The 56,284-nt window shown below is 71.4% G+C and carries 50 protein-coding genes (1 of these 50 cut by a window edge); 31 read left to right on the top strand and 19 right to left on the bottom strand.

All coding sequences use genetic code 11. The annotated features are described in order from the left end of the window. A protein-coding gene (locus ACFU6I_RS24585) for a Na+/H+ antiporter (RefSeq protein ID WP_384370581.1) crosses the window boundary here: on the top strand, positions 1-822 show its 3' portion. 789 nt of this gene lie to the left of the window's left edge; the window shows 822 of its 1,611 coding nt (coding positions 790-1,611); its start codon lies beyond the left edge, outside the window; the stop codon is at positions 820-822. On the opposite strand, the gene ACFU6I_RS24580 is transcribed toward ACFU6I_RS24585, so the two are convergent. From ACFU6I_RS24580 to ACFU6I_RS24565, 4 genes are all read right to left on the bottom strand, one after another. Beyond that, the gene (locus tag ACFU6I_RS24580; RefSeq protein ID WP_384370578.1) at positions 789-1,706 is read right to left on the bottom strand and encodes a 1-aminocyclopropane-1-carboxylate deaminase/D-cysteine desulfhydrase; all 918 of its coding nucleotides are present in this window, start codon (positions 1,704-1,706) and stop codon (positions 789-791) included. The genes ACFU6I_RS24585 and ACFU6I_RS24580 overlap by 34 nt on opposite strands. 46 nt (positions 1,707-1,752) lie before the next feature. Continuing rightward, positions 1,753-2,343 carry an N-acetylmuramoyl-L-alanine amidase gene (locus tag ACFU6I_RS24575; RefSeq protein ID WP_384370575.1) on the bottom strand — a complete coding sequence of 197 codons (591 nt, stop codon included), beginning with the start codon at positions 2,341-2,343 and terminating at the stop codon, positions 1,753-1,755. A 139-nt stretch (positions 2,344-2,482) separates the two neighbouring features. After that, positions 2,483-3,679, bottom strand: a complete 1,197-nt coding sequence (locus ACFU6I_RS24570; RefSeq protein WP_384370572.1) for a globin domain-containing protein — start codon at positions 3,677-3,679, stop codon at positions 2,483-2,485. A gap of 83 nt (positions 3,680-3,762) precedes the next feature. Then, positions 3,763-4,209 (bottom strand): Rrf2 family transcriptional regulator, encoded by a 447-nt coding sequence (locus tag ACFU6I_RS24565; protein WP_345510406.1) that lies wholly within the window; start codon positions 4,207-4,209, stop codon positions 3,763-3,765. Positions 4,210-4,386: 177 nt separating this feature from the next. Between ACFU6I_RS24565 and ACFU6I_RS24560 the strand changes: the two genes are divergently transcribed. The 6 genes from ACFU6I_RS24560 to ACFU6I_RS24535 all read left to right on the top strand — a co-directional run bounded on the left by ACFU6I_RS24560 (position 4,387) and on the right by ACFU6I_RS24535 (position 9,986). Next, positions 4,387-5,793, top strand: coding sequence for a family 2B encapsulin nanocompartment shell protein (locus ACFU6I_RS24560; RefSeq protein WP_384370569.1), 1,407 nt, complete (start codon positions 4,387-4,389; stop codon positions 5,791-5,793). A 230-nt stretch (positions 5,794-6,023) separates the two neighbouring features. After that, the gene (locus ACFU6I_RS24555; RefSeq protein ID WP_384370566.1) at positions 6,024-7,067 is read left to right on the top strand and encodes a family 2 encapsulin nanocompartment cargo protein polyprenyl transferase; all 1,044 of its coding nucleotides are present in this window, start codon (positions 6,024-6,026) and stop codon (positions 7,065-7,067) included. A gap of 126 nt (positions 7,068-7,193) precedes the next feature. After that, positions 7,194-7,790, top strand: coding sequence for a GNAT family N-acetyltransferase (locus tag ACFU6I_RS24550; protein ID WP_384370563.1), 597 nt, complete (start codon positions 7,194-7,196; stop codon positions 7,788-7,790). A gap of 66 nt (positions 7,791-7,856) precedes the next feature. Continuing rightward, a complete protein-coding gene (locus tag ACFU6I_RS24545; RefSeq protein WP_384370560.1) occupies positions 7,857-8,525 on the top strand; it encodes a DUF6304 family protein in 669 nt (222 codons plus the stop codon). 127 nt (positions 8,526-8,652) lie between these two features. Further along, entirely contained in the window at positions 8,653-9,624 is a 972-nt protein-coding gene (locus tag ACFU6I_RS24540) for a DUF1648 domain-containing protein (RefSeq protein ID WP_384370557.1), read from the top strand. A 2-nt stretch (positions 9,625-9,626) separates the two neighbouring features. Next, on the top strand, positions 9,627-9,986 hold the full coding sequence (locus tag ACFU6I_RS24535; RefSeq protein WP_384370554.1) for a GntR family transcriptional regulator: 360 nt from the start codon (positions 9,627-9,629) through the stop codon (positions 9,984-9,986). A 21-nt stretch (positions 9,987-10,007) separates the two neighbouring features. Here ACFU6I_RS24535 and ACFU6I_RS24530 read toward each other — a convergent pair whose 3' ends face one another. After that, positions 10,008-10,463 (bottom strand): group II truncated hemoglobin, encoded by a 456-nt coding sequence (locus tag ACFU6I_RS24530; protein ID WP_384370551.1) that lies wholly within the window; start codon positions 10,461-10,463, stop codon positions 10,008-10,010. 528 nt (positions 10,464-10,991) lie between these two features. Between ACFU6I_RS24530 and ACFU6I_RS24525 the strand changes: the two genes are divergently transcribed. The 4 genes from ACFU6I_RS24525 to ACFU6I_RS24510 all read left to right on the top strand — a co-directional run bounded on the left by ACFU6I_RS24525 (position 10,992) and on the right by ACFU6I_RS24510 (position 14,222). Further along, complete coding sequence (locus tag ACFU6I_RS24525) at positions 10,992-11,996, top strand: NAD-dependent epimerase/dehydratase family protein (RefSeq protein WP_384370590.1); 1,005 nt, start codon at positions 10,992-10,994, stop codon at positions 11,994-11,996. Positions 11,997-12,264: 268 nt separating this feature from the next. Next, positions 12,265-12,627: a DUF952 domain-containing protein gene (locus ACFU6I_RS24520; protein WP_384370548.1), complete on the top strand. Its 363-nt coding sequence runs from the start codon at positions 12,265-12,267 to the stop codon at positions 12,625-12,627. Beyond that, a complete protein-coding gene (locus ACFU6I_RS24515; protein ID WP_384370545.1) occupies positions 12,624-13,535 on the top strand; it encodes an NAD(P)H-binding protein in 912 nt (303 codons plus the stop codon). The genes ACFU6I_RS24520 and ACFU6I_RS24515 overlap by 4 nt, the downstream gene beginning before the upstream one ends. Positions 13,536-13,601: 66 nt before the next feature. Then, on the top strand, positions 13,602-14,222 hold the full coding sequence (locus tag ACFU6I_RS24510) for a nucleotidyltransferase domain-containing protein (RefSeq protein ID WP_384370542.1): 621 nt from the start codon (positions 13,602-13,604) through the stop codon (positions 14,220-14,222). 37 nt (positions 14,223-14,259) lie between these two features. Here ACFU6I_RS24510 and ACFU6I_RS24505 read toward each other — a convergent pair whose 3' ends face one another. Then, positions 14,260-14,871 carry a TetR/AcrR family transcriptional regulator gene (locus ACFU6I_RS24505; RefSeq protein ID WP_384370539.1) on the bottom strand — a complete coding sequence of 204 codons (612 nt, stop codon included), beginning with the start codon at positions 14,869-14,871 and terminating at the stop codon, positions 14,260-14,262. A gap of 100 nt (positions 14,872-14,971) precedes the next feature. On the opposite strand from ACFU6I_RS24505, the gene ACFU6I_RS24500 reads away from it, so the two are divergent. Continuing rightward, positions 14,972-16,450 carry an MFS transporter gene (locus ACFU6I_RS24500; protein WP_384370536.1) on the top strand — a complete coding sequence of 493 codons (1,479 nt, stop codon included), beginning with the start codon at positions 14,972-14,974 and terminating at the stop codon, positions 16,448-16,450. A gap of 359 nt (positions 16,451-16,809) precedes the next feature. On the opposite strand, the gene sodN is transcribed toward ACFU6I_RS24500, so the two are convergent. Then, the gene (gene sodN, locus ACFU6I_RS24495; RefSeq protein WP_072483792.1) at positions 16,810-17,205 is read right to left on the bottom strand and encodes a superoxide dismutase, Ni; all 396 of its coding nucleotides are present in this window, start codon (positions 17,203-17,205) and stop codon (positions 16,810-16,812) included. A gap of 154 nt (positions 17,206-17,359) precedes the next feature. Here sodN and sodX point away from each other — a divergent pair, with 154 nt between their 5' ends. Beyond that, the gene (gene sodX, locus ACFU6I_RS24490; RefSeq protein WP_384370533.1) at positions 17,360-17,806 is read left to right on the top strand and encodes a nickel-type superoxide dismutase maturation protease; all 447 of its coding nucleotides are present in this window, start codon (positions 17,360-17,362) and stop codon (positions 17,804-17,806) included. On the opposite strand, the gene ACFU6I_RS24485 is transcribed toward sodX, so the two are convergent. Further along, a complete protein-coding gene (locus tag ACFU6I_RS24485; protein ID WP_384370530.1) occupies positions 17,710-18,339 on the bottom strand; it encodes a CGNR zinc finger domain-containing protein in 630 nt (209 codons plus the stop codon). The genes sodX and ACFU6I_RS24485 overlap by 97 nt on opposite strands. 95 nt (positions 18,340-18,434) lie before the next feature. Here ACFU6I_RS24485 and ACFU6I_RS24480 point away from each other — a divergent pair, with 95 nt between their 5' ends. From ACFU6I_RS24480 to ACFU6I_RS24470, 3 genes are all read left to right on the top strand, one after another. After that, entirely contained in the window at positions 18,435-19,196 is a 762-nt protein-coding gene (locus ACFU6I_RS24480; protein WP_384370527.1) for a class I SAM-dependent methyltransferase, read from the top strand. A 144-nt stretch (positions 19,197-19,340) separates the two neighbouring features. Continuing rightward, positions 19,341-19,829, top strand: a complete 489-nt coding sequence (locus ACFU6I_RS24475; protein ID WP_345510390.1) for a SigE family RNA polymerase sigma factor — start codon at positions 19,341-19,343, stop codon at positions 19,827-19,829. After that, positions 19,826-20,599, top strand: coding sequence for a hypothetical protein (locus ACFU6I_RS24470; protein ID WP_384370524.1), 774 nt, complete (start codon positions 19,826-19,828; stop codon positions 20,597-20,599). The genes ACFU6I_RS24475 and ACFU6I_RS24470 overlap by 4 nt, the downstream gene beginning before the upstream one ends. 68 nt (positions 20,600-20,667) lie before the next feature. Here the strand turns inward: ACFU6I_RS24470 and ACFU6I_RS24465 are convergent, their stop codons facing one another. From ACFU6I_RS24465 to ACFU6I_RS24455, 3 genes are read right to left on the bottom strand one after another with little or no spacing between them, the layout of a single operon-like run. Next, positions 20,668-21,429: an amino acid ABC transporter ATP-binding protein gene (locus ACFU6I_RS24465; RefSeq protein WP_345510388.1), complete on the bottom strand. Its 762-nt coding sequence runs from the start codon at positions 21,427-21,429 to the stop codon at positions 20,668-20,670. Further along, positions 21,426-22,376, bottom strand: a complete 951-nt coding sequence (locus ACFU6I_RS24460; protein WP_384370521.1) for an amino acid ABC transporter permease — start codon at positions 22,374-22,376, stop codon at positions 21,426-21,428. Before ACFU6I_RS24460 ends, ACFU6I_RS24465 begins: the two co-directional genes overlap by 4 nt. Positions 22,377-22,404: 28 nt before the next feature. Continuing rightward, positions 22,405-23,367, bottom strand: coding sequence for an ABC transporter substrate-binding protein (locus ACFU6I_RS24455; RefSeq protein WP_345510387.1), 963 nt, complete (start codon positions 23,365-23,367; stop codon positions 22,405-22,407). A 524-nt stretch (positions 23,368-23,891) separates the two neighbouring features. On the opposite strand from ACFU6I_RS24455, the gene ACFU6I_RS24450 reads away from it, so the two are divergent. The 4 genes from ACFU6I_RS24450 to ACFU6I_RS24435 all read left to right on the top strand — a co-directional run bounded on the left by ACFU6I_RS24450 (position 23,892) and on the right by ACFU6I_RS24435 (position 27,669). After that, entirely contained in the window at positions 23,892-25,115 is a 1,224-nt protein-coding gene (locus tag ACFU6I_RS24450; protein ID WP_384042598.1) for an NADP-dependent malic enzyme, read from the top strand. A 207-nt stretch (positions 25,116-25,322) separates the two neighbouring features. Further along, positions 25,323-26,288, top strand: a complete 966-nt coding sequence (locus ACFU6I_RS24445; protein ID WP_384370517.1) for a zinc-binding dehydrogenase — start codon at positions 25,323-25,325, stop codon at positions 26,286-26,288. Positions 26,289-26,878: 590 nt separating this feature from the next. Then, entirely contained in the window at positions 26,879-27,088 is a 210-nt protein-coding gene (locus ACFU6I_RS24440; protein ID WP_014154112.1) for a sigma factor-like helix-turn-helix DNA-binding protein, read from the top strand. Then, positions 27,088-27,669, top strand: coding sequence for a Clp protease N-terminal domain-containing protein (locus ACFU6I_RS24435; protein ID WP_384370514.1), 582 nt, complete (start codon positions 27,088-27,090; stop codon positions 27,667-27,669). The genes ACFU6I_RS24440 and ACFU6I_RS24435 overlap by 1 nt, the downstream gene beginning before the upstream one ends. A 40-nt stretch (positions 27,670-27,709) precedes the next feature. On the opposite strand, the gene ACFU6I_RS24430 is transcribed toward ACFU6I_RS24435, so the two are convergent. Together ACFU6I_RS24430 and ACFU6I_RS24425 are read right to left on the bottom strand one after the other, a co-directional pair. Continuing rightward, a complete protein-coding gene (locus tag ACFU6I_RS24430; protein WP_384370511.1) occupies positions 27,710-28,705 on the bottom strand; it encodes a helix-turn-helix transcriptional regulator in 996 nt (331 codons plus the stop codon). Between the two features lies 1 nt (position 28,706). Next, positions 28,707-29,564, bottom strand: coding sequence for a DUF4097 family beta strand repeat-containing protein (locus ACFU6I_RS24425; RefSeq protein ID WP_327244388.1), 858 nt, complete (start codon positions 29,562-29,564; stop codon positions 28,707-28,709). 152 nt (positions 29,565-29,716) lie between these two features. Between ACFU6I_RS24425 and ACFU6I_RS24420 the strand changes: the two genes are divergently transcribed. Continuing rightward, on the top strand, positions 29,717-30,538 hold the full coding sequence (locus tag ACFU6I_RS24420; protein ID WP_384370508.1) for a hypothetical protein: 822 nt from the start codon (positions 29,717-29,719) through the stop codon (positions 30,536-30,538). 62 nt (positions 30,539-30,600) lie between these two features. On the opposite strand, the gene ACFU6I_RS24415 is transcribed toward ACFU6I_RS24420, so the two are convergent. After that, the gene (locus ACFU6I_RS24415; RefSeq protein WP_023586593.1) at positions 30,601-30,780 is read right to left on the bottom strand and encodes a DUF6104 family protein; all 180 of its coding nucleotides are present in this window, start codon (positions 30,778-30,780) and stop codon (positions 30,601-30,603) included. A gap of 225 nt (positions 30,781-31,005) precedes the next feature. Here ACFU6I_RS24415 and ACFU6I_RS24410 point away from each other — a divergent pair, with 225 nt between their 5' ends. The 8 genes from ACFU6I_RS24410 (at position 31,006) to fxsT (ending at position 44,674) form a co-directional block, all read left to right on the top strand. Then, positions 31,006-31,635 carry a CU044_2847 family protein gene (locus tag ACFU6I_RS24410; RefSeq protein ID WP_384370505.1) on the top strand — a complete coding sequence of 210 codons (630 nt, stop codon included), beginning with the start codon at positions 31,006-31,008 and terminating at the stop codon, positions 31,633-31,635. Between the two features lie 56 nt (positions 31,636-31,691). Further along, positions 31,692-33,716, top strand: coding sequence for a trypsin-like peptidase domain-containing protein (locus tag ACFU6I_RS24405; protein ID WP_384370502.1), 2,025 nt, complete (start codon positions 31,692-31,694; stop codon positions 33,714-33,716). A 115-nt stretch (positions 33,717-33,831) separates the two neighbouring features. Further along, entirely contained in the window at positions 33,832-34,878 is a 1,047-nt protein-coding gene (locus ACFU6I_RS24400) for an AAA family ATPase (protein ID WP_384370499.1), read from the top strand. 7 nt (positions 34,879-34,885) lie between these two features. Continuing rightward, positions 34,886-38,329 carry an SAV_2336 N-terminal domain-related protein gene (locus ACFU6I_RS24395; RefSeq protein ID WP_384370496.1) on the top strand — a complete coding sequence of 1,148 codons (3,444 nt, stop codon included), beginning with the start codon at positions 34,886-34,888 and terminating at the stop codon, positions 38,327-38,329. Between the two features lie 212 nt (positions 38,330-38,541). Further along, a complete protein-coding gene (fxsA, locus tag ACFU6I_RS24390; protein ID WP_384370492.1) occupies positions 38,542-38,745 on the top strand; it encodes an FxSxx-COOH cyclophane-containing RiPP peptide in 204 nt (67 codons plus the stop codon). Positions 38,746-38,963: 218 nt separating this feature from the next. After that, the gene (locus ACFU6I_RS24385) at positions 38,964-40,187 is read left to right on the top strand and encodes an FxsB family cyclophane-forming radical SAM/SPASM peptide maturase (protein WP_384370489.1); all 1,224 of its coding nucleotides are present in this window, start codon (positions 38,964-38,966) and stop codon (positions 40,185-40,187) included. Beyond that, the gene (locus tag ACFU6I_RS24380) at positions 40,184-41,575 is read left to right on the top strand and encodes an aKG-HExxH-type peptide beta-hydroxylase (RefSeq protein ID WP_384370486.1); all 1,392 of its coding nucleotides are present in this window, start codon (positions 40,184-40,186) and stop codon (positions 41,573-41,575) included. Before ACFU6I_RS24385 ends, ACFU6I_RS24380 begins: the two co-directional genes overlap by 4 nt. Before the next feature lie 102 nt (positions 41,576-41,677). Further along, positions 41,678-44,674 (top strand): FxSxx-COOH system tetratricopeptide repeat protein, encoded by a 2,997-nt coding sequence (fxsT, locus tag ACFU6I_RS24375; RefSeq protein ID WP_384370483.1) that lies wholly within the window; start codon positions 41,678-41,680, stop codon positions 44,672-44,674. A gap of 88 nt (positions 44,675-44,762) precedes the next feature. Here fxsT and ACFU6I_RS24370 read toward each other — a convergent pair whose 3' ends face one another. The 5 genes from ACFU6I_RS24370 to ACFU6I_RS24350 all read right to left on the bottom strand — a co-directional run bounded on the left by ACFU6I_RS24370 (position 44,763) and on the right by ACFU6I_RS24350 (position 52,324). Continuing rightward, complete coding sequence (locus ACFU6I_RS24370; protein ID WP_384370480.1) at positions 44,763-48,596, bottom strand: multifunctional oxoglutarate decarboxylase/oxoglutarate dehydrogenase thiamine pyrophosphate-binding subunit/dihydrolipoyllysine-residue succinyltransferase subunit; 3,834 nt, start codon at positions 48,594-48,596, stop codon at positions 44,763-44,765. Between the two features lie 259 nt (positions 48,597-48,855). Next, positions 48,856-49,932, bottom strand: a complete 1,077-nt coding sequence (locus tag ACFU6I_RS24365) for an ATP-binding protein (protein WP_384370477.1) — start codon at positions 49,930-49,932, stop codon at positions 48,856-48,858. Then, entirely contained in the window at positions 49,929-50,666 is a 738-nt protein-coding gene (locus ACFU6I_RS24360) for a response regulator transcription factor (protein ID WP_384370473.1), read from the bottom strand. The genes ACFU6I_RS24365 and ACFU6I_RS24360 overlap by 4 nt, the downstream gene beginning before the upstream one ends. Before the next feature lie 235 nt (positions 50,667-50,901). Continuing rightward, complete coding sequence (locus ACFU6I_RS24355) at positions 50,902-51,594, bottom strand: spermidine synthase (protein WP_384042544.1); 693 nt, start codon at positions 51,592-51,594, stop codon at positions 50,902-50,904. Between the two features lie 292 nt (positions 51,595-51,886). Beyond that, positions 51,887-52,324 carry a hypothetical protein gene (locus ACFU6I_RS24350; protein WP_384370470.1) on the bottom strand — a complete coding sequence of 146 codons (438 nt, stop codon included), beginning with the start codon at positions 52,322-52,324 and terminating at the stop codon, positions 51,887-51,889. 187 nt (positions 52,325-52,511) lie between these two features. On the opposite strand from ACFU6I_RS24350, the gene ACFU6I_RS24345 reads away from it, so the two are divergent. After that, on the top strand, positions 52,512-53,489 hold the full coding sequence (locus tag ACFU6I_RS24345) for a rhomboid-like protein (RefSeq protein WP_384370467.1): 978 nt from the start codon (positions 52,512-52,514) through the stop codon (positions 53,487-53,489). A 260-nt stretch (positions 53,490-53,749) separates the two neighbouring features. After that, positions 53,750-56,170, top strand: a complete 2,421-nt coding sequence (gene lon / locus ACFU6I_RS24340; RefSeq protein WP_384370464.1) for an endopeptidase La — start codon at positions 53,750-53,752, stop codon at positions 56,168-56,170. Positions 56,171-56,284 lie beyond the last annotated feature (114 nt).

The following is a 56,284-nucleotide window of genomic DNA, read 5'->3' as shown; positions in this document are numbered from 1 at the left end:
TGGAAGATGGTCGCGTTCATCCTGGAGTCGGCGGTCTTCGCACTCATCGGACTGCAACTGCCCTTCGTGCTGAAGGGGCTCGGCACCTATGCCGTCGCCGAGGCTCTTTGGTACGCGGTTGCCGTCTTCCTCGCCGTCGTCGTGGTCCGCTTCATCTGGGTGTACCCGGCCACGTATCTGCCGCGGTGGCTGTCGAGACGGATCAGGGAGCGCGAGCCCGGGACCAACTGGACCGCGCCCCTGATCGTCGGCTGGGCCGGGATGCGCGGCGTCGTCTCGCTCGCCATCGCCTTCTCCATCCCGCTGGTGATGACCTCCGGGGAAGCCTTCCCGGCCCGCAACCTGGTGCTCTTCCTGACCTTCACGACGGTCATCGGCACGCTGGTCATCCAGGGGCTCACCCTGCCCGTCCTGGTGCGCGTCCTGAAGCTCCCCGGGCGCGACGCGCAGGCCGAGACCCTGGCCGAGGCGCAGGCCCAGAGCGAGGCGTCCGCGGCCGCCGAGGCGCGCCTGGAAGAGCTCCTCCAGGATCCGCGCAACTGCCTGCCGGGACCGCTCACCGACCGGCTCCGCGCCGTCCTGGAGCGCCGCCGCAACGCCGTGTGGGAGAGGCTCGGCGCCTCCAATCCGCTGACCGGGGAGTCGGCGGACGACACCTACCGGAGGCTGGCCGGCGAAATGATCGAGGCCGAGCGCGCCGTCTTCGTCCGGCTGCGGGACGAGCGGCGGATCGACGACGAGATGCTGCGGAACCTGCTGCGGCGGCTGGACCTGGAGGAGGCGGCGGCCTACCGGGAGGAGTCCGGCGCCCCCCAGGGCTGACCCGTGACGACAGCGGCGACGGTGGTGCCCGGAGCGAACGCGCCCTCCTGGGCGAGTGTCATCAGTCCATAGAGCAATTTGGCGACATAGAGACGCTCGACGGGCAGCCCGTGCCGGTCCTCGAAGTCGTCGGCGAAGGCGTGCAGCTCCGGTGTCGTCCGGGCGTAGCCGCCGAAGGCGAAGCGCTCGTCCAGCGACCACGCCCCGGCCGGGCCGCCGAACGCCTCCCGCTGCAGCTCCCGTACCGCGTCCCCCAGGAAGCCGCCGCGCAGCACCGGGATGCCGAGTGCCCGCTGGCCGGGTGCGAGGCCCGCGGCGAGACCGGCGAGGGTGCCACCGGTGCCGCAGGCCACCGCGACCACGTCGGCCCGGCCGTGCAGCTCCCGCCCCAGCGCTGTGCAGCCCTGTGCGGCCAGGGCGTTGCTGCCGCCCTCCGGGACGACGACGCACTCCCCGCAGCCGCTCAGCAGCCCCGCCAGGACCGCTGGATCGGCCTTCGCGCGGTACGTGGCGCGGTCCACGAAGCGCAGACGCATGCCGTCCGCCGCGCACTGCGCCAGCGACGGGTTGAGCGGGCGGCCGGCCAGCTCGTCGCCGCGCACGACGCCGACGGTCGGGAAGCCGAGCAGCCGGCCGGCGGCGGCGGTGGCGCGCAGATGGTTGGAGTACGCGCCGCCGAAGGTCAGCACGGTGCGCCCGGCGGCGGCCGCCAGGTTGGGGGAGAGTTTGCGCCACTTGTTGCCCGGGAGATCGGGGTGGATCAGATCGTCGCGTTTGAGCAGCAGCCGCACGCCGCACCGGGCGAAGCGCTCGTCCTCGGCCGGTTGCAGGGGTGACGGGAGCACCGGCTGCAGCCGGGAGAGGGCGGGCGGGTCGGAGGGCATGCGCCCATTGTCGCCCGGCGGCCCGGTGACCTCGGGCGGGGGCGGGTCACTTCAGCCGGTCGCGGATCCGGGCGCGCATGGAGTCCATCGTGAACCCGCGCGGATCGACCTTGCCGGGCTGCCACTCCCTGTGCCCGATGACGGACCGGGAGGTCCAGCCGTGGTGGCGGCAGATGGCGGCGGCGGCCTTCTCGACGGCGTCCAGCTGGACATCGGGCCAGGGGTCCTTGCCGTCGCCGAGGTTCTCGCACTCGAAGCCGTAGAAGTGCCTGTTCCCGTCGGTGTTGGCCTCGTTGTCGGTCGGCAGGCGCTTCTCGGCGACGACGGCGCGCAGGACGTCGTCGTCACCGAATCCGGCGTGGTTGGTGCGGCCGTAGCCGACCAGATGGATCCGGCCGTCCTTGGCGATCACGCCGTGGCAGAGCGGCCCGGGAAGCTCCGGGTAGCCCTCACGGCAGATGCGGACGGTGGCCTCGGTGCCCCTGGTGGCGGTGTGATGGATCATCACGCCGTTGACGGGTCCCCAGGGGCCCTTGTGGTTGCGGTAGTGCGTACGCCAGTCGCCGACCCGGACGACGGTGAGCCCCTCGTTCATCAGGGCTTCGAGGAAAGTGCTCGCGGACATGGGTGAGGACATGGCCGACTCCTTGGGCGCGTGGGGGGTGCGAGTCCTTGCAGCGCTTGTACCGGAACGCAGGGCTCCGGGCCATTCCCGGGCCCTGCGTTCGGGCGGTGTGCGAGTCGATCCGGTCAATTCCGCGAGCACCCGCGGCGGTTCAGCCCTGGGCGAGCCACAGGTCGGGGCCGAACACCTCGTAGTGGATGTCGGCCGCCGGGACACCCTTGGCCAGCAGCTGAGTGCGTACGGCCCGCATGAAGGGCAGCGGACCGCAGAGGTACGCGTGCGTGCCGGGCCGGACCGTGACGCTGCCCAGGTCGACCAGTCCGGTGCGGTCGGCCGGGTGGCCGGGCTCCGGGTTCTCGTACCAGAAGTGTGCTGCGCCGTCCGGGAGCTTGGCCGCGAGCTGCGCGTGGTCGGTGCGCAGGGCGTGGTCGGCGGGGGAGCGGTCGCCGTGCACGACGGTGACAGGGGCCCGGTGGCCGGTCGCCGCGAGGTGCTCCAGCATCGACAGCATCGGGGTGCAGCCGATGCCCGCGGAGGCGAGCAGCAGCGGGGCGTCGACGGCGTCGATGACCAGATCGCCGTACGGGGCGGAGACACGCAGCCGGTCACCGGCCCGGGTCGTGGCGTGCAGGTGCGTCGAGACCTCGCCGTCGGGCGATCCGTCGCCGTGCACCCGCTTGACGGTGATCGAGTGCAGCCGGGAGCCGGGACCGCCGGAAAGGCTGTACTGCCGTATCTGCCGGGCTCCGTCGGGCAGTTCCACCTGTACGGAGACGTACTGGCCGGGCCGGAAGCCGGGGGCGGGCGCGTCGTCGGCCGGGCGGAGCTGGAAGGTGGCGACGTCGTCGTTCTCCTCGATCCTCGCGACCACCTCCCACTCGCGCCAGACGTCACCGGCGACGAGGCCCCGCTGGGCGTAGAGCCGGTCCTCGATGGCGATCAGGGCGTTGGCCATCAGCCAGTAGACCTCGTCCCAGGCGGCCGCGACCTCCGGTGTGACCGCGTCACCGAGCACCTCGGCGATGGCGGAGAAGAGGTGGGTGTGCACCACCTCGTACTGTGCGGCGGTCACACCGAGCGAGGCGTGCTTGTGGGCGATGCGGCTGAGCATCACGTCGGGACGGGTGTCCGGGTGCTCGACCAGCTGGGTCGCGAACGCGGCGATGGACCCGGCGAGGGCCTGACGCTGGGCGCCGGAGGCCTGGTTGCCGCGGTTGAAGAGGTCGCGCAGCAGCTCGGGGTGGGCGTCGAACAGTTTCCGGTAGAAGAGATCGGCGATGTCCCCGATGGCTGCGCCGACGGCGGGGAGGGTGGCACGGACGGTGGCGGTCGACGACTCGGAGAGCATCGGGCGGACTCCTCAGGGTGAATTGGTATCTGAGATTCTTATTTTTGGGCAGAGGTGAGGCCGGGCTGTACCCGGCGGGGGATTCAGTCGGCGGGACGGCTGCTGCTGATGCCGATCAGCAGGGGGCCGGTGGGGGAGGTGACGAGTTCGGCGACGGTGAGCGGGTCGAGCGAGGCGTAGAAGGCCTCCTCCGCCAGGCGCAGGGCGCCGCGCAGCCGGCAGGCCGAGCGCAGCGGGCAGGGGGTGCTGCCCTCGCACTCGACGACATCGCCGGGCCCTTCGAGCTCGCGGACGAGTCCGCCGATCGATGCGGACCGGCCGGCTCCGGTGAGGGCGAGCCCGCCGCCGCGGCCGCGGCGCGCCTCGATCAGGCCGAGGTGCTGGAGCCGGGCGACCACCTTCGCGGTGTGCGTGTACGGCACCTGCATGGTCGCCGCCACCTCCCGGGTGGTCGGCGGATCCTCGTTCTCCACGACGGCGAGGCGCATCAGCACGCGCAGCGCCACGTCGGTGAATTTCGTCAGCCGCATGACCGCCACGTTAGATAACTTGCATTGAGGATGCAAGTTATCCGGCTCCAGAGGCGTCGCTGAGCGTCGTGCCCAGCCCAAAGCCCGATTAGTCACACTCTTTTGTGTAATGGCGTGCGGTGTCCCCATGCTGAAAGGCTTTTCACGCAGGTCAGCCGATGATCGAGAGGACGTCAGATGTCCGTTGGTGAAGAGGTTCAGAACGCGCAGGTACCGCCGCAGCAGAGCCTGGGCACGGCGGCGGCGCGGAACCTCGCGACGACCACCAAGTCCGCTCCGCAGATGCAGGAGATCACCTCGCGGTGGCTGCTGCGCATGCTCCCCTGGGTGCAGGTGCAGGGCGGCACGTACCGGGTGAACCGCCGGCTGAGCTACTCGGTCGGGGACGGCCGGGTGACCTTCGTGCAGACCGGTGACCGGGTCGCGGTGATCCCCGCGGAACTCGGCGAGCTGCCCGCGCTGCGGGACTTCGCCGACGAGGAGGTGCTCGCGGAGCTGGCCCGCCGGTGCGAACAGCGCGAGATCGCCGCGGGACAGGTGATCGCCGCGTCCGGGGAGTCGGCGGACCGCGTCTTCCTGCTGGCGCACGGCAAGGTCGAGAAGGTCGGCACCGGTCCGTACGGCGACGAGACCGTGCTCGGGGTGCACGCCGACGGGGCGTACTTCGGCGACCACGCTCTGATCGAGGGCGACGCCGTCTGGGAGTACACCGCACGTGCCGTCACGGCGTGCACGGTACTCACGCTGAGGCGGGCGGACGTGCTCAACCTCGCCGAGCGGGCGGACTCGCTCCGCACGCATCTCGCCGGGCTGCTCAACATCCCCCGCCAGCGCACCAACAAGTACGGCGAGGCGGAGATCGACCTCTCCGCGGGCCATGTCGGCGAGGCGGTCGTCCCGCACACGTTCGTGGACTACGAATCGGCCCCTCGTGAGTACGAGTTGAGCGTCGCCCAGACCGTGCTGAAGGTCCACAGCCGGGTCGCCGACCTCTACAACCAGCCGATGAACCAGACCGAGCAGCAGTTGCGGCTCACGGTCGAGGCGCTCCGCGAGCGCCAGGAACACGAGTTGATCAACAACCGCGAGTTCGGGCTGCTCAACAACTGCGACTACGGGCAGCGCCTCCAGCCGCACGACGGGGTGCCCGGCCCCGACGACATGGACGAGCTGCTCTCGCGCCGCCGCGGCTCGAAGCTCTTCCTCGCGCACCCGCGGGCCATCGCCGCCTTCGGCCGCGAGTGCAGCAAGCGCGGACTGGTGCCGGAGAGTGCGGAGATCGGCGGACACCATGTGCCCGCCTGGCGCGGGGTGCCCATCTTCCCGTGCAACAAGATCCCGGTCACCGACGCCCGCACCACGTCGATCATCTGCATGCGAACGGGCGAGGCCGAGCAGGGGGTCATCGGACTGCAGCAGAGCGGCATCCCGGACGAGATCGAGCCGAGCCTCTCGGTCCGGTTCATGGGCATCGACGAGCAGGCGATCATCTCGTACCTCGTGACGGCGTACTACTCGGCGGCCGTCCTGGTGCCGGACGCCCTGGGCGTCCTGGAGAACGTCGAGGTCAGCCGCTGGCGCTGACGGTCAGGGGGCCCGGCCCGGACCGTCAGGATCCGGGCCGGGCCCGTGACGGCCCCGGCCCGTGACCGCCCAGGCCCGGGGTGCGGCCGACCGGGGTGCCCCGCCGCGATGCCCCGTGGAAACCACCCACTCACCGAAACCATCCACGCCCCGGTCCGGGGTGCGCCTGACCGGGGTGTCCCGAGCCGGCGTACCCCGGACCGGGGATGCCCCAGGGGGAGCCTGTGACCATGATCAGTACGGACGCCGCCACCGAGGGCAACGAGGCCGCGGCGCTCCTGGAATGCGCCCGGAACCTCGTGGACCCACAACTGCGGTCCGCAGTCGAATCGTTGCCCGGATCCATCCGGCGCGTGGCGATGTACCACTTCGGCTGGGAGCACGCCGACGGCTCCGCGGCCGGCGGGCAGGCCGGCAAGGCGATCAGGCCCGCGCTCGTCCTCGCCGCGACCAGGGCGGTGGGCGGCGACCCCGAGCGGGCGGTGCGGGCAGCCGTGGCCGTGGAGCTGGTCCACAACTTCAGCCTCCTGCACGACGATGTCATCGACGAGGACCGGACCCGCAGGCACCGCCCCACGGCCTGGACGGTCTTCGGTGTCCCGGCCGCCGTCATCGCGGGCGACGCCATGCTCTCCCTCGCCCACCGGCTGCTCGCCGAGGACACCCGTCCGGCGTCGGCGCGCGCCTCGGCCCGGCTCGCCGGCTGTGTCATCGAGCTGTGTGCGGGGCAGCAGGCGGACTGCTCCTTCGAGGGGCGCGGACCCGACGAGGTCTCGCTGGACGAGTGCCTTGCCATGGCCACAGCCAAAACCGGCGCCCTGCTCGGCTGCGCCTGCGCGCTCGGCGCGCTGTACGCGGGGGTGGAGGAGCGGGCGGTCGGCGCGATGGACGGCTTCGGCCGGGAGGCGGGCCTCGCCTTCCAGCTCATCGACGACCTGATCGGCATCTGGGGGGACCCGATGCAGACCGGGAAGCCGGTCGGGGCGGATCTCGCCGCCCACAAGAAGTCCCTGCCGGTGGTCGCCGCACTGACCTCCCACACCCCGGCCGCGGCCGAACTCGCCGGGCTCTACCGGGGCTCCATGAACACGCCCGACGAGGTGAGCCGCGCCGCGGATGCCGTCGACCGGGCCGGCGGCCGGGACTGGGCACAGGCCTGCGCGGGGGACCGGATGGCCCGCGCCGTCCACCATCTGTCCCGGGCGGTGCCCGACCTGACCGCGGCGGGCGACCTGCTGGCGCTGGCGGAGTTCGTCACCCGCCGGACGCACTGACCGGAGAGAGAGGGGGCAGCGGGGACCTGACGGGATCCCGCCGGACCCGTACCGCCTCAACTCTAAGATCCTGTACGTAGGTTGAGGTCGCGCGAGTTCATGGGCGAGTGAGGGTGGGAGCCGGGCATGGGCGTACGGATACGGCAGGCGGGCGAGGCGGACCGGGAGCATGTCGTGCGCCTCCTCGACGAGGCGTTCCACGACGACCCGGTCAGCAGCTGGGTCTTCCCGGACGAGACGCACCGCCGGGCCGTTCACGGAAAGTTCCTCGGCGTCTTCGTCGATGTCACGCTCGCCGAAGGCCGTATCGATGTGCTGGAGGACGGAACGGCCGTGGCGTTGTGGCTGCCGGTGCCCGCCGGTGAACCCACGGAGGAGGACCCCACCCCCGCGCTGATGCGGGCGACCGCGGACCCCGACAACGAGCGGACCGAGTTGGTCGGGAAGCTGACGGGTGCGATCCATCCGTACGACCGGGCCCATGAGTACCTGCTTCTGATCGGGGTGTCCCCGGAACGCCGGGGGGAGGGGATCGGGTCGGCCCTGATGGCCGAGGTGCTGGAGCGCTGCGACCGCGACGGCGTTCCCGTCTATCTGGAGGCGAGCAACGCGCGCAGCCGCCGGCTCTACGAGCGGCTCGGGTTCACCTTCATGGGCACGACCGTGGATCTTCCGGACGGCCCGGCGATGTGGCCCATGTGGCGCGAACCGCAGGCGGGCTGAGCCCGCGCGCACGCAAGCGGAGGGCGGCCGGGGGACGCCGGCGGGCACGAGCTACAGTCCCTGCCCATGACAGACGAGTCATGGGCAGGCTGGTACCGGGACCGCCAGGGTTCCGACGCCATCATCCTCACCACCGACGGACAGCAACTCCGCATCCGGATCCGGGGCGTCGATTTCGAGGGCGAGAGCTTCGACGACCTCGGACCGGTCTCCGGCATGCCGCCGGAGAGCGGCATGTTCGCCCTGGCGGACGGCGCGCTCACCGACTGCGTGCTGGAGTGGGACCTGCCGCTGCCGGTGATCTCGGACGGCACGGTTCATCAGGCCACCCTCAGCTGCCTGCTGTCGCTGCGCCGCCCCGACGCCGATCTCCATCTGGAGCTGCACTTCGGCGGCGCGGTCTACGGTTCGCGCCGGGCCGAGTGCGACTTCGCCACCGCGCTCGCCACGATCCAGCGCATCCTGCCACCCGGAGTCCGCCTGCAGTCCTGCATCGCCTGCGCGTTCTCGGACTACTTCCCGGCGCCCGGCCGTGGACTGTCCGGTGGCCTCGCCTGCTTCCGGGGTGCGAAGGACGCGTACCGGGGGGCTGCGGGCGAGGACGACGTCATCGGTCTGTGGGACCGGCGGACCGGGTTCGTCCAGGAGATCTGGAGCTGTCGTGAATTCGAGGCGCGCCCGGCGGAGGGCGCGGGCACCGGACACCGAGGCGCATTCCCCCTCGAACACGCCTGACCACTCTCTCGCCCGACGGGATGTCGGGCCATGCGCTGTGCCCCGTACCGGATGAGACCCCCGGTGCGGGGCGCAGCGCTTTACCGGAGCTCTATTGTTCTACTAGCATGCGAACAAGGAGGTTTTAATGAACCGGAAGAATGTCGGTCGCGTGACCCTGGTCGCCCTACCGTTCCTGCTCGCGCTCATCGTCGACCTGGCGCTCCTGGCCGCCTTCCGTGACCGGCTGCCCGGACAGTTGGCCAGCCACTTCGAGGCCGGCGGGCAGGCGAACGGCCATGCGGGCCGGACGTCGTACGTCCTCGTCACCGTCGTCCTTCTCGTGGTGACCGGCGCCTTGTGGGCCACCATGGTGGCGAAGGGGAACTTCTCCGGCCGGGCCTACCGCCTGCTGGTCGCCGGGGGGTACGCCTTCGCCGGATTCTTCGGCCATCTGATGGCCGCCGTGCTGATCGTGAACCTGGATGCCGGTGAAGGCGCGCCAGAGGTGTCGTTCCCGATGTGGCAGCCGGCCGTCGCACTCGGTGTCGGCGCGCTCGCCGCCGGTATCGGATTCGTGCTGGCCGCACTGGTCCCCGCACCGCCGCAGCCGGCCCGCTCCGCGGAGGCTGTGGACGGGGAACGCATTGCGCTCGCCGACGGGGAGGTCGCCGGATGGGCGCGGAGCGCCGACAGCTGGTGGCTGCCGCTCGTCGCGCTCGGACTCCTCGTCCTCGGAGTCGTCCTCTTCTTCGTCGGCAGCTGGTCCGCCGCTGTGTCGCTGCTGATCGTCGGGGTGCTGCCGGCAAGCTTCGCCCGGCCGTACGTGAGCGTGGACCGGCGGGGCGTCACCGTCTCCGGGATGCTGCCCTGGCCGCGCATCCGGGTGCCGCTCGACCGCATCGAGGCGGCGACCAGCCGGGACATCAACGCCCTTGCGGAGTACGGCGGCTGGGGCTATCGCATCCGGCCCGGACGGACCGGGGTCATGATCCGCTCGGGCGAGGGGATCGTGGTGAGGCTGGCCGGCGGGCGGGACTTCGCGGTGACCGTCGACGACTCCGCGACAGGCGCCGCGCTCCTCAACACCCTGATCGACCGGCGCCGGGCGGGGCACTGACCATGCTCTTCCGGGTCGATCCCACCTCCACCGTGCCGCTCGGCGACCAGATTGCGGCCTGCGTCCGCCGGGCGGTCGCCGACGGGGCAGTGGTCCCGGGCGAGCGGCTCCCCGCCGCCCGGGTCCTTGCCGAGTCCCTCGGCGTCAACGTCCATACGGTGCTCCGCGGTTACCAGCAGCTCCGCGAGGAAGGGCTGATCGAACTGCGCCGGGGCCGGGGCGCGGTCGTCACCGGTGGCGCCTCGCCGCACCGAGCCCGGCTGCTGGAACACGTACGCGACGTGGTCGCGGACGCGCGCGAGCTGGGAATGACGGAGGACGAACTGCTGGCCCTGATCCGTACCGAACTCGACAACATATGAGAGCCGTTGAAGGGGCTGGGGTCAGCGCAGGCCGTCCCATCCCCAGCGCGGTGTCGGCCCGGGATCACCGAGGTCCTCGCCGACCGGGGACGCCGAGACGTCGCGTGCGATCTTCGTGCCCCAGTCGAAGTACTCCACGACACGTCGACGGAGCAGCTCGTCGTCCGGCAGCTCCTTGTCGACCGCAGCCGTCATCAGCTCCATCCAGCGCAGCCGCTGTGGCTCGGTGATCGACAGCCCGAGATGGGAGCGCAACAGGGCCTGGTGGCCGCCGAGCCTCGCGGTGTAGTCGGCGGGACCGTCGAAGATCTCGGCCAGCCATACGGCGACATGCTCGATGTGCCTCGGGGTGAAGTCGGCGAAGACGGGGGCGAGCAGCGGGTCGGCCAGCACCTCGTCGTAGAAGGTGTTGCTCAGCCGGTGCAGTACGTCGATGCCGCCGACGGCCTTGTACAGCGTTTCCGGACGCTCGCTCACGCGCGTACCTCCAAGGGTGGGCCCGACCCTCGCGGGCCGCTGGGCCCAGCATGCAGCAGGGGGTCGGCCACGCCGGGGCCGTTCGCTGCCGGCGCATCAAGCGGGGGCACGCGTTCACCCGGTCGGGACGGACCGCGACGGGTGTTCGGCGCGGCCGGTCCCACCTCGACCGCCCTGCGCGGCGGCTGCCTCCCCCGGTCGTCCTCGGCGAGGCGGGCGCCCCCTGCCGGCCCGCCTCGGGCGCGCGCCACGGCATGGCCATCCGCCCCTGCGCGACGACCCGTCCGCCGTAAGGCTGCTGGTGTCCCGGCCGGGCGGCGACATGGGTCCGGTGTACGGGGAACCGGAAGCGGCCTGTCGGGAGGCGGCGCAGCCGGTGGCCGGGTACCACCGGTGTCCGGTGCGCCTCCGCAGCCCGCTCGCGCGGATGCCCTGACGTCCCGTTCGGACCCGCCGGATTCCGCCCACAGCGAGGAGCTGTTCCCAACTGACCCGGCCGCGGGCAGAGTCGGCCCCATGAAGCTCTTGATCCTGGGCGGTACGGAGTTCGTCGGGCGCGCCGTCACCGAGGCGGCGCTCGCACGGGGCCGGCAGGTCACCGTGTTCCATCGCGGCCGCCACGCACCCCCCGCAGGCGTCACAGAGCTGTTCGGCGACCGCACCGGCGCCGACGGACTCGTGGCGCTCGCCGCCGCCGCGGGGGAGAGCGAGGGAGGGGCACACACCTGGGACCTGGTCGTCGACACCTGGAGCGGCGCCCCCTCGGCCGTACGGGACGCGGCCCGGCTGCTCGCCGGCCGCGTCGGGCAGTACGCCTATGTCTCCAGCCGGTCGGTGTACGACCACCCCGCCCCGGCCGGACTCCCCGAGGACGGCCCGCTGGTGGACGGGGCCTCGCCGGACGCCGGGGCGGACGTCCCGTACCCGCAGGCCAAACGCGGCGGTGAGCTGGCCGCACTCGACGTGTTCGGCGACCGCGCCCTGCTGGCCAGGGCGGGGCTGATCCTCGGGCCGTGGGAAAACGTCGGCAGGCTGCCGTGGTGGCTGCAGCGGATCGCCCGCGGCGGACCGGTACTGGCCCCGGGGTCACCGGACACCCCGCTCCAGTACATCGACGCCCGCGACCTCGCCAACTGGCTGCTGGACGCGGCGGAACGCGGACTGCACGGACCGTACAACGTGGTCAGCCGCCCGGGGCACAGCACCATGGGTGAGCTGCTGGACGCCTGTGTCCGGGCCACCGGCTCCGGCGCCGAACTGCGCTGGACGGCCGCCGAGAAGATCCTCGCGGCGGGCGTCGAGCCATGGAGCGAGCTGCCGATCTGGCTGCCGCCGGGCGAGCTGTACGACACCATGCACCAGGGCGACGTCAGCCGGGCACACGCGGCCGGGCTGCACTGCCGGCCAGTCGGGGAGACGGTCACGGACACCTGGGACTGGCTGCGCGGGCTGGGTGGCGCGGCGCCGCAGCGGCCGGACCGGCCCGCGGTGGGACTGGACCCGGAGACCGAGGCGAAGCTGCTCACCGACTGAGCCGCCGGTGGCACGGCCGGGCGGATCGGGACGGTGCGGCTCACGGCCGGTTCCCCGGCCACGCCGATGACCCGGAGGATGCGCCGGCGCTGCTGAGGGCTGTCCCGCAATCCCTGGCGGGCGCACGACGCCGGCCACGGCACCTCGCTGCGTTGTCGGAACACCCGAGTACACCCAGTACGAGGACGCCCTCCGTCTTGCGATGCACCGCATCCGACGCCGCGCGCTGATCCACCAGGGATTACGGGACAGCCCTTAGTTTGGCCCCATGGCCGAACTCCTGCTGCACCTCACCGAAGGCCCTCTGTGGGAGGCGGCCCGCGGGGTCGGGACGTACGAGATGTCCACCCGCGGCCGCACCCTGCACGAAGAGGGCTTCATCCACTGCTCGCTGCCCCACCAGCTCCCCGGCGTGGCCGAGATGCTGTACGGCGCCGGGGCCCCGGCCGATGCCGAGACCCCGGCCGACCTGGTGGTGCTCGTCATCGACCCCGCGCGGCTCTCCGTGCCCGTGCGGTACGAGTCGTTCGCGCCCGGCGGCGAGGAGTTTCCGCACATCTACGGTCCCGTCCCGGTGGACGCGGTCGTGGAGGTACGTCCCTGGCCGCGCAAGGAAGGCAGCCCCGCGTGAACACCACAGCCCCCACCGACGCCCCGATCATCGCGGTCACCGGAGCGAGCGGCGCAGTCGGCGGCGGCGTCGCCCGGCGGCTCGTGCGTGCCGGCGTCCCCGTCCGGCTGCTGGGCCGTGACCCGTCCCGGCTGCCGGACCTGCCCGGCGCGGTCGCCGCCCCACCCGCCTCCTACGGCGACGGGGCGGCCATGCGCCGGGCACTCGCCGGGGCGCACACCCTGTTCCTGGTCTCCGCACACGAGAGCCCCGACCGGGTTCGCGAACACACCACCGCCGTGGACGCGGCGGTCGCCGCGGGTGTCGAACGCATCGTGTACGTGTCCTTCCTCGGCGCCGCACCCGACGCCACGTTCACCTTCGGTCGCGACCACTGGCACACCGAGGCACACATCCGAGTCTCCGAGGTGCGCTGCACCTTCCTCCGCGACAGCTGGTACCTCGCCGGGATCCCGGCGATGACCGGGTCCGACGGAGTGCTGCGCGGCCCGGGCGGCGACGGCCGGGTCGCCGCGGTGGCGCACGAGGACATCGCGGACGCGGCGACGGCCGTCCTGCTGGCCGACACCGGGAGCGCGGACACCCGCCACGACGGGGTGACGTACGACCTCACCGGGCCGGAGACATTCACCCTCGCCGAAGCAGCCGAGGAACTGAGCCGGGCCACCGGACGGACCATCACCTACCACCCGGAGACCCGGGAGGAGGCATACGCGTCACGGGCGCAGTACGGCGCGGCGGACTGGGAGGTCGCCGGCTGGGTGACGTCCTACGAGGCGATCGCGACCGGCGAGATGGCCACCGTCTCGGACGCCGTACCGCGTCTGACCGGCCGTCCGGCGCAGAACCTGGCCACATACCTCCGAGAGCATCCGGAGAGCTACCGGCACCTGCTCAGGACCGACTGAACTCCCGGCGGACCGGCCGGGACGCCGACCGGACCGGACCGGTCCGATGGGACGGAACGACGGCACATGCGCACGGAAACGCCCTGGGGCCCGTGGGACCCCGCCCCGCTCCCCGAGGTCGCCCGCCGCTTCTCCGTACTGCACACCCCCTGGTGGATCGCAGGCGGATACGCGGTCGAACTGGCCGTCGGGCACGCCTTCCGGGATCACGCCGACATCGACGTCCTGCTGCTCCGCCGCGACCAGCTGACCGCCCAGCAGGTGCTCGTCGGCTGGGAGTGGTGGGCCGCAGACCCGCCCGGCACCCTGCGCCCGTGGCTGCCCGGCGAGACGCTGCCGCCCCACGTCCACGACATCTGGTGCCGTCCGGGCCCCGGCGAGCCCTGGCGCGTCCAGCTCATGCTCGACGAGGCGGACGACGACGGCCACTGGGTCTTCCGCCGCGACCCCCGCATCCGCCTCCCGCTCGACCGGTTGGGCCGGGTCTCGGGGGACGGCATCCCGTATCTGGTCCTGCCGGTGCAGCTGCTGTACAAGGCCAAGTCCCGGCGTCCCAAGGACGACCAGGACTTCGCGACCGCTCTGCCGATGCTGAGCGCCGACCAACGTGCCTGGCTGACCGAGACCATCACCCTGGCGCACGGCGCCGACCACCCGTGGGCGGTGAGGCTGCGCGGGCAGTGGTGAGGGAGCGAGGCGCAGCCCCCGACCGGCGCGCACCGCGTCACCTCACGTACACGCCCGCGCGCGCCGCAGCCGCCGCGGCCTCGGCGGCGAGGTCGGCGGCCGCTGCGTCGAGGGGGGCGCCGCTGGCCAGCAGCCGGTAGTAGAGCGGGGCCGAGACCGCCCGGATCACCTCGTCGGGATCCGTGCCCGCGGGCAGCTCGCCGCGTTCCAGGGCCGCGATGACGCAGCCCGCCCACTCCTTGACGCGGATCGCGTAGAAGCGGTGCAGGGACTCGGCCGTGCGCGGGTCGCACGTCGCCGCGGCGATCACCGACGTGAAGAGCGGGCCCTGGCGCGGGTCGGTCAGGGTCTTCACCACGAGCCGCGCATTGGCCCTGAGGTCCTCGATCAGTGAACCCGTGTCCGTACGGGGAGAGGACTGCTCGGCCATGTCGTCGAGCAGGTCGGCGACGAGACCGGTGGCGGTGGACCAGCGCCGGTAGACGGTGGTCTTGCCGACCCCCGCACGGCGGGCGACATCGGCGAGGTCGAGGCCGTCGAAACCGTGCTCGACCAGGGCGTCGCCCGCCGCCCGCAGGACGGATTCCCGGACCCGGGCGGTACGCCCACCCGGCCGGACGGTGCCGGGCTCCACACCCTCAGAAGTCATAACGGGCCTCCAGTTCCATTTGGCGAGCTTCTCCTGTTACGGTGATCCCACCTTAACGGAACCATGGAACCGTTAAAACTCCTGCCTGAGGAAGGCATCCATGTCCGCACCTCGCACCACCCCGTCACCGACAGTCGAAGCCGGCGCCACCGCCGCCGCCACCGCGCAGCCCGGTATCCGCATGACCGGGCGGCAGAAGCTCGTCCTCACCCTTCTTCTCGGCGCCCAGTTCATGATCGCCGTGGACTTCTCGATCCTGAACGTCGCACTGCCGGTCGTCGGCGAGGGGCTCGGCTTCTCCCTCGCCGATCTCCAGTGGATCGCGACCGCCTTCGCGCTGGCCGCCGCCGGCTTCACCCTCCTCTTCGGGCGTGTGGCCGACATCGTCGGGCGCAAGCGGATGTTCCTCGGTGGGATGGCCGTCCTCGGCGCCTCCTCCCTCCTCGGCGGGCTCGCCACCTCGCCCGAAGTCCTGCTCTGCGCACGGGTGCTGCAGGGTCTGGCCACCGCGGCCGTCACCCCGGCCGGGCTCGCCCTGCTGACGACGGCCTTCAAGGAGGGCCCGCTGCGTGAACGCGCACTCGGCCTCAACGGAGCCCTGATGTCAGCCGGGTTCACCGCGGGAGCCGTTCTCGGCGGACTCCTCACCGACCTGCTCTCCTGGCGCTGGGCGTTCTTCATCAACGCCCCCGTCGCCCTGCTCGTCCTCGTTCTCGCTCCGTCCGTCATCACCGAATCGCGCCCCGACGAGCGGCCCAGGCTCGACATCCCCGGCGCCGTGACCGTCACCGGCGGACTCCTCGCCCTCGTCCACGGACTCACCCAGGCCGGTGAGACCGGCTGGACCACCCCCACCACCCTGGCCTCCCTCCTCGCGGGCGTCGCCCTTCTCGTCACCTTCTGGTTCGTCGAGAAGCGGGCCGCGACGCCCCTCGTACCCGTACGGGTCCTGAGGCGACGCAGCGTCATCTGGGGCAACGCGGCGGGGCTGATCGCCTTCGTCACCGAGACTTCCCTCGTCTTCCTCCTCACCCTCTACCTGCAGGAAGTCCTCGGCTACTCGCCCCTCGCCACCGGATTCGCCTTCGGCGTCCTGGGTCTGGGCACGGTCATCGGCGGCACCCTCGGCGGCCGCGCCGTCGGTCGCTGCGGGACCCGGACCACCATCGTCGTCGGCGGCATCGTCCAGGCCGCCGCCACGCTCACCCTGGTCGCCCTCGGCACCTCCGGCGCCTGGATCTGGCTCCTCCTCGCCGCCACCTTCATCGGCGGCATCGGCAACATGCTGATGATCGTCGGCTTCATGGTCACCGCCACCTCCGGCCTCCCCGACAACGAGCAGGGCCTGGCCACCGGCCTCGCCACGATGACCCAGCAGGTCGGCATCACCATGGGTATCCCGGTCATGAGCGCCGTCGCCGCCGCCCGGATGGCCTCGCTCGGTGACACCGGACCCACCGGCGTCCTGTCCGGAGTCACGGTCGCGATCCTGGTCAACTCCACACTGGTCCTGGTGGGTTCGCTGCTGGCCGGTGCGTTCCTGGGAACCCGGCGGCGCGCGGGAGTCATCGGCCGGTGACCGCCCTGACGGTCCCGCGGAATCGGGGATCTGCCCCTTCGCCCCGTCCGCAGGGGCGCTGATGCCCGATCGGCTCGAAGAGGGCACCGGCAAACCTGTGGGTGTGGCCGAGCACCCGGCCGGACCGTGCCGCGTATGTCCGCGAGCACGGCCCGGACGCGTTCCTCGGAGCGGGCGGCTCCCCGACGGACATGCTGCCCGAGCGGGAAGCTCGGGCCGGGGCGAGACCTCGTACTCGCGCACCGTCGAACGCCAGGAGGGCCCGGCAGCCGAAGCTGCCGGGCCCTCCTGTCCGTCTACGCCGTCCGCGCTGCGGCAGTCGGGTCCGTCCGGACCCGTCGCATGCGCCAACTCGGCGATCAGGCCTTCTTGGTCTCCCAGAAGATCTTGTCGATCTGGGCGATGTAGTCCAGCGCCTTCTGGCCCGTCGCCGGGTCGGTGGAGGCCTTCGCGGCCGACAGCGCCTTGAGGGCGTCGTTGACCAGCTGGTGCAGCTCCGGGTACTTCTCGAAGTGCGGGGGCTTGAAGTAGTCGCTCCACAGCACCGAGATGTGGTGCTTCGCAAGCTCGGCGCGCTGCTCCTTGATGACCACCGCGCGGGCCCGGAAGTGCGGGTCCTCGTTGGCCTGGTACTTCTCCTGGACGGCCTTGACGGACTCCGCCTCGATGCGGGCCTGGGCCGGGTCGTACACGCCGCAGGGCAGGTCGCAGTGGGCGCTGACCTTCACCTTGGGGGCAAACAGGCGGGAAAGCATTGAGCTGTCCTTCCTCGTGATCGTCTTCTCAGGTGGGACATTACTCCGTGAGGGACGTGTTTTCGTGGGTGCCCCCATGGGCTTAGGCCAAAAGTCCAGGGCGAGTATGGGACCAGTGGTCGAATGCACGGAACGGACCGGGGAGGTGCCGGAGATGCCGGAGGTACCGGAGTTGGCGCAGGAGCCCGTGCGGGGCAGGGCGGGGCGGCTGCCGTTCCAGGTGGTGGAGGTGACGGGGCCGTCGATGGTGCCCACGCTGTACCACGGGGACTGGCTGCTCGTGCAGTACGGGGCGCCGGTGCGCCCCGGTGACGTGGTCGTTCTGCGCCACCCCTTCCAACAGGACCTGTTGGTCGTCAAGCGAGCCACCGAGCGCCGCGCGGGCGGCTGGTGGGTGCTGGCCGACAACACGTTCGCGGGCGGGGACAGCACGGACTACGGGACGGTGCCCGAAGAACTGGTGCTGGCACGGGTCCGGGCCCGCTACCGGCCGCTGAGGAAGGATCAGCGTTCGCTCCGCGCGGTGCTGGCCTGGGCGGTCTCCGCGCTGCGGCCGGTGTCGGCGGCGCGCTCCGTCTCCAGGCGCTTGCGGGCCCGGTAGGCGGCCACATTGGCGCGGGTCGCGCAGCGGTCCGAGCAGTAGCGCCGGGACCGGTTGGTCGAGGTGTCGAGGTACGCGTTGCGGCAGGGTGCGGCCTCGCAGAGCCCGAGCCGGTCCACCCCGTACGACGTGAGGTGGAAGGCGAGACCCATCGCTGCGGTGGCGGCGTAGCCGGCCGTCACGTTCGAGGGGTGGTCGGCCAGGTGCATGTGCCAGTCCGGTTTTCCGTCCGCGTCACGGGTGTCGTGGCCGGAGATCTGCGGGCTGACCGGGAACTCCAGCAGCAGCGAGTTCAACAGGTCGACGGCGAGCGTCTCGTCGCCGATGTCGGCCGCCTCGAAAACGGCGCGCAGCCGCGCCCGTACCGACCGGAAGCGGGTCACGTCCGCGTCGGTGGCGCGCCTCGCCGCCTGCCCGTTGGCGCCGAACAGATCGCGGACCGCCTCGACGGAGGTGAGGACGTCCTTGTTGCGGGCCGGCTCCTCGGTGTTGACCAGGCGCACCGCATAGTCCGAGTAATAGGCCAGTTCCACTTGTAGTCCTTACGGGGTCGGTCTAAGGTCTGGATACGGTGACCGATGTAACGGTCGCTTCTGCTTCGAGGGTATTACGTAGTGGAGGGGTTCGGGTGACGGAGACATCGACGGGCACTGACTGGCAGGCCTGGCAGCGGAGCTGGGACCGGCAGCAGGAGTGGTACATGCCCGACCGCGAGGAACGGTTCCGGGTGATGCTGGACATGGTCGAGGCCTTCGTCGGGCCGCGGCCGAGGGTGCTCGACCTCGCGTGCGGTACGGGAAGTATTACGGACCGGCTCCTCAAGCGGTTCCCCGAGGCCACCAGTACCGGCGTCGACCTCGACCCGGCGCTGCTCGCCATCGCCCGCGGTTCCTTCGCCGGCGACGAGCGCGTCACCTTTGTCACGGCCGACCTCAAGGACCCCGCCTGGGCCGAGCGGCTGCCGTACGACACGTACGACGCCGTCCTCACCGCCACCGCCCTGCACTGGCTGCACAGCGAACCGCTCACCACGCTCTACGGGCAGCTCGGCGAACTCGTCAGGGACGGCGGGGTGTTCATGAACGCCGATCACATGATCGACACCGACACCCCCCGTATCAACGCGGCCGAACGCGCCCACCGCCATGCCGGGATGGACCGTGCCAAGGCCGCGGGCGCCCTCGACTGGGCGGACTGGTGGGCCCTCGCGGCCGAGGACCCGGTCCTCGCCGCCCCGACCGCCGAGCGGTACAAGATCTACGGCGAGCACGCCGACGGCGACATGCCGTCCGCGCGGTGGCACGCGGACACTCTGCGCGCCGCGGGCTTCGGCGAGGCACGGGCCGTCTGGGCCTCCCCGTCGGACACCCTGGTGCTCGCCGTGAAGTAGCGGAACCATGCGCCGCATGGGGCGGTACGGACTCCGGTCCGTACCGCCCGAATTTTTCCGTCCCTGCTGCAACCCGCCGCGCACCCCGGCGCACTGGAAGGGTGAGACGGTCCGCATCCGCGGACCCGGGAGGGGGCGCCGACGATGCGGATCGATGACGAAGCCGCGCTGCACGCCTTCGTCGAGGGCAGACGTACGGCGCTGTTCCGCAGCGCCTATCTGCTCTGCGGCGACCGGCACGAGGCCGAGGACCTGGTCCAGTCGACTCTGGTGAAGGTCGTGCTCGGCGGACGGCGGCACGGCCGGCTGGACAACATCGAGGCGTACGCGCGCAAGACGCTGGTCAACACCTTCATCGCCGCCCGCCGCAGGTTCTGGCGGCGGGAGCAGGCGTACGGCGAACTGCCCGACCGCGCGGGCCAGTCGCCCGACACGGACACCGGCCTTGCGGTACGGGCGGCCCTCGCCCGGCTCTCGGCCAAGCAGCGGGCCGTCCTGGTGCTGCGGTACTGGGAGGACCTGAGCGTCGAGGCCACGGCCGACATGCTCGGGATGCGCGAGAACACGGTCAAGAGCCATGCGGCTCGGGGGTTGGCGGCGCTGCGCGCCGAGATGGTGGAGGAATACGCATGAGCGACGTCAAGGAACTGCTGGGGCGGGCCGCCGAGCACGCGGGGCAGCCGGTGATCAGTGCCGAAGGCGTGTACGCGAAGGCGGCCCGGGTGCGGTGGCGACGCCGGGCCGCGGTCGCGGCAGCCGCGTTCGGCGTGGTCACGGCCGGGGCGCTCGCGGTCCCGGGACTGACCGCGCAGCCGAAGGAGGAGCAGGCCTCGGTGGCGGCGCCCGCCGAACTGGCCGGCGACAGCGGCCGGGCGAAGCAGCTCGTCGAGCTGCTGCCCAAGGGCGTGGGCGCGGTCGAGCAGGTCTCGCTCGCCGTGATCATCAAGCACGCGACCCCGCAGCAGGCCGAGGAGCACCCGGTGGGGCCGCTGGACGGGCAGTACGCCGTCCGCAGGGACGGAGGCGTCGGCTACCTCGTCATCGGTGCCATGAACGGCAAGCAGGTCTCCCAGAAGTTCGGCGGGTTTCCCGCCGCCACCGACATCTGCAGGCCGACCAACGGGGAGCCGCGCCCGGCCGACTGCGTGCGCGAGGAACTGCCGGACGGCCGGGTGCTGACCATCTGGAGCGACCCGATGAAGAACCTCGACGGAGGTACGCCGGACTGGGGGCCGGAGCTCGTGGCCCGGCTCACTCTGAAGGACGGCGGGCTGCTGGCCGTCCGGGACAGCACCGGCTTCACGGCCGACACCTCGCAGGGGCCTCTGCTCAAGAGCACGCCGCTCACGCGTGCCCAGCTGCGCACGCTGATGCTGAGCCCGGAACTGCTGCCGAAGAAGTAGCCCGGCCGGATACGGGAGAGGGCGGTGCGGACCGGAGTCCGCACCGCCCTCGTGTCACTCCCGTACCGCTACAGCACCTTCGACAGGAACGACTTCGTCCGGTCGTGCTGAGGGTTCGTCAGTACGTCGCGCGGGTGGCCCGATTCGACCACCACCCCGTCGTCCATGAAGACCAGCGCGTCGCCGACCTCCCGGGCGAAGCCCATCTCATGGGTCACGACGATCATCGTCATGCCGTCCTCCGCGAGCCCGCGCATGACGTCCAGGACGTCGCCCACCAGCTCCGGGTCGAGCGCCGACGTCGGCTCGTCGAAGAGCATCAGCTTCGGCTCCATGGCCAGGGCTCGGGCGATCGCCACCCGCTGCTGCTGGCCGCCGGAGAGCTGCGACGGGTAGTTCTTCGCCTTGTCGGCCAGGCCGACCCGGTCCAGCAACCGCTCCGCGCGGGCCCGGGCGACGGCCTTCGCCTCGCCCTTGACCTGTACCGGGGCCTCCATGACGTTCTCGATGGCCGTCATGTGCGGGAAGAGGTTGAACCGCTGGAAGACCATGCCGATGTCCCGGCGCTTCAGGGCGACCTCGGTGTCCTTGAGCTCGTAGAGCTTGTCGCCCTTCTGGCGGTAGCCCACCAGGTCACCGTCGACATAGAGCCGGCCGGCGTTGATCTGCTCCAGGTGGTTGATGCACCGCAGGAACGTCGACTTGCCGGAACCGGACGGGCCGATCAGGCAGAAGACCTCCCGCGGGGCGACCTCCAGGTCGATGCCCTTGAGAATGTGTGCGGCGCCGAAGGACTTGTGTACGCCCTCGGCCTTCACCATGGCGGTCATGCCGCGCCTCCCGACGGACGGCCCAGGGACAGCAGGTTGGCCCGGATCTTCTGCATGGGGGTCGGCGGCAGGCTGCGGCTCGAACCGCGCGCGTAGTACCGCTCCAGGTAGAACTGGCCCACGGTCAGCACCGACGTCATGATCAGATACCAGGCCGCGGCGAGGAAGTACATCTCCACCGGGGCTCCGGACGACGATCCGATGTCCTGGGCGTACCGGAACAGTTCGGTGAACTGCACCGCGGACACGAGCGACGTCGTCTTCAGCATGTTGATGACTTCGTTGCCCGTCGGCGGCACGATCACCCGCATCGCCTGCGGGATCACGATGCGCCGCAGTGTCTTGCCGTGGCTCATGCCCAGCGCGTGCGACGCCTCCGTCTGGCCCTCGTCGACCGAGAGCAGACCGGCGCGGCAGATCTCCGCCATGTAGGCGGCCTCGTTGAGGCCCAGGCCGAGCAGCGCCGTCAGCAGCGGCGTCATGAAGCTCGACCAGTAGTCCTTGTAGATCGGCCCGAGGTTGATGTACTCGAAGACCAGGCCCAGGTTGAACCAGACGAACAGCTGTACCAGGACCGGGGTGCCGCGGAAGAACCAGATGTAGAACCACGCGATGGACGAGGTCACCGGGTTCTTGGAGAGCCGCATCACCGCGAGCAGGATGCCCCCGACGATGCCGATGACCATCGACAGGGCGGTCAGCAGCAGGGTCTGGCCGACACCCCTGATGATCCGGTCGTCGAAGAAGTAGTCGGGGATGGCGCCCCAGTTGATCTTGCCCTGGGAGAAGGCGTAGATGATCGCGACCAGCGCGGCGATGGCGATGACCGCCGAGACGTACCGGCCGTAGTGCCGGACGGGGATGGCCTTGATCGCCTTCGGCCCGGCCGACGGGGTGGAGGGGACGGGCGGCTCATCGGCCGGGCCCGTCTTCTCGATGTCAGTCACAGATGGAGCCTTTCAGCACGGTGCCCGGTCAGGATCCGCCGTTGATCTTGGCCTCGGTGACCGCGCCGGCCTCCACGCCCCACTTCGCGATGATCTTTCCGTACTCGCCGTTCTTGATGAGCGCGTCCAGGGCCGCCTGCACGGCCTTGGTGAGCTGGTCGTTGCCCTTGGCGATGGCGATGCCGTACGGAGCGGCTTCGACCTGCTCGCCGACCAGCTGGAAGTCCTTGCCGCCACCCGAGGTCTTCACCGCGTAGGCGGCCACCGGGAAGTCGGAGGAGCCGGCGTCGGCGCCACCGCTGCGCAGCCGGGTCTGGGCCTCCAGGTCCGTGTCGTACGACTCGATCGCGATCGTCTTGCCGCCCGTGCACTTCTTGGCCTCGGCCTTGGCGAGGTCGTGCGAGACGGTGCCGCGCTGCACGGCGATCTTCTTGCCGCAGAGGTCGGACCAGGTCTTGATGCCCTTGTCGTCACCCTTCTTGGTGTAGATCGAGACACCGGCGGTGAAGTAGTCGACGAAGTCGACGCCCTCGCCGACCTTCTTCTTCGTCTCGGAGTCGATGCCTTCCTGGCGGTCCTTGGTGTCGGTCATGGCCGACATCGCCAGCTGGTAGCGCTTGGCGCGCAGACCCGAGATCAGCGTGTCGAACGTGCCGTTCTCGAACTCGAAGCGCACACCGAGCTCCTTGCCCAGCGCAGCACCGAGGTCGGGGTCGATGCCGACGACCTTTCCGGACTTGTCCTTGAACTCGACCGGCGGGTACGCGATGTCCGAGCCGACCTTGATGACGCCACTGGCCTTGATGTCCTGCGGCAGGAGGTCGGCGGGGGAGGACGCCCCGGAAGAGCTCTTCGTCGACTCGGACGCCTTCGTTCCGCCCTTGGTCTGGTCGCCACAGGCGGTCAGCAGCATGGTGCCGGCGACCGCGATGGCGCAGACCGCTGCAATCCGGGACGTTGCGGTCGTACGACGGGTGGTGCGTGCGGTCATGATCAGGTTCCTCCGGCAGGTGAGGGTGGAGTTGCCAGGCGGTATGGCACACATCGTCGGATGTCGCCGCCTCGTGTGATTACGGCATCTTGCCATTCGGACTAGCCCAATCAGGGGGCCAGTCATGTCAAAATCGGGTAACGGGCGATCCCCGAACCTCAACAGGCCGGTACACAAGGCCGGACCTTCTATGGGGTTTTCTTCTTCCGGCCGGAGAATCTCCGGTACGTCTCGACTGGTGGACGGATATCTGGCCGATTAGTCGACTTGTCCAGGTTTTCGACTATGAGGCACGTCACCGCGTCGGTTTGGACTCGTCCGGGATGCGGTCTGTCCGGTAAGAAAGACCTTTACACCCCTCATCCGGGGCTCAGGGCGCGTGTGCGGCGCGCCCGCGCGTACGTACCTCCCCCCTGTCGGAGCGGGCCAACCGCCCAGTGCAGGGAACGGACGCGGTGCCCGCCCACCCCTCCTCAACCAGGAGTGGCCACCCTCAGACAATGAAGACTTAAGGGGTCAACACCATGGCAGCGGAGATCGTCAATCCTCGCAGCGACAGCACGACTGACAGCAGTACCGGCAGCGCGACCGACGAGCCGTTCGACGCGGCCTTCGCGCTCCACCGCGGCGGGAAGATGGCCGTGCAGGCCACCGTCCCGCTGCGTGACAAGGACGACCTGTCCCTCGCATACACGCCGGGCGTTGCCAAGGTGTGCAGCGCCATCGCGGAGAATCCCGAGCTGGTTCACGACTACACCTGGAAGTCGCAGGTCGTCGCCGTCGTGACGGACGGCACCGCGGTGCTCGGGCTGGGAGACATCGGTCCGGAGGCGTCCTTGCCGGTGATGGAGGGCAAGGCGATCCTCTTCAAGCAGTTCGGCGGGGTCGACGCGGTGCCGATCGCGCTCGCGACGACCGATGCGGACGAGATCGTGGAGACGGTCGTCCGGCTCGCTCCGTCCTTCGGAGGGGTGAATCTGGAGGACATCTCGGCGCCCCGCTGCTTCGAGATCGAGCGCAAGCTGCAGGAGCGGCTCGACATTCCGGTCTTCCACGACGACCAGCACGGTACGGCCGTGGTGACCCTGGCCGCGCTGCGCAACGCCGCGAAGCTGTCCGGGCGGACCCTCGGTGACCTGCGCGGTGTCATCTCCGGCGCGGGGGCGGCAGGCGTGGCCATCGCCAAGTTCCTGCTGGAGGCGGGGCTCGGTGACGTCGCCGTGGCCGACCGCAAGGGGATCGTCAGCCGGGACCGCGAGGACCTGACGGAGGTCAAGCGCGAACTCGCGGAGATCACCAACAAGGCCGGCATCTCCGGTCCGCTGGAGACCGCGCTGGTCGGTGCGGACGTCTTCATCGGCGTCTCCGGCGGTACGGTGCCGGAGGCGGCGGTCGCGTCGATGGCGCCCGGTGCGTTCGTCTTCGCCATGGCCAACCCGGACCCGGAGGTCCACCCCGACATCGCGCACAAGTACGCGGCGGTCGTGGCGACGGGCCGGTCGGACTACCCGAACCAGATCAACAACGTGCTGGCCTTCCCCGGCATCTTCGCCGGCGCGCTGCAGGTGCGGGCTTCCCGCATCACCGAGGGCATGAAGATCGCCGCGGCGACTGCGCTGGCGGATGTGGTGGGGGCCGAACTGGCGGCGGACTACGTGATTCCCTCGCCGTTCGACGAGCGGGTCGCTCCCGCGGTGACGGCCGCGGTTGCCGCCGCGGCGCGCGCGGAGGGTGTGGCGCGGCGCTGAGGTGAGCCGGGGCGGGGTGGGAGTGCGGGACGCCTGCGGCGGACCTCCGCCCCGCCCCGCCCCTTCCCGTTCCGGGGCTCGGCCCCGGACCCCACGCCTCGGACGCGGGCGAGGCCGGATCATGCCCCGAGCCCGGGTACGCCACGCGGGCCACGTCACACCCTCCGCCGGTTCCGTCGCAACCGCCCCGCGCCTAGTGTCAGGGCCATGTTCGCCGCCTACGCAGCCCGCATCGACCGCGACCAGCCCCTCACCGGCCTCGAGCTGGGCGAGCGCCCCGCCCCCGAGGCGCGCCCCGGCTGGACCACCGTCCATGTCCGGGCAGCTTCCCTCAACCATCACGACCTCTGGTCGCTCCGTGGCGTCGGCCTCGCCGAGGACAAGCTGCCGATGATCCTCGGCTGCGACGCAGCCGGGATCGACGAGAACGGCAACGAGGTCGTCCTGCACTCCGTCATCGGCCAGACCGGGCACGGCGTCGGCCCGAACGAGCCCCGGTCCATCCTCACCGAGCGCTACCAGGGCACCTTCGCCGAGCAGGTCACCGTCCCCAGCTGGAATGTGCTGCCCAAGCCGAAGGAGCTCACCTTCGAGCAGGCCGCCTGTCTGCCGACCGCCTGGCTCACCGCGTACCGGATGCTCTTCACCAATGCCGGAGTACGGCCCGGTGACTCCGTCCTCGTCCAGGGCGCGGGCGGCGGTGTCGCGACCGCCGCGATCGTCCTCGGCAAGGCTGCCGGGCTGCGGATCTACGCCACCAGTCGCGACGAGGCCAAGCGCAAGAGGGCCGTCGAGCTCGGGGCGATCGAGGCGTACGAGCCCGGTGCAAGGCTGCCGCAGCGCGTCGATGCCGTCATCGAGACGGTCGGCGCGGCCACCTGGTCCCACTCGGTGAAGTCGCTGCGCCCCGGTGGCACCCTGGTCATCTCCGGCGCGACCAGCGGCGACCGGCCCTCGCACGCCGAGCTGACCCGGATCTTCTTCCTGGAGCTGAAGGTCGTCGGTTCGACGATGGGGTCCAAGGACGAGCTGGAGGACCTGCTGGCGTTCTGTGCGACGACCGGGGTGCGGCCCGTCATCGACGAGGTACTGCCGCTGGACCGTGCCCGCGAGGGGTTCGAGCGGCTCGCCTCGGGCGACCAGTTCGGAAAGATCGTACTCACCGCGTCCTGAGGTGTTGCTCTCCGACGGAGCGGTGATGACCCGTCGGGTCTGCCGCTGAGATCTGCCGCCATGCGCACGGTCGAAGCCGCATGACGGCAGTTGTCACTTCGACCGGATCGGCGGCGGGGCCTCGCCCCCGCCGCCGAAACGCTCCCGGCCGGGTATCCGCAGCCGCACGGCATTCCGCGGCCGGCCGACGAGCCCGACCGGGCCCTCGCCCTGCGGGGCCGGAGGGCCGGGGACCCGGCGTGCCGTGACGGCCCGCACCGAACGGTCGCTGGTGGCGGCCGGGGCCCGACCCGGCGCGGATGCCCCTCGCCGCGTCGCCCGCGCACCGGCTCCGGGGATGCCGCTCGGCGACCGGCCGTCGACGCCCGCTTCGCTCACCTGTGTGCGCCCCGCACTTCTGCCCTCCCGCTCCTGTCGTCGGCGCGCCGCTGGCGCGTCCCGGTCGACGGGCGCGCCGCGGTGCGCAGGCGCGGGATGAGGTGCGGATGGAGGTCTGCGGGGGAGCGCGCGGACTGTCACGGTGGTGGATCCCGATGCCGATCATGTCAACCATAGTTGACATGGGCTCCATGTCAACGTAAGTTGACACCATGACCGAAGCAACGGATCTCGCCGCACGCGCCGGCGACCGCGACCCGCGCGTCGGGTTGCGCGCCGTCGCCGCCCTTCGGCGGCTGCTGGAGCAGCTCGAAGCCGTACAAGTCAGAAGTGCCCGCGTCCAGGGCTGGTCGTGGCAGGAGATCGCGGCCGAACTGGGCGTCAGTCGACAGGCCGTCCACAAGAAGTACGGGAGGCATTGATGTTCGAGCGATTCACCGGCGGTGCCCGCGCCGTCGTGACCGGCGCCGTGGACCAGGCCGGGCAGGCCGGTTCCGACTCCGTCACCGAGGAACACATGCTGCTCGCCCTGCTCGACCAGCAGGGCACCCGGGCCGCCTTCGCCGTCGCGGCCCTCGGGCTGACCGACCGCCGAGCCTCGGTTCAGGCGGCGCTCGCCGAGGCCCGTCGGCGGGGCGGGCTGACCAAGGCCGACACGGACGCACTCGCCGGCATCGGCATCGATGTGACGGAGATCGTCACCCGGATCGAGGACGCGCACGGCGAGGGCGCCCTGGCCGCGGGCCGGAAGGGCCGCCGCGGGCGGTCCGGGCGGCCAGCCTTTGCCCGGGGCGCGAAGACCGTTCTGGAGAAGGCCCTGCGGGTTGCGGTGGGGCGCGGTGACCGGTTCATCGGCGAGGAACACATCCTGCTGGCGTTCACCGTCACGCCGGGTGTGGTCGCCGATGTGCTGGCGGAGCACGGGGCGACGCACGAGGCGGTCACGCGGGCGCTGTACGGGGAGGGTGCCGGTGGGGCCGAGGGGCAGGCGAAGGCGGGGTAGGAATGCGGTGGACGGGCCGGGGGCATGCCCCCGGCCCTGCTCACTCCTTGGCGTCGGCGTCCTTCTGCAGGAGCGCGCCGATGCGGGCGGCCGCCGTCGACAGATGGCGGCGGGCCTCCACCAACTGGTCCTCCGTCACGCCCCGGTCGCGGGCCGCGTCGCGGATGTCGTCCCGGAAGCGGTCGAGCAGGCGGTCCAGGTCGCGGGCCGGGTCGCCCGTCGTGCCCGTCTCCTTGCCCCAGTCGGGGTCGCCGGCCGACGGTTCGGGCCTGGCGTACGGAGGCCGGCCGGCCGTCCCGGTGTAGCCGGCCAGGCGGCCGGTGATCTCGGCCAGCCCCTCCCGTACTCCGGTGGGCCAGTCACCCCGGGCGAAGTGCTCCTGGACCTGCCGGGCCGCGTTCTGCATCTGCTCGCGCGCCCTCTCCTGGGCCTCCTTGGCCTGGCGGCGTGCCTGCTGGGCGTCCTCGCGGGCCCGGCGGGACTCGTCCTTCGCCCGGCGGGCCTGCTCCTTCCACTCCTGTTTGGCCTTGCGCAGCTCCTCCTTGGCGGTGCGCCAGGCCTCGCTGTCGCCGAAGTCCGTGAAGTCGCCGAAATCACCGAACGGGGAGCCCCGGTCGCCCTTCGCGCCGGTCCCGGTGGCGGAGGTGTGCCGGGTCTCGCCGGCTGCCGCGCGCATCTCGCTGCGCAGCTTCCCCGCCGCGCCCCGCACGTCGTCCCGCATCTCGGCGGCCAGTTCGGAGACCGACTCGCGGATCTCCAGCTCCAGATCGGCCAGTTCGCCACCGCGGTCCGCCAGTTCGGCGCGGCCCGCGTCGGTGATCGAGTAGACCTTGCGGCCGCCCTCGGTGGCGTGCGTGACCAGCCCCTCGGCCTCCAGCTTGGCCAGGCGCGGATAGACGGTGCCCGCCGACGGCGCGTACAGGCCCTGGAAGCGTTCCTCCAGGATCCGGATCACCTCGTAGCCGTGGCGGGGCGCCTCGTCCAGGAGTTTCAGCAGGTACAGGCGGAGCCGCCCATGGGCGAATACGGGGGGCATGTCAGAGCACCTTTCCGGTCGGCTCGGCGTCGTACGGATCGTCCTCGGCCGGTGGGCGGCGCAGCAGGGCTATCGATCCCGACACGGTCGTGGCCCTCAGCGTCCCGGTGCCTGCGCCGAGCGTCCCGGTGATCCGCTTCGCCCCCCACTGGCCGCCGACCCGCAGGTCCTCGAAGCCGTTGGAGACGGCGCCGCTGGCCGTGTTCGCCTCGACGGTCGCGTCCGCCGGGTGCGGCAGGCGGATGGCGACCTCACCGGAGACCGTGGTCAGCCGGATGTCCGTGGGCTTCCCGGTCGGATCCAGGTCCAGCACCATGTTGCCGCTGACCGATTCGGCCCGTACCGCTGCCCCGGCGCCCTCGACGACCGTCAGATCGCCGGAGACCGACTTGAAGCGGAGCTCCCCGGTGACGGACTGGGCCTCCACATTGCCGGAGACCGTGTCCGCGCGGACCGTGCCGGCGAGGCCGACGAGCGTGGTGTCGCCGGTGATGCCGCGCACGTCCGTGCGTCCCCGGATGCCCGAGACCAACGCTCCGGCGCCGACCGTGCCGAGCTCGACCGTCGACCCGGCCGGCACGGCGAGCGAGACCACCGCGCTGCGGTGCCGCCCCTTGCGGTCGAACCACTTCAGGAAGCCGTGCCAGGGCAGATCCTCGTACGCGACCGTGAGGATGCCGTTCTTCTGCGTCACGCTGAGCGGCGGGCCCTCGATCGCGGAGACCTCCAGCCGCGCGGTCGGCTCCTCGGTGCCGACGACGTTGACGGTGCCGTTGACGATGCGCACGCTGAGCGCGGTCACCGGGTCGTCGAAGGTGAGCTTCTGAGGCTCGGCGATGGCCCACGTCGACACAGGCATGGATCTGACCTCCCAGGAGCGCGCCCTGACGCAACATATCGCGTCTCTTGACAACACGATATATCGCGGATCGGGGAAGTCAAGGGAGGGTGAGGCGACCTGGGATGATCAAATGCCGCCAAATATGGGCAAATTGGCCTACGGTGTGGGGCATGAACGCGACATCACCCGTGGGTGCGCTGCTGCTGTGCCGGGCCGAACCCGACTCCGTGAGGCCGGTGGCCCATCTGCTGCGCGAGCGGATGCTGCTCGCGCCCGCCGGTGACGGGTGGAGCGTCCTCGTGCCGGAGGGAATGCCCTGGCGGGACGGGGGAGAAGGGGATCAGCCGGTCGACAGTGTGGTGGGCGGCTGGGCCACCGCACTCGCGGTCGGCTCCATCTGGCCGGTTCTCGCACTGTGGTGGGACGGCGCCCGGGCCGGCTACACGCTCGCGTCGGGCTTCCGGCGGCCCGTCGGATACGTCTGGCTGGCGGACGGGACACCTGCGGGTGAGGAGGAGGCGATGCATACGTTCGCCGCGCGGCTCGGCCTCGACCCCGTCCTGGGCATCCAGCGGCTCGAAACGCTGACCCGCCCGGACCCCGACGCGGACGCCCGCACCCGGCTGCGCGACCTCCTCGCCGCGCTCACCCGCATCGGACTGATCCTCCCGGCCGGCCTCGATCCCGGCGAACCCGCCGATCGGCTGCGCGCCTCGGCCGACAGCAGGGCGGGAACGGAGCGGATCGCCTGGGCGGGCTGGCGCGACGCCGTGAAGATCGAACTCGACGCGGTCGAGAACAGCAGACTCGGCCCGTGGCTGCGGGGCCCCAAGGCGCGTGCGCTCGCCACCGCCCAGCTCGCCGCGGGGGTACCGCTCGTCACCTGGGGGATCGGGCGCCGCAGAGGAGGGTGGGCGTTCGCGGGAGCGCTGCTGATCGTGCACGGGGCACTCGGTCTTGCGTACGACCGGATCCGGGCCGACGGGCGCTGATCCGGGACGGAGGCGCTGATCCGGGCCGACGGAAACCGGCGGACGCGCCCCGGGGCGTGGCCCTATTCCTCGTCCTCGTCGTCCAGCCGGGCCAGCCAGGTGGCGAGGCGCTCGACGGGGACCTCGAAATCGGGGTTGAGGTCGACGAACGTACGCAGCTGCTCGGCGAGCCACTCGAAAGTGACCTCTTCCTCGCCGCGCCGCTTCTCCAGCTCCTCGATGCCACGGTCGGTGAAGTACATGGCCGCAAGTTTAGACCGACCGGCAATTGGGGGGCGGTCCTCATGCCTGGTGACAGCCCCGGGGGGCCGGGAACGAGGGCGCGGGAACCCTCGGCTGGAGCGACGGGATCCGGCCGGGACACGCCCGAGAACCGGTGCACCCGGCCCCGGCGTCCTGACGGATGTGCATCGCATCGATCGCGTACTGCCGTTAACCTGCGGGGAGTTCGGGGAACGGGGGGTGTCATGAGTGACAGCGGGGCCCGTATTACACGCATTGAGATGCCGGACGGTACACCGGTCTGGGCACGCATCTCCGGGAGCGAGGAACTTGAACGGCGGCCTGACGGGAACGGACTGTCCTACACGGACACCGGCTTCTCGGACTTCGCCGACCAGGTGCAGGCCCGGGTGGAGAGCCTGCAGGGGGTGGTGACCAGCGTCGCGCGGTCGCTCGCCGAGCCGCTGCGGGCCGTGCGGCCGGACGAGGTCAGCGTCGAATTCGGCATCGAGCTCACCGCCAAGGCGGGCAAGGTGGTCGGACTCCTCGCGGACGGGGAGGCCAAGGGCGCCATCAAGGTCACGCTCACCTGGAGCGGTGGCGGCCCGGCCGTCGACCCGCCGATCGCGCCGCAGGTGCCCGCGCAGGCCGCCGCGCCACCCACGCCGCCCATCCCGACCGCTCCGCCCGCGCCCTCCGCGCCGCCTGCACCACCGGCGCCGCCGCGACCGGCCCCCACGGGGCCCGCAGGGCGCGACCCCGCGTCCCCGCCGTCGCACGCCCCCGCATCCGCGGACGATGCGTCCGCCGGAGCATCCCCCGGCGCACCGGCGCACCCCGACGGTGCCGCGACCGCCGACGGCGGCGGGTCATGACGCAGGAGACCGCCGGGGGCGCAGAAGGGGGTCCGGGGCCGGAGGAGGCTGCGCTCATGGACCTCGTGCGGGACGCCACCGTACGCATCCATCGCCGGGGGGACGGGTATGCCACTGACGGACCCGGCCCGGGCTTCCTGGGGAGTGGCTTTTTCATCGCCCCGAGCTGGGTCCTCACGTGCGCACATGTCGCCATGCAGGGGGAGGGGCGCGAGGTGAACGTGCTGTTCAGGGCCGACCCCTACGACACCGAGCTGACCGAGGTCCCCGGTGTGGTGCTCGCCGCGCTGCCCGAGACCCGGCAGGCCGGCGCTCAGGGCTGGCCCGCGCCCGACCTCGCGCTCATCCAGTTGCGGCGGCCCGTCGAACACCCCTGTGTGTACGTCACCGAGCGCTCGGAGGCCATGCTCCGCGGCCGCAAGGTCCGCGTCGTGGGCTGGGCGCCCTCCCCGGGCGGCGGGCTGACGACGCTCAGCGGCGACTGCGAGGTGAAGGGCACCTTCGGCGGCTGGGCCGATGCCGACCAGCAGATCCGGCTCGCCGAGGACTGGCTGGCGCCCGGGATGTCCGGCGGGCCCGTCGTGGACGTCACCCGCGGCGAGGTCGTCGGCGTGATCAAATCGCGGCTCGACGGCCATCAGGGCGGCACCGCCATCGGAATCGAGCGGCTCCGCTCCCTCACCGTGCCCGCCGGACCCGTGGAGACCGAGACGGACGACACGTACCAGGCCGTCTTCCACGCCCACGACCGCTACCACGCCGACCGGCACAACAGCCCCGCGTCCACCGAGCGGACCTGGGCCGATGTGCAGAGCGAGCTGCCAGGCCCGGCCGGCCGGGTGCTCAGCCCCAAGCGGCGGATCGACCTCCTGGGCAGGCTCGCCGAGTTCCCGCCGCCGGTCAGCACCCGCAATCTGCTGCGGCTGCTCGACGGCCTGCCGAACGTCCATGCGCGCGATCTCCGTCCGGCGCCGCGCGGCTGGCGCGACGGACTCGGCGCGCTGTACGACGCCCGCGTCCGCGACCGCGACGCCGCACTCGAACTGATCCTGCGCTACTGCATGGGCGTCCTCGCCGCCGACCGCCCCTACGACGTGCCGTCCACCCGAGCCGCCACGAAGTCCCTGTGGGAATGGGTGAAACGGATCGCCGACGAGGACCTGTCCCGCGACTTCCGGCAGGAACTCGTGCTGCACTGGCGCGCCGTCCGGCAGAGCCGGGACCAGGAACACCGGCGGGACCCCGAGCCGAGGGGCGAACCGGCCCGGTACGGCGAACGCGCCTTCGTCCTGCTGGAACTGGAACCGCGGGGCTGGGAACGGGACCGTTACGACTGGCGGATCGGCGTCGCCCGCCGCACCGGGGAGGTCCTGCCCGTCGCCGAGGACAGCCAGGGCACGGGGCCCGGGGCTCTCCCGGACCGGCTGGCCGCCCCGCTCGCCGAGGCGTTCCGGCGGTGCGACGAACCCGACAGCCCCGCCATGCTCCAGGTCGCGGTCCCACCGGCGCTGCTCGGCCTGGACGTCGACAACTGGAAGGTCACCTCCGACGGGCTGCCGCTCGGAGCCGTACGCCCGGTCGTCGTCCGCCGCTCGGCGCGGGAGCAGCCGCCGGACGACGACGTGGAAAGACTGCGCAGGGCCCGCTGGAACGGCACCCGGAACTCCTCGGTGCAGGCCGAAGTCGTCGACTGCGAGGACGGAATGGAGGTACGCGTACCAGGGGTGGCGAGGCTGCACACCCTGGCGTACGAGACCGTGCCGGTCCTCTGCCGGTACGGCGGCCGGCCGGACCCCGAGACCACGGCCGGACTGGTGCGGATCCTCGACGGCGGCTTCGGGGTGGCCCTGTGGCGGCGGACCGGGGAACCGGACGGGGTCTGCTCCGAATTCCATCGGCGCGCCCTCAACACCGTCGCGGAGACCCGCACCGCCGACCGGCTGCCGCAGCGGATCCACGAGCTCCGAAGGGACGTGAAGGCGGAACGTGCCGATGCGTTCTGGTCCTACGGCGTCGTTCTGTTCTATGACGATCCGCACCATGTGCTCCCCGGTTCCGGTCAGCTTCTGGAGGCGCCGTGAACAGCGCCGTTCGGCCTCTTACGGGGGAGTTCACGGATCGATACCGTGAGGCACGTTCGACGGCTGCTGCCCCTCACACCCGACCTGGCGGACGAGTGACGACGAGGAACACGCTATGAGTGAACCCAGTGAGTGGCTCATCTACCGAGGGGCCGGTGAACCCCACGACGGCATCGCACAGCTGCCGTCCCCGCCGCCCTGGCGGGACTTCGCTGCCCGCGAGGCCCCGGACCCCGGCGACGGCGGTACCGGGGGCGACCGGGCGGACGGGTCCGCCACCCGGCGTCTCGGTGGCCACCGGCACATCGCCGAACTCCATCGGCCCGGCGCCGAAGAACTCGAAATGATCAACGCGGCGCTGTACCTGCGGCGCCCGCTGCTGGTCACCGGCAGCCCCGGCGCCGGAAAGAGCACCCTGGCCCACTCCGTCGCCCATGAACTCAGGCTCGGCCGGGTCCTGCGCTGGCCCATCGTGAGCCGGTCCACGCTCCTCGACGGCCTCTACCACTACGACGCGATCGCCAGGCTGCAGGACGTCCAGATCGCCGCGCACGGCGCGGCGGCCGGGGCGGCCGGCTCCGGCGCGGCGGACAACGTCGGCAGCTACATCCGGCTCGGCCCGCTCGGCACCGCGCTGCTGCCCTCCGACCGACCCCGCGTGCTGCTCATCGACGAGCTCGACAAGAGCGACATCGATCTGCCGAACGACCTCCTCAACGTCCTGGAGGAGGGCGAGTTCGGCATTCCCGAACTCGAGCGGATCGCCGACCGGCTGCCCGACGGGGAGGCCGAGGTGCTGACCGACGACGGCACCAAGGTGACGATCAAGGGCGGCCGTGTGCAGTGCGGGGCGTTCCCGTTCGTCGTGCTCACCAGCAACGGCGAGCGCGACTTCCCGGCCCCGCTGATGCGGCGCTGCATCCACCTGGAGCTGGGACGCCCCGACCACCAGCGGCTCGCCACCTTCGTCCGCGCCCACCTCGGCGACGAGGCGGCGCGCTCCGGGGACGATCTCATCGCCCATTTCCTGGAGCGGTCGCGGAGCGAACTCCTGGCCACCGACCAGCTGTTGAATGCCATCTATCTCACCGACGCGGCCGCCCCCGCCGGCCGGGACCGGCTCGCCGACCTGCTCATCCAGCGACTCGACCGGCCGAGGTGATGAGCTGATGCCCGACGCCACGGCACGCCACGGCCCGGACGGAGCAGGGGGAGGGCGCCCTGCGGAACCCGAGCCGTACGACGGAGGACTGCTGCCCGCACTCGTCGCCCGGCTGCGCGAGGCCGGGCTCGACCCCGACGCGGAGCAGCTCTGCGACGCCCTCTGGCTCGCCCGATGGACCCGTCGCGCCGACACGCCGGAAGGGGCTGAGGAGCAGGGCGGCCCCGCCGTACCGTTCTCACGCGCCGAGCTGTCCGACGCGGGACCGGCCGCGCCGTCCGCCCGCACCACGGCCGGGGGCGCCCGCGGCACGGACGCCGCACCGGACGACGACGAGCTCGCGGAGCAGGGGGATCCCGCGGCAGCAGACCGCCGGATAGCTCTGTATCCGGTACCGCCGGGGGACTTCGCCCCGCACCGCGACGGGCAGCGCGAAGGGGGCGGGCCGCACGGCCATGGGCGCGGCAGCGCCGCCACCCTCACCCTCGGCGTGCCCGCCGCTCCCGCCCTGCCCGCACCTCTTGAAATCCAGCGAGCCTTACGTCCCCTGCAGCGCTATCGCCCCGCCGCGCCACCCCTGCGCCGCACCCTGGACGAGACGGCCACCGCCGAACTGAGCGCCCGCGCAGGGGGGTTGATCATCCCGGTGTTCCGCGGGGTGTCCCGCGCCGACGCGCTGCTGCAGTTCGTCATGGACGCCTCCTCGTCGATGCGTGTCTGGGACCGGATGTTCGGCGAACTCCAGCAGATCTTCGGTCAGCTGGGTGCCTTCCGGGATGTCCAGGTGCGCTATCTGCACCGTGGCCCCGACGGTTCCTGCGCGGTCAGCCGCAGCCCCGATCCGGCCGCCGCCCCGCTGAACTCCGCGGACCGGCTCAGTGATCCGACCGGTCGCCGCGTCACCGTCCTGGTCAGCGACTGTGCCGGACCGCTCTGGCACAGCGGGCGCGCCCACCGGCTGCTCCACCAGCTGGCCCGGCAGGCCCCCACCGCCGTACTGCAGCCGCTGCCGCAGCGGATGTGGAACCGCACCCGGCTGCCGGTGACCTACGGTGAGCTCTCCCGTGGCGAAGGGCTCTCCGGTGCCGCGGTCCTGAAGGTCACCGAGGAGGCGGGCGGGGCACCCACCACGCGTCCCGGCGCCCTCGCCGTCCCCGTACTCCCGCCCGTGGCGGGCGCGCTCGCGGCCTGGGCGCGACTGCTCTCCGGCACCGGCGCCGGCCGGATCTCCGGGGCGGTCGGCTGGGTCAGGGCCGACCAGCCCGCCGCGCCGGCACCACGCCCCGGCGACCGGCTGTCCTCGCTCCAGCTGGTCAGCCGCTTCCGCTCGGCGGCCTCCCCGGTGGCCGGGCAGCTCGCGGTCTATCTCGCCGCGGCGCCGCTCTATCTGCCCGTGATGCAGCTGGTGCAGCGGACGATGCTGCCCGACTCCGGCCCCTCCGAACTCGCCGAGGTGCTGCTCAGCGGACTGATCTCCCGGAGCAAGGGCGACGGAGCGGGCGACGGGCAGTGGTACGAGTTCGCGCCCGGCGTCCAGGAGGCGCTGCTCGGACCGCTCGGACGGGACGAGGCGCTGCTCGTGCTCAAGCACTGCTCGGAATACATAGAGCAGCGGTTCGGCAAGGGCGGTCCGAACTTCCCGGCGCTGGCGTTCGCCCAGCTCGGGGACGGCCGGCGCGCCTCCTCGTACGCCACCGACCTCGGCCGCCGCACGCAGAGCGACGGCATCGGGGAGAACGACGAGGGCGACGAGAACGGGGAGAGCGACGGAAGCGGCGGGTCGCGCGTTCCCCATCCCTTCGCCGAGGTCGCGGCGCGCGTACTGGAGCGCTTCATGCCCCTGCCCGAGCAGTTCGCGCTCTACGGCGACCGGGGCGGCCGCGACGCCCCCGACCGGACGACACACGCGGCGGTGGAGAGCGCCCGCGCACTCCTGCGCCAGTTCGACTCGGACAGCATGGTGCAGTACCTGATCGACGCCGTTCAGCTGCTCCGGGGCGCGACCGAGCGCGAGCAGTACCCGGGCGCCGACCCCGAGCTGTGGGCCGAGTACGCCCGCTGTGTGCTGCGGCTGTGGGAGGTCCAGGGCGGCGACGGCCTTCTGCGCGAGGCCGAGAACGCGGCGGAACGGGCCGCCGCGCATCCCGGGGCGGTACGCGAACGGGCCGTGCTGGCCAAGGTGCTGCACGCCGCGGCCGACGACCGGCGCAGGCGCGGCGACCGGCGTGGCGCACTGGCCCTGCTCCGACGCGCCGACCGTGAGTACACGGTCGCCTGCGCGGCCCCCGGCCTCGACCCGGGCGAGGCGCTGCGGCTCACCCTGGAGCGGGTACGCGCCCTGGAGGCGCAGTGGCGCCTCGGCGGCGACAGCGCCCTGCTGCAGGCCGCGGCAGGAATGCTGGAGGCGTTCGCCGACGTCTGGCCCGACCAGGAGAACCGTCCGGCCGCGCTGCCACTGGCGCATGGCCGGGCCCTGCTCAAACTGGCCGGGGCGACGGTCGACACCGAACAGGCACGGGTGTACGCGGGGCAGGCGGCCCGCTCGCTGCGCACCGCGTTCGGGGCGGGCGGCGGGCGGCACACCCTGGGCAGCGAGGTACGGATCCTGCTGGACCTGGTGGACGCCCTGCTGGCCTCGGGCGGCGAACCCGACGAGGCGGCGACCCTGATCGACCAGGCACTGGTGACCGTGAGGGAACAGCGTCAGCGCGCCGCGCTCCAGACCAGGGCGGGCCGGGTCAGGGTCGCCCGCTACGAGCAGCTGGACGCACCGGACGAACTCGTGGCGGCCGCCGAATGGTTCGCACGTGCCTCCCGTGGCGTCCCGCGCGACTCCCAGGCCCATGCGGATCTGCTCGCCGAATGGGGCGGGACCCTGTTGCGGCGTGCCGAACTTCCGGACGGGCACGAGTACATCGGCGCGGCGGTGCGGGTACTGCGCGACTGCCGTACGGAGACGCCGTCCGGCAGCGCGCGCCAGGCCGAGCGGCTGCTGATGCTCGGCCGGGCCCTGATGCTGCGCCACCGGGCCACCGAGGACCGGGTCGATCTGCGGGAGGCCGAGCACCTCTTCGGTCTCGCCGCGCAGGAGGCCCGCGATCCGCTGACCGCGGCGCGCTGCTGGCTGGCGCTGGGCCGGTCCCATCTCGATGCCTCACGGGTGCTGCAGCGGCCGGCCAGGCTCGACGACGCGGCCGAGGCGTTCCGGGACGCGGCCGAATCCGCCCGCACGGCGGAAGCGGAGCTGGAGAGTCCACAACAGGGGCAAGAGGCAGTGGAGTTGGGTGCTATGGCCAACCACTGGCGGGGTATGACGTATGAGAAGGCGGGGCGTCCCCGGGCCGCGCGCGAGGCGTACCGGGCGGCCGGCCTCGAATGGCGCAAACTGCCGAACGGCGGTGGCTCGGCGGGCGAGTCGACCGCCGAGCGGCTGGCCGAGCTGGAGCGGTGAGCGCACGACGGAGTGCGCTCGGCGGGCGGACGGGGTGCGCCGGGCTGCCTGAACCGGGGCGCCCGGTACAGGAGGTCCGGCCCTGGGCGTCCGGGCGCGGGGTGCGAGGCAGCGGTACGTACGCGGGGCAGGGACGCGAGTTCGGCGGTGGGCGCTCAACGGCGAGTGCGCGACCACGAGCCCGCTGCAGGTAACGGGAACGGGGAGGCGTGATGGGCGAGTCGCGTGAGGTGCACGAGCCGAGCCGATCGGCAGTCGACGGCGGGCCCGGCGGTGAACTGCCGGATCTGCTGGGGCTCGACCTGGAATCCCTGCGGACGCTGGACCATCCGGTCCTCGCGGCCGTGGTCGCGGATCTGCGGGGCCGGGCGAACCAGCCGCGGGAGATGCTGTGGGGATTCACCAGCGCGTTGTGAACGACCGCTGAGTCATCCGGATCGGCCGCCGAATCGCTTCCGGAGCCGAGCCGACCGCACGGTTTCGGCCCCGGACTCCGCCGAACCGGACGTCGCCGCCCGACCGGGTTTGCCCTCCCGGGGGGCCAGGCATACTCGCTTCGGGCCGCCACCGAGGGCCGTCGACGCGGCCGTACGCAGGAGTTGTCCCAAGGGTCCGTGCAACAGGGGGTGCCAGGTTGTCCCGACAGGCGACCCCTCGCGTGCCGTGGCACACCGGCCCTGTGAGCCGCACCCCCGTCCCTTTCGGACAGTTCATCGTCAAGGTGCACGGCCGCTGCAATCTGGCCTGCCGCTACTGCTATCTGTACGAGGGCCCCGACCGGTCCTGGCGCGACCGCCCGTCCGCCGCCCCACCCGCAGTCCTGGAGCACACCGCCTCGCGCATCGGCGAACATGCAGCGGCTCACCGGCTGCGGGAGGTCGCCCTCGTGCTGCACGGCGGCGAACCCCTGCTCGCAGGGGCCGAACTGCTGGCCGCCTTCGCCGACCGGGTGCGTGACCTGGCTCCGGCCGACTGCACCGTACGCGTCACTGTCCAGACCAACGCCACTCTGCTCAGCGACGCGCGTATCGCCACATTGGCCCGCCACCGCATCAGCGTCGGTATCAGCCTGGACGGTGGTCTGCCCGCCCACAACACCCTGCGCACCGATCATGCGGGACGCCCCTCCTGGCCGGCGGCGTCGCGCGGCGCCCGATTGCTCGCCGACGGGCATCCCGAGGCATACGCGGGCATCCTCGCCGTCGTCGACCCGCGGACCGACCCGGTCGAGATGTACGAGTCGCTGCTCGCCCTGCGCCCACCGGCCCTGGATCTGTTGCTGCCGCACGGCAATTGGACGGCCCCGCCGCCCGGCCTGCCTGCCACGCACCCGGCGCACTCCGCGCACCCCGGCGGAATCGGACGTCCCACCCCCTACGGCGACTGGCTGTGCACCGTTTTCGACCGCTGGTGGCCGGCCGGGCGACGGGAGACCAAGGTCCGGCTCTTCGAGGAGTGCCTCGCCCTGCTGCTCGGCCTGCCCGCCGCCACCGAATCGCTCGGACTCGACCCGGTCAATGCCGTCGTGGTCGAGACCGACGGCTCGATCGAGCAGATCGACTCCCTCAAGTCCGCCTATGACGGGGCCACGGTCACCGGACTCGACGTCTTCCACCACACCTTCGACGCCGCTCTGCGGCACCCCGGCGTCGCTGCCCGCCAGGCCGGCGCCGATGCGCTCGCCGCCGTCTGCCGCTCGTGCCCGCTGCTCACGGTCTGCGGCGGCGGCCACTACGCCCACCGCTACCGCGCAGGACACGGCTTCGCCAACCCCTCCGTCTACTGCGCCGACCTCGACCGGCTGGTCCGCCATGTTGCGGCCCGGCTGGCCGAAGCGACTGCAGGAGACCCCCCATGAGTACCGCTCTCCCCCCTCGCGCGCTCCGCGAACTCGGCCGCACCGAAGGCGATGCCGAGGCCCTGGAACTGCTCGTCCGCGACCAGGACACCCGACGCCTCGTCCTGCTTCGTGCCCTGCTCGACGCGGCGGCGGCCGCCTCCGTGACCGTCTGCCCACCGGACCTGCTCGACCGGCTCCACGAGGACTGGGCGCTGCTGGCGGCGGCCGAACGCACCGACCGCGCCGCCGCACGCTCCGTGGTGCACTATCCGCTCGTGGGCCCCTGGGCCGAGCGCTGCCTGAACGCTCTCACCGCCGGCCTGCCGCTCCCGGAACTCCGGTCCGATCTCGGCCACTTGGGGGCGCTGGCCGCCGCGGCCGCAATCCGCGCCGGGCTGCCCTTCGCGACCCGGCTCACCGCACGCGGCGCGGTGCTGCATCTGCCGCTGCTCGGCGCTGCCCACCTGGGCCCGGGCTCGGTCGATCTCCTGGCGGACGGCGAGGAGGTGAGGCTCCGCCAAGGGCGTTCGGCTGAAGTCTTCGTACGGGTCGATTCCGGTGTCGCGAGCTCCTTGGACCCGCGCTGGCTGCCCGTGCCCACGCTGCCCGCCCTGCTGCCGGGCGGCAGCCCCGTACCGCTGGACGATCTCGACCCGTACCGCGCTGCGGGCGGCGGTCTCGAGCGCCATGGGCTGAGCGGCACGACCCGTCTCGACGACGACGGGCGCAAGACGTGGGCCGCGTCCTGGTCGGGCGTGGAGCACCTGCTCCGGATCGGCGGTGAGCACCGGTCGGCCGAGGCGGCCGCCCTGCTGCGCTGCCTGGTGCCACTTGCCCCGCCACCCGGGTCCGCCTCCTCCGGCGAGGGCGCGGCGCACTGCAGCGGCACCCGGCGCGAGGCGTTCGGGGCCGTCCTCAGCAGCAGGCCGACAGACGCCGTCCACTTCGCCTCGACCCTCGTGCACGAGCTCCAGCACACCAAGCTGGCCGCGCTCAGCACCCTCCTGCCCCTGCACCACGAGGACGCCGCACCCCGGCACTTCGCACCCTGGCGCCCCGATCCGCGGCCCTTCGACGGGCTGCTCCAAGGGGCCTATTCGCACATCGCGCTCGCCGACTACTGGCAGCGGTTCGCGCTCGGCGCGGAACGTGCCACCTTCAGCCAGCGGGATCTGGCGTGGTCCGAACACGCCCGCCGCCGTGAGCAGGTCGGCGCCGTTCTGCCCGTTCTCGCCGGATCCGGCGCCCTGACCCCCGAAGGCCGGGTGATCGTCAACGAAATGATCACTCTCTACCACCGTCTGGCGGATTGGCCGCCCCCAATGGGGCATGTGGCTCGCGCGAGGGCGTACGTGGCCACGGCCAGGGTGATATGGCAGCAGAGGAACCATTCGCAGCGAGCCTGACAGGGTGCCGTGGATCAAGCGGCGACAGACTTCAGAAGTGAGGTCCGACCCGGTCACCGATGTATTTTAATAGGGCTTATTTCGATGCAGGGAGACGGTTGAATGCCCGTAGCGCGTAAGCAAGTTGGAGCAACGGGGGCGTCCACCGTCACCATCAGTTTCGCCGGCTTCAACCGGGCCTGGGCGGCCTGGATCGGGGACCGTCTCGAACGGCGTGGTGTGCGGGTCGTGTTCCAGCGCTGGGACCCCCCGGTCAAAACGCCGCTGGAGGACGCGCTGCAGGACCTGATGCTCGCCCCCGGCCGCATCCTCGTCATTCTCAGCGACTGGTACTTCCAACTGGGCCCCCGCAGTCACAGCGAGTGGAACACGGCCCTGCGGGAGGTGGTCGCCCCCGACGCCGAGCGCTTCGCAGCCGTCTCCATCTCCGCCGCCGCCATGCCCGGCGCCACCTCGGTCTTCGCCGCGGCCGACCTGACCAACGTCGGTGCGGAAGAGGCCGAGCGGCGCATGCTCGCCCGCCTCGACCTCACCGCCGCCCCGCTGTCGCAGTCCGCCGAAACGAAGCCCGGCCTCCGCTTCCCGGCCGACACCCCCGAGGTATGGGGCGGAGTACCGCGCCGCAACACCCGGTTCACCGGTCGTGAGGGGCTGCTCAACGACGCGTACCACGCACTGCAGGAGGCAGGCTCCGGCGCGGGTGTCGTGACGCTGCACGGCATGTCTGGCGTCGGCAAGACACAGCTGGCTGCGGAGTACGTCTACCGGTTCGGCTCCGAGTACGACGTCGTGTGGTGGGTGCCCGCCGACCGCCGCGCCCTCTACCGCCAGAAACTGGCCGAACTGGCCCCGGAACTGGGCCTGCCCACCGGCGCCGAGTACGGCGAACGGCTCCGCGCGGTCAGGGACTCGCTGCGCCGTGGCGAACCGTACTCCCACTGGCTCCTCGTGCTCGACGGAGCCGACGATCCCGAACAGATCTGGGACCTCGTGCCGACCGGTCCGGGACATGTTCTGATCACTTCACGCAACCCGGAGTGGGGCGAGCACAACAGCAACCTGCTGGAGGTGCCGATCTACAGCCGGGACGAATCGGTTGCCTTCATCCGCCGCCGGGCCCCACGGCTGACGCACACCGAGGCCGCTCAGCTGGCCGAGGCGCTGGAGGACCTCCCGCTGCTGCTCGACCAGACAGCGGGCTGGCTCAACGACTCCGACATGTCGATCGAGGAGTACATCGATCTGCTCCAGGGCGGCATCGACCAGGACGTGGTCAAGGTCTCCAAGGACTTCCCGATCGCCTTCCAGACCGCCTGGTCAATACTGCTGAACAAGCTCAAGGAGACCGTCCCCGAGTCCATCGACCTGCTGCGGCTGTGCAGCTTCTTCGCGCCGGGCTCCATTCCCGTGCGACTGCTGAAGGAGATGCCGCCCGGTGAGCTGCCGGAACAGCTCACCGGCCTGATGAACGACCCGCTGCTCTGGAACAGGGCGATCGGCCAGTTGCGGCAGTACTCCGTGGTCCGGCTGGAGTCCCACGAGTCGGCGGACGAGGAGGCCTCGTCCTCGGGGGAGTCGCTCTATCTGCACCGCATGGTTCACCAGATCGTGGGCAAGGACATGCCGGAGCGGGACCGCGAGGAATTCATCGACGTCGTCCGCCGGGCTCTCGCAGCCGCCGACCCAGGACGGCCCATCGACGCCACGCAATGGTCCGCGTACGCCGAGATCGCCCCTCATCTGAAGTGGGCCGGCGTCCTGGAGAGCACCGACCCGGCGGTGCACACCCTGGTCCTCAACTGCCTGCGTTACATGTACTTCTCGGGCGAGTACCGGGCGGGCATCAAGCTCGGCGGCCGCGCCATGACGGCGTGGCGCGAGCTGCTGGGCGAGACCCACCCCAGGCTCTGGGACCTCAGTTACAACTACGCCAACCTGATGCGGGCCGTCGGAGACTACGCGGGCACCGAGGCCATGGAGCGGGCCGTGGTCGACTATCTGCGCACCGAGCGAGGGGGACAGGACCTCGAACATCTGCGCGCCGCCAGTGGCCTCGCTGCGGACCTGCGGGGTCTCGGCCGCTACGAGGAGGCGCTGGAGATGTCCGGCTGGATCCTCGAGACCTACCGCGAGCTGCTCGGGGACCAGGACTCCCGCACCGTCAACGCCCAGAACAATCTGGCCATTTCACTGCGGCTGCTCGGCCGGTACGAAGAGTCACGGGAGCTCAACCGGCGCACTCTGGAGGCACGGCGGCAGCTGTTGCGGCCCCGGCACAGCTGGACCCTCCTCTCCGAGATCAACTACGCCACGGATCTCCGGCTGCTCGGCCGCTACAGCGAGGCCGAGTCGCTCCAGGCGCAGAGCGCCAGGGTGCACCGCATCGTTCTCGGCGACGACAACCCCCAGACGCTGCTTGCCGAACACAACCTTGCGCTCTGCCGCTACCGCAACGGCGAACGTGGCAAGGCCGCGTCGGCGTTCACCCGGATCCTCGAGCGCGGCGAGCGGGTACTCGGTGAGGACGACCCGCTGACCTTGATGTTCGCGGCCAGCCAGAGTTTCTTCGCGCGCGAGCACGCCGACGTCGACCAGGCCAGGACCATAAGCGAGTACGTCGTCGACGGATACACCACGATGCTCGGCGAGGACCACCCGTATGTGGCCGGCACCCGCGCCAACCATGCGCTGATCCTGCGCAATGTCGGCGAACGGGACCAGGCCCACCTGCTCATCGAAGAAGCACTCGAACAGATGACGCGGGCCGTGGGCGAGAACCACCCATGGACGCTGGGCTGCGCGATCAACGCGTCGGCACTGCGCAACCTGGTCGGCGACCCGGAATCAGCTGCCGCGCTGACCGACGCCTGCGTCGCACGGGCCATCGAGACCCTCGGCCGGACCCATCCGCTCACGCTCTCCGCCCGGATCGCCCACGCGGCGGACCTGCGAGGCATGCGGGAGAGGCAACGGGCCGACAAGGTCGAGAGCGAGGCGTTGGGCGACCTCGCCGCCACGCTGGGAGCGCAGCACGTCCACACGGTTTCGGCGCGGTCCCGCAACCGCCCGTTCTGGGACTTCGAGCCGCAGATCATCTGATCCGGTCACCGAAGCAACGGCGACACGCCGGAGGGCCCGGCCCCGCGAGTGATCGCGGGGCCGGGCCCTCCGTGCGTACAGCCGCTGATCAGGCCTCGAAGACCTCGGCGACCAGCTGCGCCTGCTCGGCCTGGTGGCGCTTGGCCGAGCCGACCGCCGGGGAGGAGCTGTGCGGCCGCGAGATGCGACGCAGGCGCTCACCGTGCGGGACGTCGGCGCCGACGGCCAGGTCCAGGTGGTCGATCAGGTTCAGGGCGATGAACGGCCAGGCACCCTGGTTGGCCGGCTCCTCCTGGGCCCAGAGGTACTTCTCGGCGTTCGGGTACTTGGCGATCTCGGCCTGCAGCTCGGCACCCGGCAGCGGGTACAGACGCTCCAGCCTGATGATGGCCGTGTCCTTGATGCCGCGCTTCTCGCGCTCGGCATCGAGGTCGTAGTAGACCTTGCCGGCGCAGAAGACGACCTTGCGGACCGCGTTCGGGTCGACCGAGTCGTCGCCGATCACCGGGCGGAAGCCGCCGGTGGTGAACTCCTCCGCCTTGGACGCCGCCGCCTTGAGACGGAGCATCGACTTCGGGGTGAAGACGACCAGCGGCTTGTGGTGCGGGTTGTGCACCTGCCACCGCAGGAGGTGGAAGTAGTTCGACGGGAGCGTCGGCATGGCGACCGTCATGTTGCTCTGCGCGCACATCTGGAGGAAGCGCTCCGGGCGGGCGGACGAGTGGTCCGGGCCCTGGCCCTCGTAGCCGTGCGGCAGGAGCAGCGTGACGCCCGAGGTCTGGCCCCACTTCTGCTCGGCCGAGGAGATGAACTCGTCGACGACGGTCTGCGCGCCGTTGACGAAGTCACCGAACTGGGCCTCCCAGATGACCAGCGACTCCGGGCGGGCCAGCGAGTAGCCGTACTCGAAGCCCATCGCCGCGTACTCGCTGAGCAGCGAGTCGTAGACGTTGTAGCGCGCCTGGTCGTCGGAGAGGTAGAGCAGCGGGGTGTAGTCCTCGCCGGTCACCTGGTCGACGAGGACCGCGTGGCGCTGGCCGAAGGTGCCGCGGCGGGTGTCCTGGCCGGCGAGCCGGACCGGGGTGCCCTCCATCAGCAGCGAACCGATGGCCAGGGTCTCGCCCATGCCCCAGTCGATCGTGCCGTTCTCCACCGAGGCGGCACGGCGCTGCATCTGCGGCATCAGGCGCGGGTGGACCGTGATCCGCTCCGGGATGTTGACCTGGGACTCGGCGATCCGCTTCACGACCTCCGAGGAGACCGCGGTGGTGACGGCGACCGGGAACTCGGGCTGCGCTTCCGGGACATGGGTCTGGGCCGGAGCCGAGGTGGCTTCGCGAACCTCCGCGAAGACCTTCTCCAGCTGACCCTGGAAGTCCTGGAGCGCCTGCTCGGCCTCTTCCAGCGTGATGTCGCCGCGACCGATGAGGGACTCGGTGTAGAGCTTGCGCACCGAGCGCTTCTTGTCGATCAGGGTGTACATCTGCGGGTTGGTGAACTCCGGGTTGTCGCCCTCGTTGTGACCGCGGCGGCGGTAGCAGATGAGGTCGATGACGACGTCCTTGTTGAACGCCTGCCGGAACTCGAAGGCCAACCGGGCCACACGGACGACGGCCTCGGGGTCGTCGCCGTTGACGTGGATGATCGGCGCCTCGATCATGCGCGCCACGTCGGTGGCGTACATCGAGGAGCGGGAGGACTCCGGGGCGGCGGTGAAGCCGACCTGGTTGTTGATCACCACGTGCACCGTGCCGCCGGTGCGGTAGCCGCGCAGCTGCGACATGTTGAGCGTCTCGGCGACGACGCCCTGGCCCGCGAAGGCCGCGTCGCCGTGGAGCGCGACGGGCAGGACCGTGAAGTCCGTGCCGCCCTTGTTGATGATGTCCTGCTTGGCGCGGGCGATGCCCTCGAGGACCGGGTCGACCGCCTCCAGGTGCGAGGGGTTGGCGGCCAGCGAGACCTTGATCTGCTCGCCGTCGAGACCGGTGAAGGTGCCCTCGGCGCCGAGGTGGTACTTGACGTCGCCGGAGCCGTGCATCGACCGCGGGTCGAGGTTGCCCTCGAACTCCCGGAAGATCTGCGCGTACGACTTGCCGACGATGTTCGCCAGGACGTTCAGACGGCCGCGGTGGGCCATGCCGATGACGACCTCGTCGAGGCGGGCCTCGGCGGCGGAGTCGATGACCGCGTCGAGCAGCGGGATGACGGACTCGCCGCCCTCCAGCGAGAACCGCTTCTGGCCGACGTACTTGGTCTGCAGGAACGTCTCGAACGCCTCGGCGGCGTTGAGGCGGCGCAGGATCCGCAGCTGCTCCTCGCGCTCCGGCTTGGGGCGCGGACGCTCCACCCGGTCCTGGAGCCACTTGCGCTGCTTCGGGTCCTGGATGTGCATGAACTCGATGCCGGTGGTGCGGCAGTACGACTCACGCAGCACACCGAGGATGTCGCGGAGCTTCATCATCGTCTTGCCGGCGAAACCGCCGACCGCGAAGTCCCGCTCCAGGTCCCACAGGGTGAGGCCGTGCTCGGTGATGTCCAGGTCGGGGTGCTTGCGCTGGCGGTACTCCAGCGGGTCGGTGTCGGCCATGACGTGGCCGCGGACCCGGTAGGAGTGGATCAGCTCGAAGACCCGCGCGGCCTTGGTGACGTCGTCGTCGTGCGAGGCGTCGATGTCCTTGAGCCAGCGGACCGGCTCGTAGGGGATGCGCAGCGCCTTGAAGATCTCGTCGTAGAACTCGTTCTCGCCGAGCAGGAGCTGGGACACGATCCGCAGGAACTCGCCGGAGGCGGCGCCCTGGATGACGCGGTGGTCGTACGTCGAGGTCAGGGTCATGACCTTCGAGATGCCCAGCTTGTTCAGCGTGTCCTGGGAGGTGCCCTGGAACTCCGCCGGGTAGTCCATCGCGCCGACACCCATGATGAGGCCCTGTCCGGGCATCAGGCGGGGCACCGAGTGGACGGTGCCGATGCCGCCGGGGTTGGTCAGCGAGGCGGTGACTCCGGTGAAGTCGTCCATGCCGAGCTTGCCGATGCGGGCGCGGCGGACGATGTCCTCGTACGCCTGCCAGAACTCGAAGAAGTTGAGCGTCTCGGCCTTCTTGATGGCCGCGACGACCAGCTGGCGGTCGCCGCTCGGCTTCACCAGGTCGATGGCCAGACCGAGGTTGACGTGCTCCGGCTTGACCAGGGTCGGCTTGCCGTCCTTCTCCGCGAAGGAGTGGTTCATCGACGGCATGGCCTTGAGGGCCTGCACCATCGCGTACCCGATGAGGTGCGTGAAGGAGATCTTCCCGCCGCGGGCGCGCTTGAGGTGGTTGTTGATGACGATGCGGTTGTCGAAGAGCAGCTTCACCGGAACGGCGCGGACGGACGTGGCCGTCGGCAGTTCCAGGGAGGCGTTCATGTTCTTCGCCACGGCGGCGGACGGGCCGCGCAGCGTCACGTACTCGGGGCCCTCGGCGGCAGTGGCCGGGGCCGCCTTCGCGGGCGCGGCGGCCTTCGCGGCCGGAACGGCGGGCGCAGCCGGAGCGGCGGGTGCGGCCGGAGCGGCGGGTGCGGCCGGAGCGGCCGGGGCCACCGGGGCAGCGGCCGGAGCGGCAGCCGCAGGCTTCGCCGGGGCGGCGGCCGGGACCTGCGCCGGAGCGGCAGGCGCGGTCGGGGCCGGTGCGGTGGCGGCCGGGGCCACCGCAGCCCCCGCGGCTGCGGCGCCGGGAACGGGCTTGTCCGCCGTGCCGGACGTACCCGGCTTGTAGTCGGCGAAGAAGTCCCACCAGGCGCGATCGACCGAATTGGGATCCTGGAGGTACTGCTGGTAGATCTCGTCGACGAGCCACTCATTGGGGCCGAAAGCTGCAGCCGGGCTCGTGCCCGGGCTGGCTTGGTCGGTCGAGATGCTTGAGTTACTGGGGGACTGAGACGACACGGCGGCAACCGCCCTCTTCCGCTTCACAAGGTGATGGACAGCGGAAATCAAGGCTACGCCTCCTTGACCGTTCCATGCAGACCGGGCCGGTCTTCGTCGTGCAAGTCACATCAAAGAGCGGGTTTCGGCGCAGGAAATGGCGGGAAACAAGCCAGGTTCCGCTTCAGTCCGGGTACGCGAGGCCGTGGCTACGGCCACGTGGACCGTATCCCCTCGTGGGACGACACGTAGAACGTGCCCTTCCGGTTCGAACCCTATGTCAACTGCGTGGTTGAGGGATTCCCGGAAGAGTGACTTGGATCCGGCAGCCGCGGGCCGATTCAGCCACTCCGATGCGGCCGCCGTGCAGATCCACCGCCCAGCGGGCGATCGCGAGCCCCAGACCCGTACCGCCGTCGCTGCCCGGACCGTGCGGGGACGGCACCTCGCCACGGTTGAAGCGCTCGAAGACCCGGTGCCGCTCGGACTCGGGGATGCCCGGACCCTCGTCCAGAACCTCCAGATCCAGCGACTCCGGCTGCACGCCCCGCCGCGCCCGCACCGTGACCCGGCCGTGCGGCGGGCTGTGCTTGACGGCGTTGTCGATCAGATTGGCCACCACCTGGTGGAGCCGCTCCGCGTCCGCGTGCGCGGTCAGCTCGGGCGGCGACACATCCAGATGCAGATGTACGTCCTTGCGGCTGTGGTTCCCGGAGCCGGAGGACAGCCGGCGGTGCGAGGCGGCCAGGTTCGCTTCCTTCAGCACACCCGAGAGATACGGCCACACCTCGAAGCGCCGGGCCTTCAGGGTGACCACCCCGTGGTCCAGCCGGGAGAGGTCCAGCAGCGTCTCCACCAGCCCGCCGAGCCGCTCCGTCTGTTTGAGCGCCGTGCGCATCGTCTCCGGATCGGCCGCGGAGACCCCGTCCACGACGTTCTCCAGCACTGCTCTCAGCGCCGCGATCGGCGTCCGCAGCTCGTGCGAGACATTGGCCACCAGCTCCTTGCGGTGCCGGTCCACGGCCTCCAGATCGTCCGCCATGAGATTGATCGTCTGCGCCAGGTCGCCGAGCTCGTCACGCCGGCCGGCGCCCCTCACACGTCTGGTGTAGTCGCCGTGCGAGATCGACCGGGCGACCTTCGTCATCTCGTCCAGTGGCGCCGTCAGACCGTGCGCCACGAACTGCGTGATCAGCAGCGTCGCGATCACCGAGAACACCGTGATGAACCGCAGCTCGGTCCTGGTGCGCACCGCCACCATCAAAAGCCCGGTCGTGATGAACACCGAGACCACGACCAGCGTGCCCAGCTTGGCCTTGACCGAGAAAGGACGCAGTCGGGAGCCGGGCCGGGTCATGGCGCCGGTGTCTCCAGGGCGTAACCGACGCCGTGCACGGTACGGATGCGCTCCGCACCGATCTTCCGGCGCAGCGCCTTGATGTGGCTGTCGACGGTGCGGGTGCCCGAGGCGTCCGCCCAGTCCCAGACCTCCGCGAGCAACTGCTCCCGGGAGAGCACCGCACGCGGTGTGCCGGCCAGGCAGACCAGCAGATCGAACTCGGTCGGCGTGAGGTGGACGTCCTCGGCGCGCACCCGCACCCGGCGCTGCGCGTGGTCGATCTCCAGCTCGCCGAGGCGCAGGATGCCGCTGCGCGGCGTCACCGCAGCCAGTGCGGCACGCTCCACCCGGCGCAGCAGGACATGCACCCGGGCCGCCAGTTCGCGCATCGAGAACGGCTTGGTCATGTAGTCGTCCGCGCCGACACCGAGGCCGACCAGCATGTCGGTCTCGTCGTCCCGGGCGGTCAGCATCAGCACGGGCACCGGCCGTGTGGCCTGTACCCGGCGGCACACCTCCAGACCGTCGAAGCCCGGCAGCATGATGTCGAGCACCATCAGATCGGGCTGCCAGGACTCGGCCGCCTCGACGGCCGCGGGGCCGTCGAGCGCGGTCTGCACCAGGAAGCCCTCGGCCCGCAGGCGGGCGGAGATGGCATCGACGATCGTCGCGTCGTCCTCGACCACCAGCACCCGGCGCTGCGCGCCCGGGGTGGCCGCGACACCGTTGTGGGTGGTGTGTGTCTGTTCCATCGCCCCGCCCCTGCCCGTTCTCGCGGGGGCCATTCCCCCGGACGCACGGTCTTCGCTTGTGAATTTCGTGGGTGATCCCGTTTGCCGCTCAGCAGCGTAAAGCCACCGGACGGCTCCCGGCTACGCAGGGTGCAACGGCACGGGAACGGGTTGGACGCGAGGAGGAGGCGGAGTGTCTGCCTTGTGGCGCTTGGCCCCGGGCGTCCGGGGGGTCGCGCATACCCGGTGGGGGGCCTCAGGCGCTCCGAAGTGCGAGATGAACCACGTCGGGCACACCTCGGGCAACATGCACCTCTTCCGTCCTTACCCCGCTGAATCCGGCATTCCGCAAGGCCTGTTCGAAGTCGGCGGACGGCTGCGCGGACCAGACCGCGAGTACCCCGCCCGGATTCAGCCGCTCCCGGCAGTCGGCGAGACCGGCCGGCGAGTACAGGCTGGTGTTGTCGTCGGTGACGGTCCAGTCCGGTCCGTTGTCGATGTCCAGGCACAGTGCGTCGTAACGGTCCGTAGTCGTGCGGAGGTACGCGACCAGATCCGTCGCCAGGATCTCGGTCCGCGGATCGGCGAGCGCGGCACCGGTGATCCGGGCCAGCGGACCGCCCCGGTGCCAGTCGATGATCGCCTGCTCCCGCTCGACGACCGCGATCCGCCCCCAGCGCGGTTCGGCTGCGGCGTGGGAGAGGGAGAAGCCGACCCCGAGACCGCCGATCAGCACCGCCGGGTCCGGCCGTCCGGCGGGCAGTGCGGCCAGCGCCGCGTCGATCAGCAGCCGCTCGGAGCGACCGTCCGCGGTGTCCATCAGGAAGCAGCCGTTGGCGATGATCTCGAAGTCGTCACCCCGCTCCCGCAGGACGACCTCCCCGTACGGTCCTTCGCGGCGGTCGAGCGTGACGGGGCTGTGGGCGGTGTGGCGGTCGGCGGTGGGCATGTCCTCGGTCTCCGGTGGAGGGTGGGTGAGTCCCTGCCATCCTTGCCCGGTCGCGCGGCCGGGACCAGCGAATTGCCGGATCGGCACGGGGCGCGGAGAGGCGAAAGGCTTGGTCGCACGGGCTCCGGCCGTGCGCCGCGCACCACGAGGAGCGCCCCGCCTGCCACGTACGCCGCCACCGCCACCGCCACCGCCGCCCCCTGCGGCCCCGGCTGCATCGGCCAGGCCCGGACGGCGGCCGCGCCACCCGGGGTGCGGGGCGCCGTCAGGTGGACGGCGCCGCCGTGGACCGTCATCGGCAGCCGGCCCAGCCAGGTCGCAGCTCTCCCGGGAAGCCGGGCAGCGGCCGAGCCAGGCCCTGCGACCGGTGTCCGGCATGGCTTCGAGACGGCCCAGGTGGTTCCTTGACCTGCGGGTTCCGGACGGCGGGGTCGCTCTCGGGAACCCGCCGCTCCTGTACCGCGGAGTCGGTGCGGTGCCTGCGCCGGTATTCCTTGCTCTCTTTTCCGGTCCCCTCCGGCGGGCAGCCCCGCTGCATCAGGTTGGCGGCGGCGCCCTGCGCGTACGCACGGGGATCGAGCAGCTTGTTGCGCACGACGTCCCAGCCGAGCGTCGGGCGCGACAGCGGTACGTCGCCGCCGTCGGGGCGTGCGCCGTTCTCCACGTACCGGGTCGGTGCGTCGGGGACCCCGTCCAGCCGGGCCACCATGACCGGGGCGAACCACCGCACCCGGGACGAATACATCCAGTTCCGAGGGGCGCATCAGCCTCACATCCCCTCTGTCGGGACGCGGCCCCTCGCCGGTTCACCGTGTGGCATGCGCCATGGACGGTGCGGACATGATTGCGGAGGGTCGGGTGTTGTTCTTCGGGGGCGTGAGAGAACCGGGGGGCGTGAGAAAAGGGAGTCCGGCGGGGTGCACGGGAGTACGCACGGGGCAGCACAGGTACGAAGTGACACGGTCCCGCTGCTCGATGCCGTCCCGGGGCAGCGCGGTACGGAGCCGACGGCCCCCGTACCGCCGGTCGACCCGCCCGCCCGGTCCCGGTTGTGGAGGCTGCTGCCGACGCCTGCCGGGACACCGTTCACCTTCTGCTATCTGCTGGTGCTCGTCGCGACGTCCCTGTTCACCGTGTACGCCGATCCGGACACCGTCTCCGCCGTGCTGCGCGGATCGAGCACCGACGTCTCGCATCTCACGCGGACGCCGTTGCTCGTTCTCGTCGCCAGCGCCCTGTGGATCACGGGCGGGTTCACCTCTCCGTACGCTCTCGGCTTCGCCCTCGTCCTGACCGCACTGGAGCGGCGCATCGGCGGGTGGCGCACCGCCGGGGTCTTCCTGCTCGGGCATGTGGTGGCGACGCTCGCCACGGAGATCCCGGTCGGGATCTCCGTGGTGGTCGGCCATCTGCCGGAGACCTCGCTGCACCGGCTCGACTACGGCATCAGCTTCGGTCTGATGGCGAGCGTCGGCGCGCTCGCCGGACTGCTCACCCCGCTGGTCCGTGCCCTGGTGCTGGGCGGCGTCGGGGTGATGCTGGCGCACGATCTGCTCGTGTTCACCGATCCGCTCACCGGCTGGGGGCATCCGCTCGCCCTGCTGCTCGGGGTGGCCTGCTGGCCACTTCTGCACCGGCGCGAGGGTCTGGTCGGTGCGGTCATGGGCGCGGGGCCTTCCCGCCGTCGATCGGGCCGCCCTCGACGGCCTCGACGGACCGGGCCGTGGCCCGGTCGGCCTCGGTGGGTCCGGCGCGCAGGGCGAGCAGTGGGTCCGGATCGGAGACACCGGGAATGGCCGTGCCGCGCGGAATGCTGCCGTAGAGGCAGGCGCTGCGCGGTTGCGTGGCGTCGAATGCGTCGGCGAGGGCACGGGCCGCTTCGACCACTGGGGTGAACGTCGCCGGCAGGCGGCTCAGCGAGCCTCCACGTCGGATCGTCCCGTCGTCGGCCGCTCCTTTGCCGCCGGGAGATCCTCGCCGGCCGCTGTCGGCCATTCGGGCACCGTGCCGGGTCCGCGCCGCGGCTGCCGAGTGGTTTTCGCAGGTGACGGGCTGGTGGAAGAAGATCGCTGAGAGCGAACACAACCTCGGGAACATACGGACGCTCAGGAGCATTGAGTCTGCATAGCTCAACTTGACTGCCGAAGGGGAGATCATGGCTACTGAGTCCAATGCGGTCACTCCGCTCACCTTGCCTGTGCTGCCGCTCGACGACGAGGTCGTGCTGCCCGGAATGGTGGTTCCTCTGGACCTGTCCGACACCGATGTCCGGGCCGCCGTCGAGGCTGCCCAGGCCGCCGCCCGTCCGGGTGGTGGCAAGCCCGAGGTGCTGCTGGTGCCGCGGATCGACGGGACCTACACCGGGACCGGTGTACTCGGTACCGTCGAGCAGGTCGGCCGGCTCTCCGACGGGGATCCGGGCGCCCTCATCCGCGGCCGTGACCGCGTGAGGATCGGTGCCGGAACCACCGGACCCGGGGCCGCGCTCTGGGTCGAGGGAACCCGCGTGGACGTCTCGGTTCCCGAGCCGCTCCCCGGCGCCGCCGCCGAGCTGGTCAAGGAGTACAAGGCCCTCGCCACCAGCTGGCTGAAGAAGCGCGGCGCCTGGCAGGTCGTGGACCGGGTCCAGCAGATCGACGACATCTCCGCACTCGCGGACAACTCCGGTTACTCGCCGTTCCTCACCACCGCCCAGAAGGTGCAGCTCCTGGAGACCGCCGACGCGGTCGCCCGGCTGAAGCTCGCCATCCAGTGGCTCGGCGAACACCTCGCCGAACAGGACGTCGCCGAGTCCATCGCCAAGGACGTCCAGGAGGGCGTCGACAAGCAGCAGCGCGAGTTCCTGCTGCGGCGCCAGCTGGAAGCCGTACGCAAGGAGCTGTCCGAGCTCAACGGCGACGCGGAGGACGAGTCCGACGACTACCGGGCGCGCGTCGAGTCCGCCGATCTTCCCGAGCACGTCCGTGAGGCCGCGCTCAAGGAGGTCGACAAGCTGGAGCGCTCGTCCGACCAGAGCCCCGAGGGCTCCTGGATCCGGACCTGGCTGGACACCGTCCTCGAACTGCCGTGGACCGAACGGACCGAGGACGCGTACGACATCCGCGCCGCCAAGGAGATCCTCGACGCCGAGCACGCGGGCCTGGAGGACGTGAAGGAGCGGATCACCGAGTACCTCGCGGTGCGCAAGCGCCGCGCCGCACGCGGCCTCGGGGTCGTGGGCGGGCGTCGGGGCGGTGCGGTGCTGGCCCTCGTCGGACCGCCCGGCGTCGGCAAGACGTCCCTCGGTGAGAGCGTCGCGCACGCCATGGGCCGCAAGTTCGTCCGCGTCGCGCTCGGCGGTGTGCGGGACGAGGCGGAGATCCGGGGCCACCGGCGCACGTACGTCGGTGCGCTCCCCGGACGCATCGTCCGCGCCATCAAGGAGGCCGGTTCCATGAACCCGGTCGTCCTGCTCGACGAGATCGACAAGGTCGGCTCCGACTTCCGCGGCGACCCGGCCGCGGCGCTCCTCGAAGTGCTCGACCCGGCCCAGAACCACACCTTCCGCGACCACTACCTGGAGGTCGAACTCGACCTCAGCGACGTCGTCTTCCTGGCCACCGCCAATGTCCTGGAAGCGATCCCGGAGGCGCTGCTCGACCGCATGGAGCTGGTGAGGCTCGACGGCTACACCGAGGACGAGAAGGTCGTCATCGCCCGCGACCACCTGCTCCCGCGCCAGCTGGAGCGGGCCGGTCTGGAGAAGGGTGAGGTGACGCTCGACGAGTCGGCGCTGCGCAAGCTGGCCGGCGAGTACACCCGTGAGGCGGGCGTACGCAATCTGGAGCGGGCCGTCGCCCGGCTGCTCCGCAAGGTCGCGGCCCAGCACGAACTGGGCGACCGGGAGCTCCCGTTCACCGTCACCGACGAGGACCTGCGGGGTCTCGTCGGACGGCCGCACCACGTCCCCGAGTCCGCCCAGGACCCGGCCGAGCGCCGGACCGCGGTGCCGGGCGTGGCGACCGGACTGGCGGTGACCGGCGCCGGCGGTGACGTGCTGTTCGTCGAGGCGTCGCTGGCCGACCCGGAGACCGGCGCGGCCGGACTGACCCTCACCGGTCAGCTCGGCGACGTCATGAAGGAGTCGGCGCAGATCGCGCTGAGCTTCCTGCGCTCGCACGGCGCCGAGCTGGAACTGCCCGTCGCCGACCTCAAGGACCGGGGAGCGCACATCCACTTCCCGGCGGGCGCGGTGCCCAAGGACGGTCCGAGTGCCGGTATCACGATGACGACGGCGCTGGCCTCGCTGCTCTCCGGACGGCTGGTCCGTACGGACGTGGCGATGACCGGTGAGGTGTCGCTGACGGGACGGGTGCTGCCGATCGGCGGGCTGAAGCAGAAGCTGCTGGCCGCCCACCGGGCCGGTATCACCACCGTGGTGATCCCCAAGCGGAACGAGGCCGATCTGGACGACGTCCCGGCCGAGGTCCTGGAGAAGCTGGAGGTCCACCCGGTGACGGATGTCCGACAGGTGCTGGAGATCGCCCTCGCCCCGGCCACGGCCGGGGCGGAGGAGAGGATCCCGGCCGCGGCGTGAGCGCCATGGTGTGACGGGCGTGGCATGACGTGCGCGGCCGGTCGGACGGCCCGCGCCACCCGGAAGGGGGGCGCGGGCCGTTCCGCGTGTCCGGGTGCGCGAACGTGCTGTTCC

The sequence above is a fragment of the Streptomyces sp. NPDC057486 genome, from assembly GCF_042802415.1.
In the GTDB taxonomy this organism is placed as follows: Bacteria; Actinomycetota; Actinomycetes; order Streptomycetales; family Streptomycetaceae; genus Streptomyces; species Streptomyces yanii.
This window is presented reverse-complemented; position numbering and strand designations above follow the sequence as displayed.

Coding starts and splice junctions, on each gene's coding strand:
- ACFU6I_RS24580 (WP_384370578.1), bottom strand. CDS start 1,706: ATGCCCTCCGACCCGCCCGCCCTCTCCCGGCTGCAGCCGGTGCTCCCG.
- ACFU6I_RS24575 (WP_384370575.1), bottom strand. CDS start 2,343: ATGTCCTCACCCATGTCCGCGAGCACTTTCCTCGAAGCCCTGATGAAC.
- ACFU6I_RS24570 (WP_384370572.1), bottom strand. CDS start 3,679: ATGCTCTCCGAGTCGTCGACCGCCACCGTCCGTGCCACCCTCCCCGCC.
- ACFU6I_RS24565 (WP_345510406.1), bottom strand. CDS start 4,209: ATGCGGCTGACGAAATTCACCGACGTGGCGCTGCGCGTGCTGATGCGC.
- ACFU6I_RS24560 (WP_384370569.1), top strand. CDS start 4,387: ATGTCCGTTGGTGAAGAGGTTCAGAACGCGCAGGTACCGCCGCAGCAG.
- ACFU6I_RS24555 (WP_384370566.1), top strand. CDS start 6,024: ATGATCAGTACGGACGCCGCCACCGAGGGCAACGAGGCCGCGGCGCTC.
- ACFU6I_RS24550 (WP_384370563.1), top strand. CDS start 7,194: ATGGGCGTACGGATACGGCAGGCGGGCGAGGCGGACCGGGAGCATGTC.
- ACFU6I_RS24545 (WP_384370560.1), top strand. CDS start 7,857: ATGACAGACGAGTCATGGGCAGGCTGGTACCGGGACCGCCAGGGTTCC.
- ACFU6I_RS24540 (WP_384370557.1), top strand. CDS start 8,653: ATGAACCGGAAGAATGTCGGTCGCGTGACCCTGGTCGCCCTACCGTTC.
- ACFU6I_RS24535 (WP_384370554.1), top strand. CDS start 9,627: ATGCTCTTCCGGGTCGATCCCACCTCCACCGTGCCGCTCGGCGACCAG.
- ACFU6I_RS24520 (WP_384370548.1), top strand. CDS start 12,265: ATGGCCGAACTCCTGCTGCACCTCACCGAAGGCCCTCTGTGGGAGGCG.
- ACFU6I_RS24510 (WP_384370542.1), top strand. CDS start 13,602: ATGCGCACGGAAACGCCCTGGGGCCCGTGGGACCCCGCCCCGCTCCCC.
- ACFU6I_RS24505 (WP_384370539.1), bottom strand. CDS start 14,871: ATGACTTCTGAGGGTGTGGAGCCCGGCACCGTCCGGCCGGGTGGGCGT.
- ACFU6I_RS24500 (WP_384370536.1), top strand. CDS start 14,972: ATGTCCGCACCTCGCACCACCCCGTCACCGACAGTCGAAGCCGGCGCC.
- sodN (WP_072483792.1), bottom strand. CDS start 17,205: ATGCTTTCCCGCCTGTTTGCCCCCAAGGTGAAGGTCAGCGCCCACTGC.
- sodX (WP_384370533.1), top strand. CDS start 17,360: ATGCCGGAGGTACCGGAGTTGGCGCAGGAGCCCGTGCGGGGCAGGGCG.
- ACFU6I_RS24475 (WP_345510390.1), top strand. CDS start 19,341: ATGCGGATCGATGACGAAGCCGCGCTGCACGCCTTCGTCGAGGGCAGA.
- ACFU6I_RS24470 (WP_384370524.1), top strand. CDS start 19,826: ATGAGCGACGTCAAGGAACTGCTGGGGCGGGCCGCCGAGCACGCGGGG.
- ACFU6I_RS24465 (WP_345510388.1), bottom strand. CDS start 21,429: ATGACCGCCATGGTGAAGGCCGAGGGCGTACACAAGTCCTTCGGCGCC.
- ACFU6I_RS24455 (WP_345510387.1), bottom strand. CDS start 23,367: ATGACCGCACGCACCACCCGTCGTACGACCGCAACGTCCCGGATTGCA.
- ACFU6I_RS24450 (WP_384042598.1), top strand. CDS start 23,892: ATGGCAGCGGAGATCGTCAATCCTCGCAGCGACAGCACGACTGACAGC.
- ACFU6I_RS24445 (WP_384370517.1), top strand. CDS start 25,323: ATGTTCGCCGCCTACGCAGCCCGCATCGACCGCGACCAGCCCCTCACC.
- ACFU6I_RS24440 (WP_014154112.1), top strand. CDS start 26,879: ATGACCGAAGCAACGGATCTCGCCGCACGCGCCGGCGACCGCGACCCG.
- ACFU6I_RS24435 (WP_384370514.1), top strand. CDS start 27,088: ATGTTCGAGCGATTCACCGGCGGTGCCCGCGCCGTCGTGACCGGCGCC.
- ACFU6I_RS24430 (WP_384370511.1), bottom strand. CDS start 28,705: ATGCCCCCCGTATTCGCCCATGGGCGGCTCCGCCTGTACCTGCTGAAA.
- ACFU6I_RS24425 (WP_327244388.1), bottom strand. CDS start 29,564: ATGCCTGTGTCGACGTGGGCCATCGCCGAGCCTCAGAAGCTCACCTTC.
- ACFU6I_RS24420 (WP_384370508.1), top strand. CDS start 29,717: ATGAACGCGACATCACCCGTGGGTGCGCTGCTGCTGTGCCGGGCCGAA.
- ACFU6I_RS24415 (WP_023586593.1), bottom strand. CDS start 30,780: ATGTACTTCACCGACCGTGGCATCGAGGAGCTGGAGAAGCGGCGCGGC.
- ACFU6I_RS24410 (WP_384370505.1), top strand. CDS start 31,006: ATGAGTGACAGCGGGGCCCGTATTACACGCATTGAGATGCCGGACGGT.
- ACFU6I_RS24405 (WP_384370502.1), top strand. CDS start 31,692: ATGGACCTCGTGCGGGACGCCACCGTACGCATCCATCGCCGGGGGGAC.
- ACFU6I_RS24400 (WP_384370499.1), top strand. CDS start 33,832: ATGAGTGAACCCAGTGAGTGGCTCATCTACCGAGGGGCCGGTGAACCC.
- ACFU6I_RS24395 (WP_384370496.1), top strand. CDS start 34,886: ATGCCCGACGCCACGGCACGCCACGGCCCGGACGGAGCAGGGGGAGGG.
- fxsA (WP_384370492.1), top strand. CDS start 38,542: ATGGGCGAGTCGCGTGAGGTGCACGAGCCGAGCCGATCGGCAGTCGAC.
- ACFU6I_RS24380 (WP_384370486.1), top strand. CDS start 40,184: ATGAGTACCGCTCTCCCCCCTCGCGCGCTCCGCGAACTCGGCCGCACC.
- fxsT (WP_384370483.1), top strand. CDS start 41,678: ATGCCCGTAGCGCGTAAGCAAGTTGGAGCAACGGGGGCGTCCACCGTC.
- ACFU6I_RS24365 (WP_384370477.1), bottom strand. CDS start 49,932: ATGACCCGGCCCGGCTCCCGACTGCGTCCTTTCTCGGTCAAGGCCAAG.
- ACFU6I_RS24360 (WP_384370473.1), bottom strand. CDS start 50,666: ATGGAACAGACACACACCACCCACAACGGTGTCGCGGCCACCCCGGGC.
- ACFU6I_RS24355 (WP_384042544.1), bottom strand. CDS start 51,594: ATGCCCACCGCCGACCGCCACACCGCCCACAGCCCCGTCACGCTCGAC.
- lon (WP_384370464.1), top strand. CDS start 53,750: ATGGCTACTGAGTCCAATGCGGTCACTCCGCTCACCTTGCCTGTGCTG.